Origin of the sequence: Teichococcus rhizosphaerae (assembly GCF_002631185.1) — a bacterium.
Classification (GTDB): Bacteria; Pseudomonadota; Alphaproteobacteria; order Acetobacterales; family Acetobacteraceae; genus Pseudoroseomonas; species Pseudoroseomonas rhizosphaerae.
In genome coordinates this window covers 1-55259 of the sequence record NZ_PDNU01000017.1, presented here as the reverse complement: position 1 = coordinate 55259, position 55259 = coordinate 1, and the positions used below count along the sequence as shown (strand labels likewise).

Genomic DNA, 55259 nt, shown 5'->3' with positions numbered 1-55259 from the left:
CGCGCGGCCGGACAGAACCATCCTCTGCGTCCATAGCGCCACCTACCCGGCCAGCACCACCTTCGACCTGGCGGTGGGCGGCGTTTCCTGGATGGACTACATGGCCGGGCGCGGCTTCGACGTCTGGTGCCTGGACCTGCGCAACTACGGCCGCTCGACCCGCGAGGCGGCGATGGGCCAGCCGCCCGAGGCCAACCCGCCCCTGACGCGCGGGGAGGTGGCGCAGAAGGACATCGCCGCCGCCGCCGCCCATATCCGGCAGCAGCGCGGCCTCCAGAAGCTCGTGCATCTGGGCTGGTCATGGGGCAGCAGCCTGCAGGCCCGCTTCGCCGCCGACAACCCGGCGCTGGTGGAGCGGCTGGTGCTCTACGCCCCGCAATGGCTGCGCGAGGGGCCTTCCCCCGCCGCCGCCGGCACGGCGGGCGAGACGCTCGGCGCCTATCGCAGCGTGACCCGCGCCCAGGCCCGCGCCCGCTGGATGAACGGCGTGCCGGAGGCGCAGCGCGCCCGGCTGTTTCCCGCCGGCTGGTACGAGCACTGGGCCGATTCCACCTTCGCCACCGACCCGGAGGGGATGCGGCAGGTGCCTTCCGCGCTGCGCGCGCCCAATGGCGTGCTGCAGGATTCGCGGGAGTTCTGGCAGGCGGGCCGCCCCTATTACGACCCGGCGGCGATCACCGCGCCGACCCTCGTGGTGCTGGCCGAATGGGACCGGGACACGCCGCCCTCCATGGCCATGGCATTGTTTCCGCTGCTGACGAACAGCCCCGGCAAGCGGCTGGTGCTGCTCGGCGGCGGCACCCACGGCATCATGCTGGAGCGCCAGCGCGGCGCGCTCTTCCAGGCCGTGCAGGTGTTCCTGGAGGAGGCGATCGGCGGCTGATCACGCGGTTGATTTCGGGTCAGGCCGTCATGCCGGTTGTGGAAGCGCTTCGGTGCGCCTAGATAGGGTTCGTCGACTGTTTGTTTTGGTTCGGCTTGCTGTTCCAGCTCGCCCATCCCGCGCTCGCGCGGGAACGTAGCGTGCCTGGTGCCCGTTCCCATACGAAGTTGATCCGCCGCGCATGTCGTGCGGCGGCAACGCATTCTGACGGAGCACCGCGATGCCCATCGGTACCGTGAAGTGGTTCAACCCGACCAAGGGTTTTGGTTTCATTCAGCCGGAAGACGGCTCCAAGGACGTGTTCGTGCACATCTCCGATGTGCAGCGCGCCGGCCTGCAGGGCCTGCAGGAAGGCGAGCGCGTGGAGTTCGAGCTGCAGCGCGGCCGTGAAGGCAAGGTCTCTGCCGGCAACCTGAAGCAGGCCTGAGGCAGGCTGGCCCTGCCGCCGCCGCGCGGCGGGGCTCCCCCAGGGATCGCGAGCCGGGCACGCCGATGGCGCCGCCCGGCTCGCCTCGTTCAGGGCCCCCCGCAAGGCCCTTTCCCTTATCCCAGTGAGTGAGGGCGCTCCTTTCATGGCACGCATCCCCAATTACGGACAGCAACGGGCCGAGCGGAACCGCGCCAAGCAGGCCAAGGCAGATGCCAAGGCGCAGCAGCGCGAGGAAGAGCGGGCCCGCCGCAAGGCCGCCATCGCGGCCGGCCAGGACCCCGATATCGGCGAGCCGGTGACGCTGCCGCCGGACGGCGAGACCGAGGACGAGAAGGCCGGCTGAACCCGGCGCGGCGGCGGCTTTTTCCGGCCGCCGCGCGGACCGCCGCATTGACAGTGCCGTCCCTGGCGGCGGACCCTGCCTTCCAATGGGAGAAGCGGGGAACGCCTCAGATGGACCAGACCAAGAAGAATTTCAGGCTGCGCAGCCAGCGCTGGTTCGACGACCCGGAAGACCCGGGCATGACGGCGCTCTACATCGAGCGCTTCCTGAATTTCGGCCTGACACGCGGCGAGCTGCAATCGGGCAAGCCGATCATCGGCATCGCCCAGACCGGCAGCGACATCGCCCCCTGCAACCGCCACCACCTGGCCCTGGCCGAGCGGGTGAAGGCGGGCATCCGCGATGCCGGCGGCATCCCCCTCGAATTCCCGATCCATCCCATCCAGGAGACCGGCAAGCGCCCGACCGCGGCGCTGGACCGCAACCTGGCCTATCTCTCATTGGTCGAGATCCTGCACGGCTATCCGCTGGATGGCGTGGTGCTGACCACCGGCTGCGACAAGACGACGCCCGCCTGCCTGATGGGCGCGGCCACCGTGAACATCCCGGCCATCGTGCTCTCGGGCGGCCCGATGCTGGACGGGCACTGGAAGGGCCGCCTGTCCGGCTCCGGCACCATCGTCTGGGAGGCGCGCAAGCTGCTCGCCGCCGGCGAGATCAACTATGACGGCTTCATGCAGATGGTGGCGAGCAGCGCGACCTCGGTCGGCCACTGCAACACCATGGGGACCGCGCTCTCCATGAACTCCCTGGCGGAAGCGCTCGGCATGTCGCTGCCGGGCTGCGCCAGCATTCCCGCCGCCTACCGCGAGCGCGGGCAGATGGCGCACGCCACGGGCCTGCGGATCGTGGACATGGTGCGCGAGAACCTCCGCCCCTCCGACATCATGACGCGCGAGGCCTTCGAGAACACCATCGTGCTGGCCAGCGCCATCGGCGCGTCGTCGAACTGCCCGCCGCACCTGGTGGCCATCGCCCGCCACATGGGCGTGGAACTGACCACCGAGGACTGGCAGACGGTCGGCGCCGACATCCCGCTGCTGGTGGACTGCCAGCCCGCCGGCCGCTTTCTCGGAGAAATGTTCTATCGCGGCGGCGGCGTGCAGTCGGTGATGAAGGAGCTGGCCGATGCCGGCAAGCTGCACACCGGGGTGAGAACCGTCACCGGCCAGACGCTGGAGGAGGACCTCAAGCGCGCGCCGCTGCCGGACCGCGAGGTGATCCGCCGCTACAGCGAGCCGCTGAAGGAGCAGGCCGGCTTCGTGGTGCTCTCGGGCAACCTGTTCGAGAGCGCGGTGATGAAGGTCAGCGTCATCGACGCCGAGTTCCGCCGCCGCTTCCTGTCCGACCCGGAGGACGTGTTCGAGGGCAAGGTCATCGTCTTCGAGGGCCCCGAGGACTACCACGAGCGCATCGAGGACCCCGATCTCGGCGTCGACGAGCACACCGTGCTGGTCATCCGCAACTGCGGCCCCGTGGGCTATCCGGGCAGCGCCGAGGTGGTGAACATGCAGCCGCCGGGCGCCATGATCAAGGCGGGGCTGCAAAGCCTGCCCACCATGGGTGACGGGCGGCAGAGCGGCACGTCCGCCAGCCCCTCCATCCTGAACGTCTCGCCGGAGGCTGCGGTGGGCGGCGGCCTCGCCCTGCTGAGGTCGGGCGACCCGATCCGCATCGACCTGCGCAGCCGCAAGGTGGACGTGCTGATCCCGCCCGAGGAGCTGGCCGCCCGCCGCGCCGCCTGGACACCGCCCAGGCTGCAGCACAAGACGCCCTGGGAGGAGATCTACCGCTCCATGGTGGGCCAGCTCGGCACGGGTGGCTGCCTGGAGCCGGCGACGCTCTACCTCAACATCCTCGAGACGCGCGGCGAGAGCCGCCACAACCACTGATGCCCGGCCGTCTCAATGGCAAGCACTGCCTCGTCACCGCGGCGGGGCAGGGCATCGGGCGCGCGGCCGCGCTCGCCTATGCGGCGGAAGGGGCCACGGTCTTGGCCACCGACCGCGACGCGGGCAAGCTCGCCGATCTCGCCGCCCATGGCATCGCCACCCAGGCGCTGGACGTGCTGGACGACGCGGCGGTGAAGTCCGCCATCGCCGCGCACGGGCCGTTCGACGTGGTGTTCAACTGCGCCGGCTTCGTCCACCAGAACGACGTGCTGAGCTGCACCGATGCCGACTGGGACTTCGCCTTCGCGCTCAATGTGCGCGCGCAGTGGAAGGTGATGCAGGCGGCGCTGCCGGGCATGCTGGGCAAGGGGGGCGGGGCCATCGTCAACATGGCCTCGGCCGCCGGCTCGGTGAAGGGGGTCGCCAACCGCTTCGTCTATGGCGCCACCAAGGCGGCGGTGGTGGGCATGACCAAGAGCGTCGCGGCCGACTATGTGGCGCGCGGCATACGCTGCAACTGCGTCTGCCCCGGCACGGTGGACACGCCCTCGCTCGGCGAGCGCATCGCGGCCAATGCGCGGGCGGCGGGCGGGCTGGAGGCGGCGCGCGCCGCCTTTGTCGGCCGCCAGGCCATGGGCCGGCTCGCCACGCCGGAGGAGATCGCGGCCCTGGTGGTCTATCTCTCCGCGCCGGAATCGGCTTTCGTCACGGCACAGGCCATCGTCATCGACGGCGGCTGGACGAACTGACGCGCCTGTGATGCGCTGGGTGACGCATGCGGGCGCCGCCCGCTGGCTGAAGTATGCGGCGCCGCCCGCTGGCTGAAGTGTGCGGCTCCGCCCGCTGGGCGGACCTCCGGCCAGGATCTATGCTCGGCCACGAACGAGTTCGCTGAAGGGAAACGCTGAACAATGAAGCTGCTGCGCTTTGGCCCGCCGGGCCAGGAGAAGCCGGGCCTGCTCGATGCCGAGGGACGGATCCGCGACCTGTCCGGCGTGGTGCCCGAGCTGGCGGGCGAGGTGCTCTCCCCGGCGGGGCTGGAGCGCCTCGCCGCGCTCGATCCGTCCTCGCTGCCGGTGGTGGAGGGCCATCCGCGCCTCGGCCCGCCGGTGGCCGGGATGAGGAACTTCGTGTGCATCGGCCTCAACTATGCCGACCACGCTGCCGAGACGGGGGCTGCCATCCCGAAGGAGCCGATCGTGTTCCTGAAGTCGCTCGGCGCGCTGCAGGGGCCGAACGACGACGTCGAGATCGCGCCCGACAGCGTCAAGACCGACTGGGAGGTGGAGCTGGCCGTCATCATCGGCACCCGCGCCAAGCGCGTCTCCGAGGCGGACGCGATGTCGCACGTCGCGGGCTATGCCGTGTGCAACGACGTCTCGGAGCGCGAATGGCAGGCCGAGCGCGGCGGCACCTGGGACAAGGGCAAGGGGCACGACACTTTCGGCCCTCTTGGCCCCTGGCTGGTGACCAAGGACGAGGTGCCCGACCCGCAGGACCTCGCCATGTTCTGCGAGGTGGATGGCCACCGCTTCCAGGACGGCTCGACGCGCACGATGATCTTCGGCGTGGAGAAGCTCGTTTCCTACGTCTCCCACTTCATCACGCTGCACCCGGGCGACGTGATCTCGACCGGCACGCCGCCCGGCGTGGGCCTCGGCCAGAAGCCGCCGGTCTATCTGAAGGCAGGCCAGACCATGCGCCTCGGCATCCAGGGGCTGGGCGAGCAGACGCAGAAGACCGTCGCCGGACACTGACAGAAAAAAGATGGGGGCCTGGGGGAATTCCTTCCCCCAGACTCTTTTCTAGATGCTTGTACTGGTGATGAACCGCACGCCCCTGGCCCTGAGCCGCGCCGTTCCCGCCGCCGTCGCTTCCGGCGTGATGCCACGGCAGGCATCCTCCACCAGCACCACTTCGTAGCCCAGCTCCGCCGCGTCCTCGGCCGAGAAATCGGTGCAGTAGCCGCGCGCCAGCCCGGCGATGAAGACGCGCGTGATGCCGCGCTCCCTCAGGTAGCCATGCAGCCCCGTGCCGGTGCGCCGGTCGTTCTCGCGGAAGGCCGAGTAGCTGTCGATGGCGCGGCGGAAGCCCTTGCGGATCACCATCTGGATGCGGTCGGCGTTCAGCGCCGGGTGCAGCGCGGCACCGGGCGTGCCCTGGACGCAATGGTCCGGCCACAGCACCTGCTCACCATAGGAAAGCATGGCGGTGTCGAACGGCGCCTTGCCGGGATGCTGGCTGGCGAAGGAGGCATGGTCCGCCGGGTGCCAGTCCTGCGTGGCGGCGATGTTGCCGAAGCGTGGCATCAGCGCGTTGATGACGGGCAGCACCGCATCCCCTTCCGGCACGGGCAGGGCGCCGCCCGGCATGAAGTCCGGCTGCAGATCCACCACCAGCAGGAGGTTGTTCTCCCCGGTCATGCGGCGGGCTTCGCGCGCTTCTCGATGCCGCCGGATTCCAGGATGAAGTCGGCGATCTCGGCCACGCCCTGCAGCGCCTTGAGGTTGGTGAAGATGAAGGGGCGCGCGCCGCGCATCTTCCGCGAATCGCGGTCCATCACGCCGAGATCGGCGCCGACCAGCGGGGCGAGGTCGATCTTGTTGATCACCAGCAGGTCGGAGCGGGTGATGCCAGGGCCGCCCTTGCGCGGGATCTTGTCGCCGGCCGAGACGTCGATGACGTAGATGGTGAGGTCGGCGAGCTCCGGGCTGAAGGTGGCGGCCAGGTTGTCGCCGCCGCTCTCGATCAGCAGGATCTCGAGGCCGGGGAAGCGCCCCTCCATCTCCGCCACGGCGGCGAGGTTGATCGAGGCGTCCTCGCGGATGGCGGTGTGCGGGCAGCCGCCGGTTTCCACGCCGATGATGCGCTCCGGCGCCAGCGCGTCGTTGCGCGTCAGGAACTCGGCATCCTCGCGCGTGTAGATGTCGTTGGTGATGACGGCGATGTTGTGCGTGTCGCGCAGGTGCCTGCACAGGCGCTCGGTCAGCGCCGTCTTGCCGGAGCCGACGGGGCCGCCGATGCCGACGCGGAAGGGGCCGTTGGCGGGGATCGTCATGAGCGGAAGAGCCTCGTGTACTGCGTCTCGTGACGCATGGAGAAAAGATCGAGCATGGGGGCGGCGCTGCCCAGGCGGTCGAGCTCGGCGGCGAGCGCCGCATCGGTCGCGGCTTCCAGCGCGGGCAGCAGGCCAGCCGTGGCGATCTGCCCGTCCGTCTGGCCGAGCGGCACCAGCCGCACGCCGGCCGAGACCAGGTTGGCCGCGAAGGCGGACAGGAAGCCGAAGGCCGCCATGCGCAACGGCAGCCCGTGCCATGCCGCCGCGGCGCCGAAGGCCACCGGATGCGCCACGCTGCCGCCCTGACGCGCGGTGAAGGCGGCAAGGCGGGCATCCGGCCAGGCGGCGTTGGTCACCTTCAGGAAGGCGGCGCCCTGCGCCATGGTTTCCAGCGCCGTCTCGGCGGTGCCGCGCCAGGCGGCGGCGAGGGCGGCCACCTCGTCCAGCGCCGCGTCGTCCCCGGCCGCGGCGGCGCGGTGGGCGGCGGCGAGCAGCGCGCCGTCGATGCGCCCGGCACCCGCTTCCAGCACCGCGCTGATATAGGCGGCGAGGCCGTGGCGGTCGCGCACCGCGCCCTCCTCCACCGCCATCTCCAGCCCGTGGCTGTAGGTGTAGGCGCCCACCGGATAGGCGGGCGAGAGCCAGGTGAGCAGGCGCTGCAGCGCGGCCACCTCAGTGATGGTGGTGATGGCCATCGCCGTGGTCGTGGCCGCAGGCGCCATGCTCGTGGTCATGCGCGTGCCCATGCTCGTGGTGGTGGTGGCCGGCATGGCGGTTGTGCTCGCCATAGGCGCCGCCCTCGGGGTTGAAGGGCGCCTCCACCCTGGCCAGCGTGGCGCCGAGGCCCTGAAGCATCCGCTCGATGACGTGGTCGGCGCGGATCAGGATGCGCTCGGCGCCGATCTCGGCCGGGAGGTGCCGGTTGCCGAGGTGCCAGGCCAGCCGCATCAGGTGCAGCCCGTTCCGCGCGCGGATCTCCACCAGCGGCTCCGGCGCGGCGCGCACCAGGATGACGCCGCCGCCTTCCAGCAGCAGTCCGTCGCCGTCGCGCAGCACGGTGGCCTCGGGCAGGTCGAGCAGGAAGGCGGTGCCCTTCTCGCCGGTGTAGCGCCTGCGGCGGCGGTGGCGGTCGTCGAAATCCACCGTTACGGCGTCGCGCGCCGTGCGCGCCTGCCACTGCCCGGCCGGAAGGACCTGGGTCGCACGGGGAAGGGTGGCGTCGCTCATTCGTCTCGTCTCCAAAGTCCCCCTGACTTTCTGCCAGAAAAAAGAAGGGGGCCTGGGGGAATTCATTCCCCCAGCCTTGCTCAAAACAGGAAGTATCTCTGCGCCATCGGCAGCACTTCCGCCGGCTCGCAGATCAGCAGCTCGCCATCGGCCCGCACCTCGTAGGTCTCGGGGTCGATCTGGATGCGCGGCAGGGCGTCGTTCAGCACCATGTCCCGCTTGCCGATGCGCCGCGTGTTGCTCACCGGCAGCAGGGTGCGGGACAGGCCGAGCCGCCCCGCGAGGTCGCCCGCCTCCAGCGAGGCGCCCGAGACGAAGGTGACGGCACTGGCGTTCATCGCGCGGCCATAGCCCGCGAACATGGGGCGGTAGTGCACCGGCTGCGGCGTCGGGATGGAGGCGTTGGGGTCGCCCATCGGCGCCATGGCGATGCTGCCGCATTTCAGCACCATCTCGGGCTTCACGCCGAAGAAGGCGGGGGACCACATCACCAGATCGGCCAGCTTGCCCACCTCGACGCTGCCGACATGCGCGGCGACGCCCTGCGCGATGGCCGGGTTGATGGTGTATTTGGCGATATAGCGGCGGATGCGCAGGTTGTCGTTCTCGCCCCGCTCGCCGGCCAGGCGCCCGCGCTGCAGCTTCATCTTGTGGGCGCATTGCCAGGTGCGGATGATCACCTCGCCCACGCGGCCCATCGCCTGGCTGTCCGAGCTCATCATCGAGATGGCGCCGAGGTCGTGCAGGATGTCCTCGGCGGCGATGGTCTCGCGGCGGATGCGGGATTCCGCGAAGGCCACGTCCTCGGCGATGCGCGGGTCGAGGTGGTGGCAGACCATCAGCATGTCGAGATGCTCGTCCACGGTGTTCACCGTGTAGGGCATGGTCGGGTTGGTGGAGGAGGGCAGGAAGTTGGGCTCGCCGATGACGCGGAGGATGTCCGGCGCGTGGCCGCCGCCCGCGCCCTCCGTGTGGAAGGCCTGGATGGCGCGGCCGCCGATGGCGCGGATGGTTTCCTCGACGAAGCCGCTCTCGTTCAGCGTGTCCGAGTGGATGGCCACCTGGATGTCGAAGGCGTCGGCCACCGAGAGGCAGGTGTCGATCGCCCTGGGTGTGGTGCCCCAGTCCTCGTGCAGCTTGAGGCCGCAGGCGCCGCCGCGGATCTGCTCCTCCAGCGCCGCCGGCAGGGCGGCGTTGCCCTTGCCGAGAAAGCCGAGATTCATCGGGAAGCTCTCGGCCGCCTGCAGCATCCGTGCCATGTGCCAGGGCCCGGGCGTCGCGGTGGTGGCCAGCGTGCCATGCGCCGGCCCCGTGCCGCCGCCGAACATGGTGGTGACGCCCGAGGCCAGCGCCTCCTCGATCTGCTGCGGGCAGATGAAGTGGATATGCGGGTCGATGCCGCCCGCCGTCAGGATGCGCCCCTCGCCGGCGATGATCTCGGTGCCCGGGCCGATGATGATGTCGACCCCAGGCTGGGTGTCCGGGTTGCCGGCCTTGCCGATGGCGGCGATCCGCCCGTCCTTCAGCCCGACATCGGCTTTCACGATGCCCCAGTGGTCGATGATCAGCGCGTTGGTGATGACGGTGTCCATGGCGCCGCCCGCGCGCGTCACCTGGGACTGGCCCATGCCGTCGCGGATCACCTTGCCGCCGCCGAACTTCACCTCCTCGCCATGGGTGGTGAGGTCGCGCTCCACCTCGGCGAAGAGCTCGGTGTCGGCGAGGCGCACGCGGTCGCCGGTGGTCGGGCCGTACATGCCGGCATAGGCCGCGCGGGAGATGCGGTTGGCCATGCTCAGAGCCTCCCCTCGACCTGCCCGCGGAAGCCGTGCACGGTGCGGCCGCCGCCGAAGGCGATCAGCCGCACCGCGCGGCTCTGCCCCGGCTCGAAGCGGATGGCGGTGCCGGCGGGGATGTCGAGGCGCATGCCGCGCGCGGCGGCGCGGTCGAATTCCAGCGCCGGGTTTGTTTCGAAGAAATGGTAGTGGCTGCCGACCTGCACGGGGCGGTCGCCGGTGTTGGCCACGACCAGCTCCACCGCCTCGCGCCCCGCATTCAGCAGGATCTCGCCGGCGGCCGGGATGATCTCTCCGGGAATCATGGCGCTCCTCCTCAGCGGATCGGGTTGTGGACGGTGACGAGCTTGGTGCCGTCGGGGAAGGTGGCCTCCACCTGGATGTCGTGGATCATCTCGGGGATGCCCTCCATCACCTGCTCGCGCGTGAGCACGGTGGCGCCGTCGCGCATCAGCTCCGCCACGCTGCGGCCGTCCCGCGCGCCCTCCACCACATGGTCGGTGATCAGCGCGACCGCCTCGGGGTGGTTCAGCCGCACGCCGCGCGCCAGGCGCCTGCGGGCCACCTCGGCCGCCATGGCGACCAGCAGCTTGTCCTTTTCGCGGGGGGTCAGGTGCATGGAGCCATCCTGGGGCGGTGGGGAAGGGCGGGGGCCGGCATTGTGGCGCGGGGACGCTCAGCTGGTCCACAGGCGGGGCAGCTGCGGCGGCAGCTTCAGCACGGATGCCCGCAACATGGGCAGGGTGGCCGAGAGCGCGGCACGCACCGCCATGGCCTCGCCCAGCCAGCGGGCCAGCAGCAGGCCGGGGCGGGGGAGGGTGGCGTCGTGCCCGGCCCCGCGCAGCAGGTCGCGCCCCGCCAGGGCCTCGGCGGGGGAGGCGGCCAGCAGCAGCAGCGCCGCCGCCCCGGCGCCGTTGAAGCCGAAGCGCTGGGAGAGCCGCGTGCCGGGGCCGCCCGAAAGGTCGGTGGCGTCCGCCCAGTCCAGCCGCCCGTCGCGCCAGAGGCGCCAGGAATCGAACAGCGCGCCGCTTTCGAGACGCTCGCCCCGGGCGGCCCGGCCGAAGACCAGCATCTCCGCCGCCAGCAGCCGCGCGCCGGGGGCCAGCCGCACCCGCATGTGCCGCGCGAAGCGGGCGCCGTCGAACAGGATGGTTTCCTGCGGCAGCCATTCCAGCGTGGCGTCCCGCCGCAGCTCCAGCGTGGTGGAGACGAGGCTGTCCTCGCCGAGGCTGCGATAGATCTTCTCGGCCGCCGGGGTGGTCACGCCGGCCGTGCCGCCTTCGGCGATCTCCACCGCGACATCCAGCGAGTCGCCGCCCGCCAGCCCGCCGCCGACATTGACCAGCGCCGCCATGGGCGGCTCGCCCGGCTCGGGGGTGGGGAACAGCACGCGGAGCGGCGCGGCGTGGTAGAGGTGGCGCAGCGCCGTGCCGCGCAGCCTGAGGCCGAAGCCCAGCTCCGCCCGGCCATGGGCGCGCTGGTGGCGCGGAAGGGGAAGGGTCATGCTTTCCCGCTCTGGCAGGGCATCGGTCATGCGCCAGAAAAGCAAAAGACGTGCCGCCTGGCCACCGCTGCCCCGGCTGGGGCGGCGGGGCGCCTCATGGCGCGCCGGCTCCAGCTTTCCTCCAGCTTCGCCAGGTCCTGGAACAGGGAGAAGGCCTTGGCGGCCAGGCCGAAGGCCAGGAAGAGCAGGGGCAGCCAGACGGGGGCCAGCACGACGATCAGGACCGCCGCCACCAGGCGCCAGCCTCTGGAGACGCCCGCCCTTTCCAGCAGCGAAGGCGTCCTTTCCCCGGGTCGATCCTGCGCAGCCATGACTGCCCCCGTGACGGGGCGGGCCGCCCCATGGGCGTCCCGCCGCCGGGAAGCAGGCATTTTCAGTTATGATTTAGCAACAAAATAACGATCTGACGCCGCACCGGGAGGGGTGGTGCCCCTCCCGCCGCGCCTCACATGGTGGCGCCGATCGGCCAGGGCGCGAACTCCGCGCCGCCGAAATCGTAGTTCTCGCTCTTGGTCCGCTCGCCCGACGCCACGCGCAGGATGAGCTGGAAGATCCGCTCCCCGCATTGCTCCACGGTTTCGCGCCCCGAGAGGATGGTGCCGCAGTTCACGTCCATGTCCTCCTCCATCCGCTCATACATCGCCGAGTTGGTGGCGAGCTTGATGGAGGGCGCCGGCTTGCAGCCGAAGACGCTGCCGCGCCCGGTGGTGAAGCACACCATGTTGGCGCCGCCCGCCACCTGCCCGGTGGCGGCCACCGGGTCGTAGCCCGGCGTGTCCATGAAGACGAAGCCCTTCTCGGTCACGGGCTCGGCGTAGTCGTAGACGGCGGTGAGGTTGCTGGTGCCCGCCTTGGCCATGGCGCCGAGCGACTTCTCCAGGATGGTGGTGAGCCCGCCCGCCTTGTTGCCGGGGGAGGGGTTGCTGTTCAGCTCCGCCTGGCCGCGCGCCGCGTATTCCTCCCACCAGCGCATCAGCCCGACCAGCTTCTCGCCGACCTCGCGGCTGACGGCGCGGCGGGTGAGGAGATGCTCGGCGCCATAGGTCTCGGGCGTCTCGGAGAGGATGACGGTGCCGCCATGCCGCACCAGCAGGTCCGAGGCATGGCCCAGCGCCGGGTTGGCGGTGATGCCGGAATAGCCGTCCGAGCCGCCGCACTGCAGGGCGATGGTCAGGTTGCCGGCGGGCACCTCCTGGCGGTGCACCTGGTTGGCCTCGGCCAGCACCTCGCGCACGAAGGCGATGCCGGCCTCCACCGTCTTGCGGGTGCCGCCCATGGACTGGATGTCCATGTTGCGCAGGCGGCCTGCGAGGTTCTGCTCTTCCAGCAGGCCGGAGATCTGGTTCACCTCGCAGCCGAGCCCGATGGCGATGACATGGCTGAAGTTCACGTGGCGGGCGTAGCCGGCGAGCGTCCGGCGCAGGATGCGCAGACCGTCATTGTCGCCCATGCCGCAGCCGGTCTTGTGGGTCAGCGCCACCACGCCGTCCACATTGGGGAATTCGGCCAGCGGGTCGCTGCCGGTGAAGGGGTTGCGCTTGAAGGCATCGGCGATCAGCGAGGCGACATGGGCCGAGCAGTTCACGCTGGTGACGATGCCGATGTAGTTGCGGGTCGCCACCCGCCCATCGGGGCGCAGGATGCCCATGAAGCTGGCGGGCTTCGGCACGTAGAGCGTCGGCCTGGCATCCACGCCCCAGGCATAGTCCTTGTCGAAATCGCCCATGCCGCAGTTCTGGGTGTGCACCCAGTCGCCCGGCGCGATGGACTGCGTGGCGAAGCCGATGATCTGCCCGTAGCGCTTCACCGCCTCGCCCGGCGCGTGGGCGCGCACCGCCACCTTGTGCCCGGGCGGGATGCGCGCGCGGGTGAGCACGTTGGGCGCGACCGGCGTGCCTTCCGGCGCGGCGCGGCGGGCGATCAGCACGCTGTCCTCGGGGTGCAGGCGGATGAAGGGTGTGTCGGCCGCGGCGTCCATGTGCGTTTTCCTCCAGGGGGTGGAGGCAGTCTAGCGCAGGGGAAGGGCTTGCGAAGCCTTTGTCCGGAAAGGGTTAGCGCCGCCGCGCGGCAAGCGCGGGCCTGGCCGGCGCCGGGGCGTGGGCCCGCCGGGCGGCCGCCCACCGGGGGGGAAAGGCGGCGCCCCTTTCCCCCTCCCCCCGCCGCCGGTCAGGCGCCGGGCGCGTATTTGATGGCGCAGCCATAGTTGCGCGTCACCGCGCGCTCCACCGGCCTGCCATCGGCCACGGCGAGCATGGCGTTGCGCGCCAGCGGCTCGGCCTTCGCCACGTCCTCCACCTTGTTGGAGGCGATGCTGTCGATGCCGCCCATGTAGCGCAGCACCCCCGCCTGATCGATGACGTACATGTGCGGCGTGGTGGTGGCGCCATAGGCGCGGGCCATGCGGCTCTCGGGGTCGAGCAGCACGGCGGCGGGAGCGGCGCCGCGCTCGGCGGTCAGGCCGCGGGCGCGGGCGCCATCCACATGCCCCTGCTCGCCGGGCGGCGAGGAGATGACGGAAAGCCAGACGATGCCGCGCTCGGCCGCCTGCTTCTGCAGGGTCTGCATGTTGCTGCTGTTGTAGTGCTTCCGCACGAAGGGGCAGTCATGGTTGGTCCATTCCAGCATCACCACCTTGCCGCGGTAGTCGGCGAGGCGGCGGGTGGTGCCATCCTGGTCCGGCGCGGCGAAATCGGGCGCCGGCGCGCCGATGACGGGTGTGGCCCATGCCAGCCGGGGCAGGGCGGGCATCAGCACCGCGCCGAGGGGAATGGCGAGAGTGGCACGGCGGGACAGCAGCTTGGCCATGGTCGGTCACTCCAGGGTTCGGGGAACAGGCGCCGGCCCGGGAAGCCCGGACCGGGAAGCTCGGTCGGGCAGGCTCAGCCGGGGGGCAGGGCCTCCAGCACCAGGGATTCGGTGAGGATCTGCGGCAGCACGGCCGGCTCTCCCCCACCGGGCGGGTAGACCAGGTAGAGCGGCACGCCCTCGCGCCCATGGGCGCGCAGCACGGCGGCGATGGCGGGACCGCCATCCGTCCAGTCGCCCTTGAGATAGGCGATGTTGCGCTCCGCGAAGGCATCGCGCACCGCATCCGATTGCAGGGCGACGCGCTCGTTCACCTTGCAGGTGATGCACCAGGCGGCGGTCATGTTGACGAAGACGGGGCGCCCTTCGGCGCGCAGCTCGGCCAGCCGCGCCTCCGACCAGGGCTCTGCGCCCGGTTCGGCGGCGCTGGCGCGGGTGCCGGCGCTGGCGGGGGGCGTCATGGCGAGCGGCGGCAGCAGGGCCAGCGCCGCCAGCAGGGCAAGCGCGGCGCCGCCGCGCCCGGCCATCCGCCCGCGCCCGCCCCGCGCCTGCTGCGCCCGGCCCAGCGCCCAGGCGGCGAAGCCCACGGCGAGGCCCCCGGCCAGCGCCGCCGCCAGCCCTTCCGGCCCCACCTGCTGCGCCAGCACCCAGAGCAGCCACAGCGCCGCCGCGTACATCGGGAAGGCCAGGATCTCCTTCAGCCGCTCCATCCAGGCGCCGGGGCGGGGCAGGCGGTTGGCCAGCCCGGGGGCGAGGGCCAGCAGCGCATAGGGCGCGGCCATGCCGAGACCCATGGCGGCGAAGACGGCCAGCGTGGCGGCGGGCGGCATCAGCATGGCGGCGCCGATGGCGGCGGCCATGAAGGGCGCGGTGCAGGGCGTCGCCACCAGCACCGCGAGCCCGCCCGTGGCGAAGCTGCCGAGATGCCCGCCGCGGGCCGCGATGCCCGAGCCCAGCGCCACCGGCCCGCCGACCTGGAACACGCCGGACAGGTTCAGCCCCACCGCCAGCATCAGCCAGCCCATGCCGGCCACGAAGGCCGGCGCGGTGAACTGGAAGCCCCAGCCCGCCACGCCGCCGGCGGCGCGCAGCGCCATCATCACGCCGGCCAGCGCCAGGAAGGACAGCACCACGCCCGCCGTGTAGCTCAGCGCGTGGCCGCGCACCGCGCCACGCGCCGCGCCCGACAGCCGGGCGACGGCCATCGCCTTCATCGCCAGGATGGGGAAGACGCAGGGCATCAGGTTCAGGATCAGCCCGCCCAGCGCCGCCCAGAGCATGGCCCGCCACAGCGGCGGGGCCGCGCCCACGGGACCAGCGCCCACGGGACCAGCGCCCAGGGAACCAGCGCCCAGGCTGCCCCCGCCGAGCATGCCCGCATCGGCGAGCTGCGCCGGCAGCGCGCCCGGCGTGGCGGCGATGTCATAGGCGCTGCGGGTGCCGCCCGCGTCGGTCAGCACGAGCACGCCCCGCAAGGGGCCTGGCGGCAGCGGCGCCGCGCCACGCGGCAGGCCGATGCGCAGGGCGCCCTCGGCCAGCCGCACGGGCTGCGGCGCGGCATGGTCCAGCACGCCCCATTCGGCGGGGAAGAAATGCGCCTCCCGCACCAGGGCGGGTGAAAGCGCCGGCCCTTCCAGCCGCAGCGCCCCCTGCTGGCCCTCGAAGCCGAGCGCGGCGTTCCAGGGGGAGGGGCGGGGCAGGGCGGCCTCGGCGGCGCGGAAATCGGCGGCCAGCGCGGCGTCGGGGCGCGGCGCGGCCTCCACCGGCAGGTCGAGGCGGAACACGCCCTCCTCCGGGATGCACACCTTCTCGCACACCAGCCAGCTCGCCTGCGCCTCCACCGTGAACACGTCGCCCGGGCGCAGCGTGGCGGGGGGCGTCACCGTCAGCGGCAGCAGCACGGCGTTCTCGTAGCCGTAGTTCACCAGCGGGCCGAAGGGGATGCGCTCCGGCGCCGGCCAGTCGAAGCCGGTGGCGCTCGCCCCCTCGGGCAGGGTGAGGCCGATCTCGGGCGGCGTGCCGGCATCGCCCGGATTGCTCCAGTAGGTGTGCCAGCCCGGCGCCAGGACCTGCTTCAGCCCGAGGCGGAAGGGCTGGCCGGGTGCCACCGCCTCCAGCTCCGCCGCCAGGGTCATGCTGGCCCGCTCGGAGCGCGCGGGCACGCTTTCCAGCGCCTGGGCGCCCGGAGCCGGGAGGGAGGCCAGCAGGAAGGCCAGGACAGGGGCAGCCAGGGCCAGCGGTGAAGGCGGGGCGCGCAACATGGAGGGGATGAAACCTTTTCGGTGCGGCGAAGGGAAGGGGAGCGGGGTAACGAAACGTGTCGCCCCCGCCGCCCCGCCTTCGCGCCCAGCATATGGGGCCGGCTCCGCGCCTGTCAGGGTTTCCGTCGCGCGGCCGGGGGCTGTTTCCGCCCTGGCTCCGCATCGTCCTCCGCGCCGCGCCCCTTCCCACGCGCCCGGCCCCCCGCCCCCGGTCCCAACTGGCCGCCCACCGCCGGTTTGCGCTACAGGCAGGGCCATGGATGCCCTGCCCCCGCTGCCCGTCACCGAAGCCCTGCCGCGCCTGCTCGATGCACTGCGCGTCATGCGGGACGACAGGGCGCCGAACGCCGTGCTGGTGGCCCCGCCGGGCGCCGGCAAGACGACCCTGGTGCCGCTCGCGCTCCGCCACGAGCCCTGGGCGCAGGGACAGAAAATCGTCGTGCTGGAGCCGCGCCGCGTCGCCGCCCGCGCCGCCGCGCGCCGCATGGCCGACCTGCTGGGCGAGAAGGTGGGGCAGACGGTGGGCCTGGCCACCCGGCTGGAGCGCGCCGTTTCCGCCGCCACCCGCATCGAGGTGGTGACGGAAGGGCTGCTGGTGCGCCGGCTGCAGACCGACCCCGGGCTGGAAGGCACGGCGGCGGTGCTGTTCGACGAGGCGCATGAGCGCAACCTCGACACAGACCTCGCCCTCGCCCTGTGCCTGGATCTCCAGCGCGGGCTGCGGCCGGAGCTGCGCCTGCTGGCCATGTCCGCCACCATCGAGACGGAAGGGTTCTCGCGGCTGATGGGCGGGGCGCCGGTCATCGAGAGCCTCGGCCGTGCCTGGCCGGTGGCCGTCCACCACCGCCCGCGCGACATCCAGGACCCGCGCGACCTGCCCGAGGCCATGGCCAGCGCTATTCGCGGCGCGCTGGTGGAGCACCCGGGCGACGTGCTGGCCTTTCTCCCCGGCTGGGGCGAGATCCGCCGCACCGCCGAGCGGCTGGGGGGCGTGAAGGCGGATGTGCTGCCGCTGCATGGCGAGCTGCCGCCGGCCGAGCAGGACCGCGCGCTCAACCCTTCCCCCAACCGCAAGGTGGTTCTGGCCACCTCCATTGCCGAAACCTCGCTGACCGTGCCGGGCGTGCGCATCGTGGTCGATGGCGGCTTCCGCCGCGCGCCGCGCCTCGACCCGGCGACGGGCCTCGCGCGGCTGGCCACGCTGCGCATCTCCCGCGCGAGCGCCGAGCAGCGGGCGGGGCGCGCCGGCCGCACCGAGCCGGGCGTCGCCATCCGCCTCTGGACCGAGGCGCTGCACCGCGGCCTGCCGCTCTCCGACCGGCCCGAGATCCTGGAAAGCGAGCTGTCCGGCCTGGCGCTCGATTGCGCCGCCTGGGGCGGCGAGCCGGAGGCGATGGCCTTTCTCGACCCGCCGCCCGCCGGCCAGCTCGCCGCCGCCCGCGCCCTGCTGCGCGACCTCGACGCGCTGGACGCGCAGGGGCGCATCACCGCTATGGGCCGGCGCATGGCGCGGCTCGGCACCCATCCGCGGCTGGCCCGCATGATGGCCGAGGCGGCGGATGCGGAGGAGGCCGCGCTGGCCGCCGAGCTCGCCGCGCTGCTGGAGGAGCGCGACCCGATCCGCGGCCGCGAGGCGCCCTCCGACATCCAGCTCCGCCTCGACCTGCTGCACGGCGCCGACGACCCGAACGCCGACCGCGCCGCGCTGGGCCGCATCCGCCGCGCCGTGTCGCTGCACCGGCGGCGGCTCGGCGTGCCGGGCGGCACGGAGGCGGCGGGGGATGCCGGGCTGCTGCTGGCCGCCGGCTTCCCCGACCGCATCGCCGCCCGGCGCGGCAGCATGGACGGCGCCTTCCGCCTCGCCGGGCTTTCGGGCTCCGGCTCCGCCGGGGGCCAGGGCGCCCGCCTGCCGGCCACCGACCGCCTCGGCAAGTCCCCCTTGCTGGCGGTGGCAGACCTGGAGCTGGCCGGCACCGAGGCCCGGATCCGCATGGCCGCGCCGCTGACGCGCGAGGCGCTGGAGCGGAAATTCCCGGAGCGGCTGGTGCGCGAGGAGGGCGCCTCCTTCGATGCGCGGGCCGGCGCGGTCGTGGCGAGGCGGCGCCTGCGCCTCGGCCCGCTGGTGCTGGAGGAAAGCACCCTGCCGCATGCCGACCCGGCGGCGCTCGCCACGGCGCTGGCCGAGGCCGCCGCCGGCCGCGCCTTCCGCGACCTGGACTGGACCGAGGCCGCCCGCCAGTTCCGCGCCCGCATCGCCCGCATGCACGCCCTGGAGCCGGAAGGCTGGCCCGACGTTTCCGACGCCGCCCTGGCCGCGACTGCGGCCGAGTGGCTGGCTCCCTGGCTTTCCGGCATGACGCGCCTCGCCCAGCTCCGGGGGCTCGACGTGGTGGCGCTGCTGCGCGGCCTGCTGCCCCACGCCGCGAAGAAGGCGCTGGACGCGGCCTTGCCGCCGCGCCTCGCTTTGCCGAATGGCCGCGCCGCCCCCATCGACTATGCCGGCGAGGTGCCGCGGCTGGAGGCGAGGGCGCAATGGCTGTTCGGTCTGTCCACATTGCCGCCGCTGGCCGGCGGGCGTATCCCGCTGCAGGTGGCGCTGCTTTCGCCCGCCGGGCGGCCGATCGCCGTGACGGCCGACCTGCCGGGCTTCTGGCGGGGCGCCTGGGCGGATGTGCGCAAGGACATGCGCGGCCGCTACCCCCGCCACGACTGGCCGGAAGACCCGGCCCGCGCCGGCTGAGGCGCGCGCCCTGCAACCCGCGCGCGCCCTGACGGCTTGCGCAACGGCAAGCCCCTCCCGCACAACATGCGGGCGGAGCGCGCCGGCCTTCCCCCCTGGCATGCCGCCGCTCCGCCCCGACGATGCCCCCGCGGCTCGCGCCGCAGCCCACGCCGCCGAAGGAATGCACGCCCCCATGCCTGCCGCCCCCCGCCGCTCCCTCCTCTTTGCCTTCGCCGGCCTGGCGGTGCTGCCGGCCTGCGGGCTGGTCCCCTCCGCCGCCCTGGCGCAGCGGGGCACGGTGCCGGACTTCGCCGACCTGGCCGAGCAGGTGCTGCCCGCCGTGGTCAACATCGCCGTGCTGTCCGAGCAGACCACGACGCAGATCCCGCCCGAGCTGCGCGGCACGCCCTTCGAGCGCTATTTCCGCGAGCGGCGCGGCCGCCAGCAGGTGCAGGGCGCGGGCTCGGGCTTCGTGATCGACCCGGCGGGCTATGTGGTCACCAACAACCATGTGGTGGGCAACGCGGCCCGCGTCGTCGTCTCGCTGCAGGACGGCACGGAGCTGCCCGCCCGCGTCGTCGGCACGGACGAGCTGACGGACCTCGCCCTGCTGCGCGTCGAGCCGCGCGGGGCGCTGGCGGCGGTGCCCTGGGGCAATTCCGGCTCGGTGCGGGTGGGGCAGTGGGTGCTGGCGGCGGGCAACCCGTTCGGCCTGGGCGGCACCGTCACCTCCGGCATCGTCTCGGCGCGCGGGCGCGAGATCGGCGCCGGGCCGTTCGACGACTTCATCCAGACCGACGCCGCCATCAACCCCGGCAACTCGGGCGGCCCGCTGTTCAACGCGGTGGGCGAGGTGATCGGCATCAACACCGCCATCTACTCGCCCTCCGGCGCCTCGGCCGGCATCGGCTTCGCCACGCCCTCGGACCTCGCGCGCGGGGTCATCGAGCAGCTGCGGCGCGACGGGCGGGTGGAGCGCGGCTGGCTCGGCGTCGCGGTGCAGGATGTGGGGGAGGAGGCGACGCCCGGCGGCCGCAACCGCGGCGTGCAGATCCAGAGCGTGGAGCGCGGCAGCCCCGCCGCCCGCGCCGGGCTGCGCCAGGGCGACATCGTCACGGCGCTGAACGGGGAGCGGGTGGAAACCTCCCGCGCGCTGATCCGCGGCGTGGCGGGCACCCCGCCAGGCCAGACCATCCGCGTGACGCTGCAGCGCGAGGGGCGGCAGCGGGAGATGGCGGTGCAGGTCGGCCGCCGCCCCGGCGGCGCCGGCTGAGAGGCGCGTGGGCGGGCGCCCTCCACGGCACCCGCCCTGTTCCCGGCCTGGCGAAGCCGCTTCCGGCCTCGGGAGGGGAAAGCGGCGCGCGGCCGCGCCGCGCCCATGGCCGGCCCGCGCGGCGGAGGCGCGAGAAGGGCTTGGTCTGGCAGATGCGAATGATTATGGATTGCCGGATTATCCGCCCCTGCTGGAAGGGTCCCTCCCGTTGAAGCTTCTTCGCCTGTCCCGCGCCAGGGTGCCGCTGCCGCCCGGCACCGCGCCGACCGTGCCGCGCGATGCCGCCGGCCGGGAAGGGGCGCCGTTCGGCCCGGCGCCGGGAGGCCGCCTCCGGCCCGCCGCCGCCGTGGCGGGGGACATGCGTTGAGCGGCGCCGCCGCGACCCTGGCGGGGGCCGCCGGCTACCGCGCGCTGGTGCTGCGGCGCGCGGCGCTGCTGGCGCTGCTGGCCGTGCTGCTCGGCGCCTCGCTGCTGCTCGACGTCGCCACCGGCTCGTCCCGCCTTGGCCTCGCCGACGTGGCCAGGGTGTTGCTGAACCCGGCCTCGGCCAGCGGCCCGGTTTCCGTCATCGTGTGGGACGTGCGGCTGCCCTATGCCGTGATGGCCGTGCTGGTGGGCGCGGCGCTCGCCCTGGCGGGGGCCGAGATGCAGACGGTGCTGAACAACCCGCTGGCCAGCCCCTTCACGCTGGGCGTCTCCTCCGCCGCCTCGCTGGGCGCGGCGCTGGCCATCGTGCTGGGCGTCGGCATCCCCTGGGTGCCGCAGGAATGGCTGCTCTCGGGCAATGCCTTCCTGTTCGCCCTCGCCTCGGTGCTGCTGCTGCGCAGCCTGTCGCGCCTGCGCGGGGCGGGGGTGGAGGCGCTGGTGCTGTTCGGCATCGCGCTGGTCTTCGCCTTCAACGCGGCGGTGGCGCTGCTGCAGTTCGTCGCCACCGAGCAGGCGCTGCAGCAGCTCGTCTTCTGGTCGATGGGCAGCCTGGCGCGCGCCACCTGGCCCAAGATCGGCATCCTGGCGCTGGCGCTGGCGCTCGCCATCCCCTTCACCGCCCGCGCCGCCTGGAAGCTCACCGCGCTGCGGCTGGGCGAGGAGCGGGCGCTGTCCTTCGGCATCGACGCCAACCGCCTGCGCGACGGCGCGCTGCTGCGCGTCAGCCTGCTTTCGGCCGTCTCGGTCGCCTTTGTGGGCACCATCGGCTTCATCGGGCTGGTCGGGCCGCACGCGGCGCGGCTGATGGTGGGGGAGGACCACCGCTTCTTCCTGCCCGCCGCGGCGCTGTGCGGCGCGCTGCTGCTCTCGCTCTCCTCGGTGGCCAGCAAGCTGCTGGTGCCGGGGCTGATGGTGCCGGTCGGCATCGTCACCGCCCTGGTCGGCGTGCCGGTCTTCGTGCTGCTGGTCTTCACCCGGGGGCGCCGCGCGTGACGCTGGAGATCGAGCGGCTCACCCTGGGCTATGGCCGCCGCCTCGTCCTGCGCGACGTGAGCCTGGAGCCGCTGCCGGGCGGCGCCATCACCGCGCTGATCGGGCCGAACGGCGCCGGCAAGTCCACCCTGCTGCGTGGGCTGGCGGGGCTGCTGCCGGCGCGCGGCTCGGTGCGGCTCGAGGGCGAGGAGATGATCGGCCAGTCTCTGGAGCGGCGGGCGCGGCGCATCGCCTACATGCCGCAGAGCCTGCCGCAGGGCGTGGCGCTGACGGTGATGGAGGCGCTGGTCGGCGCGCTGAAGGCGAGCCCCACGGAGGAGGGCGTGCTGTCCGCCCGCGCCGCCGCCGGCCGCGCCCTGGAGTTGCTGGAGCGCCTTGGCATCGCCGAGCTGGCGCTGGTCGGGCTGGACCGGCTCTCGGGCGGGCAGCGGCAGCTCGCCGGGCTCGCCCAGGCCCTGGTGCGCCGCCCCCGCGTGCTGCTGCTGGACGAGCCGACCAGCGCGCTCGACCTGCGCCACCAGCTCGGCGTGATGCGGCTGGTGCGGGAGCTGACGCGGCAGCACGGGCTGGTGACGGTGCTGGTGGTGCACGACCTGGCGCTGGCCGCGCGCTTCGCCGAGCGCGTGGCGGTGATCGGCGAGGGCCGGCTGCGCGCCCAGGGCACGCCGGAGGCGACGCTGACGCCGGCGATGCTGGCCGATGTCTATGGCGTCTCCGCGCGGGTGGAGCGCTGCTCGCTCGGCCATCTCCAGGTGCTGGCCGACGCGCCGCTCTGAAGCCGGGCGGGCGGCGCCGGCAGGACAGGGCAGGGCAGGGCAGGGCCGGCATCCCGCTCCCGCTCCCGCTCTCCTGCTCTGGCGCGCGGGCGCGGGCCGGGGCATGTTGGCCGGCCCGGCGCGCCATGGATGAGGCCCTCCGCTTCCGCGGGGCCGGCACGCCGCGACAAGGAGCGCAGCACCATGCGAATTCTGCTGGTGGAGGATGATGCCGAGGTGGGCCGCTTCGTGAAGAAGGGCCTGCAGGAGGCGGGGCACACGGTCGAGCACACCACCAACGGGCGGGACGGCCTGTTCATGGCGGCGGGCGAGAGCTTCGACCTGCTGGTGCTCGACCGGATGCTGCCTGGCGGCGTCGATGGCGTGCGGCTGGTGGAAACGCTGCGCGGCCAGGGCAACCACACGCCTGTGCTGTTCCTCTCGGCCATGTCGGGGGTGGATGAGCGGGTGAAGGGCCTCAAGGCGGGCGGCGACGACTACCTGGTGAAGCCCTTCGCCTTCGCCGAGCTGCTGGCGCGCGTCGAGGCGCTGGGCCGCCGGCCTGCGGTGGACGCGCCGGCCACGCGCCTCAAGGTGGCCGACCTGGAGCTCGACCTGCTGTCCCGCACCGTGACCCGCGCGGGCAAGAAGATCGACATCCAGCCGCGCGAGTTCCGGCTGCTGGAGCACCTGATGCGCCATGTCGGGCAGGTGGTGACGCGCACCATGCTGCTGGAGAAGGTGTGGGACTACCATTTCGACCCGCAGACCAACGTGATCGACGTGCACGTCTCCCGCCTGCGGCAGAAGCTGGACAAGGGGCAGGACAGGCCGCTGATCCACACGGTGCGCAACGCCGGCTACATGATCCGCGCCGAGCCGTGAGCCGCCGGACGTGAAGGGCGCCTGATGCCCCACACGCGGCGGCGGCAGCAGCACCCCGGCCCCCTCTGGCGCCTGCTTTCCTCGGCCGGATTCCGCTTCGCGCTGCTGTTCGCCGTGGTGTTCCTGGCGGCCGGGCTGGCCTTCGCCGGGGTGCTCTGGTGGGGCACCGCCGGCACGCTGGAGCGGCAGACGGATTCCGCCATCCGCGCCGACGCCATGGCGCTGGCCGAGCGCGGGCGCGATTCCGGCCTCGCCGTGCTGGCCGAGGCGGTGGAGGAGCGGCTGGCGCTGGATGCGGAAGGGCTGTCCATCTACCTGCTGCTGGACCCGTCGGGGCGGCGGCTGGCCGGCAACCTCGCCGCCCTGCCGCCGCCACGCTCGGGCGACAGCTCCTGGTACCGCCTCAACGTGGAGCACGAGGACACCGGCCCGGGCGAGGCGCGGCTGCTGGTGCTGGACCTGCCGGATGGCAGCAAGCTGGCGGTGGGGCGCGAGGTGAGCGAGAAGGGCCGCCTGCGCGCCCTGCTCACCGAGGGGCTGGCCTGGGCGGCGGGGGCGGCGCTGTTCTTCGCGCTGCTCGGTGCCTGGCTGATGCGCCGGGCGCTGGAGCGGCGGCTGACGCCGGCCGCGACCACCGCCGCGCTGATCGCCGGCGGCGACCTCTCGCAGCGCGTGCCGCTCTCGCTGCATGACGACGAGTTCGACCGGCTGGGCGCCAGCATGAACGCCATGCTGGACCGCATCGCCCACCTGATGGACGGCGTGCGCGGGGTGTCGGACGCCATCGCGCACGACCTGCGCACGCCCATCGCCCGCGCCCGCAACGGGCTGGAGGAGGCGCTGCTGAGCGAGGCGGACGACCCCGCGACGCTGCGCGGCGCGATCGAGCGCGGCATCGCCGACCTCGACAACGTCACCCGCGTGTTCCAGGCGGTGCTGCGCATCGCCGAGGTGGAGGCGGGCGCGCGCCGCGCCGCCTTCGCCCCGCTCGACCTGTCCCTGCTGCTGGCCGACGCCGCCGAGCTTTACGGCGCCTCGGCCGAGGCGCGCGGCCAGACGCTGAACACCCTCTGGCCGGAAAGCCTGCCCCTGGTGGGGGACCGCGACCTGCTGCTGCAGGTGGTGGCCAACCTGCTGGACAACGCGGTGAAGTTCACCGCCCCCCACGGCACCATCGTCCTGTCCGCCTGGCGCGAGGCGGACTGGGTGGTGGTGCGGGTGGCCGATGAGGGGCCGGGCCTCTCGGCCCAGGACCGGACGCGGGTGGGCGAGCGGTTCTTCCGCGCCGATTCCGCCCGCACCACGCCGGGCTCGGGGCTCGGCCTCTCGCTGGTGCGGGCGGTGGTGCAGCTGCATGGCGGGGCGCTGTGGTTCGAGGATGCGGGCGGGCCGCCCGGCCAGCCGGGCTTGGCGGTGCTGTTCCGCCTCCCCGTCGCCGCATGACCCATGCTTCATGCGCCGCCCACCGGAGGGCAGGGGGCGCGCCTCCAGGATGGGCGCCATGCTGCTCCGCCTTTCCTGGCTGCTGGCCCTGCTGCTTGCCGCCCTGCCGGCCCGGGGCGCCGAGTTGCGGCTGCTGCCGCCCGGCCTCGCCTATTGCGACGAGCTGGCCGCCCGCTTCTCGCGCCTTCCCGGCGCCCGGCAGGACGCCGCGCGCGGCCTGGCGGCGGAGGGCGGCAGGCTGTGCGAGGCGGGGCATGCCCGCGCCGGCGTGGCCAGGCTGCGCCGGGCGCTGCGCGCCGCCCAGGGCGCGCCGCGGCTGGCCAGGTCCGCCCACCCCTGAGCGCGCCGCGCCCGGCCGGCGGCAAGGCGGCGGCCGGTGATGCGCGTGGCCCTGGCGGGGGCGGGGGCGCTCTGCGCCGGCATCGGGCTGGCGCGCTTCGCCTATGTGCCGCTCTTTCCCGCCATGGTGGCGGCCGGGTGGGTGGAGGGGGGCGAGGCCGGGCTGCTCGGTGCCTGCAACCTCACCGGCTACCTGGCGGGCGCGCTGGGCGGGCGGGCGCTGGGGCGGCGCCTCGGCGTGCCGGCGGCGCTGGATGCGGGCATGGCGCTGGTGGTGCTCTCCTTCCTGGCCTGCGCGCTGCACGGCCCGGGCCTCGCCTGGCTGCTCTGGCTGGCGCTGTGGCGCGGCCTCGCGGGGCTGGCGGGAGGCATCCTGATGTCCCTGGCCGGCCCGGCGGTGCAGGCGGTGCTGCCGCCGGGGCAGCGCCCCGCCGCGGCGGGGGTGGTGGTGGCGGGGATCGGGGCGGGCGTGGTGGCGGGGGCGCTGGCGGTGCCGGCGCTGGTGCCGTCCGGCCTGCCGCTGGCCTGGGCGGGGCTCGGGCTGCTGTCGCTGCTGGTCTGGCTCGGGCTGCGGCGCGGCTGGCCGGCGCCGCCCGCCGCCGAGACCATGCGCCTGCCGGTGGGCCAGCCGGCGCCGCGCGCCGGGGCGCTGCTGCTGGCCTACCTGCTGTCCGCCATCGGCATGGTGCCGCCCATGGTCTACCTGGCCGATCTCGGCGTGCGCGGGCGCGGGCTGGAGGCGGCGGCCACGGCGCTGCTCTGGGTGCTGTTCGGGCTCGGCGCCGCGGCGGGCACGCTGCTGGGCGGGCGGCTTTCGGGGCGCATCGGGGGGCGGCGGACGCTGGCGCTGTGGATGGCGGTGCAGGTGGCGGCGCTCGGCCTGTGCCTGCTGCCCGGCGCGTCGGCGGTGCTGCTGGCGGCACCCCTCTGCGGCTTTGCCGGCGTCGGCGCCAGTGCCGTGGCCCTGGCGGCGGCGCGCGAGATCGGCGGCCTTTCGGCCGGCATCCTCTGGGCGCGCGCCACGGTGATCTACGCCCTGGCCCAGGCGGTGACGGGCTTCGCCCTGGCGGCGCTGTTCCATGCCACGGGGGAGAGCCATGCGGCGGTGTTCGGCGCCGGGCTGCTGGCCTCGCTGGCGGCGCTGGCGGTGGCCCATGCGGGGCGGCGCCCCGCCTGAACAAACAGCCGGGGCGGCGCCCCGCCTGAACAAACAGCCGGGGCGGCGCCCCGCCTGAACAAACAGCCGGGGCGGCGCCCCGCCTGAACCAACAACCGGGGCGGCGCCCCGCCTGAGCGGGCAACCCGGGCGGCGCCGTGCCTGAGCGGGCAACCGGCGTGGCGCCTCGCCCGATCGTGCGGGGCGGGGCGCTTCCCGGCGCGGCACCGGGCGTCCAGTGTCGCGGCATGACAGACCCGTTCGACCTCGCCCGCTTCGTCCAGGCCCAGGCGCCGGTCATCGGCCAGGTGCGGCGCGAGCTGGCGGAGGGGCGCAAGCGCAGCCACTGGATGTGGTTCGTCTTTCCGCAGCTGCGCGGCCTCGGCCACAGCGCGATGGCGCAGCGCTACGGCATCGCCTCGCTGGAGGAGGCGCGCGCCTATCTGGCCCATCCCGTACTCGGCGCCAGGCTCAGGGAATGCGCGGCGCTGATGAACGCCGCGCGGGGCCGCTCGGCGCACGAGATCCTGGGCAGCCCGGACGACATGAAGTTCCAGTCCAGCATGACGCTGTTCGCCCTGGCCGACCCGGCGGAGCCCGAGTTCGGCGCCGCCCTGGACAAGTACTACGGCGGCGCCCGCGACCGGCGCACCCTCGCCGCGCTCGCTCCCGGAAGCTGACGGGAAAACGAAAAAGGCTTTGGGGGAAAATCCATTCCCCCAAAGCCTTATCCCTCAGCCGAACATCGGCAGCACGTCCCCGAGCGGCTGCCAGTCGGGCTTGCCGTCCTTGTCCACCAGCACGGAGCGCACCCCTTCGGCGAAGTCCGGATGCCGGGTGACGCTGCGGGTCAGCACCAGCTCCTGTTCCAGGCAGCCCGCCAGGTCGAGCGTGGCGCCGCGCCGCAGCAGCTCCAGCGTCACCGCCACGCTGGTGGGGGAGACGCGGGCGAGGATGGCCTGCTGCTCGCGCGCCCAGTCCGTGCCCTCGGCCTCCAGCGCCGCCTCGATGCCGGCGCGGTCCTGCGGCCCGAAGCAGCGCTCGATGGCCGGGCGGAGCTCCGCGATGCGGCCTTGCGGCACGGCCTCGGCGAACCGCTCCACCACCGAGGCGTCGCCGCCTTCCAGCAGGGCGGCGCGCAAGGCGGGAAGCTTCGCGCGCGGCACGAAATGGGTGGCGAGGCCCGCCTCCACGCCCTCGGCGCCCTTCAGCCGGGCGCCGGTGAGGGCGATCCAGCGGCCCATCGCGCCGCTGGGCGAGCCGGCCAGGCGCGGCAGCACATAGCTGGTGCCGACATCGGGGAAAAGGGCGATGGCCGTTTCCGGCATGGCCAGCAGCGCGTGCTCGGACAGGATGCGGTGGCTGCCATGCACCGAGACGCCGAGGCCGCCGCCCATGCACACGCCGTCGATCAGGCTGACCCAGGGGCGCGGAAAGGTGGCGATGCCCTCGTTCACCGCGTATTCGCGGGTGAAGAAGGCCTCCACCGCGTCGAGGCGGCCATCCAGCACGTCCTGGCGCACCTGGCGCACGTCGCCGCCGGCGCAGAAGGCGCGGTCGCCGGCACCTTCCAGCAGCACCAGCCGCACCGAGGCGTCGTCCCGCCATTCGGCGAGGGCGGCGGCGAAGCCGTCGATCATGGCGAGGTCCAGCGCGTTGAGCGCGCGGGGGCGGTTCATGGTGAGACGGCCCACGGGACCTTCGCGCCGGATGATCAGGCTGGCTTCGGCTTCGGTCATCGACGATCCTCCAATCGGTTGCGCGGCGCAGGGTCGCGGCAGAGGCGGCGGTTGACAACCCGCCCGCCGCCGGGAATGCAGCGGATGACGGCACAGAAGCAGGGGATGAACAGGATGGCCGAGCCGCTGGTCCGCTTCGAGGGCGTGCGCAAGGCCTATGGCGCGGCGGCCTCCGGCTATGCCGTGCAGCGGCTGGACCTGGATGTGGAGAAGGGCGAGCTGCTGACCCTGCTCGGCCCGTCCGGCTCCGGCAAGACGACGACGCTGATGCTTCTGGCCGGCTTCGAGATGCCGAGCGAGGGGCGGATCCTGCTGGGGGGGCGGGACATCGCCCGCCTGCCGCCGCACAAGCGGGGCATCGGCGTGGTGTTCCAGTCCTATGCGCTGTTTCCGCATATGAGCGTGGCGGAGAACGTGGCCTTTTCGCTGGAGGTGCGCGGCGTGCCGAAGCCCGAGCGGGCGCGGCGGGTGGAGCGGGCGCTTTCGATGGTGCGGCTGGAGACGTTCGGGGAGCGGCGCCCGGCGCAGCTCTCGGGCGGGCAGCAGCAGCGCATCGCCCTGGCCCGCGCCATGGTGTTCGAGCCGCCCATCGTGCTGCTGGACGAGCCGCTGGGCGCGCTCGACAAGGCGCTGCGCGAGGAGATGCAGTACGAGATCCGCTCCCTGCACCAGCGCCTCGGCCTGACCATGATGTATGTCACCCACGACCAGCAGGAGGCGCTGACGCTGTCGGACCGCATCGCGGTGTTCGAGGGCGGGCGCATCCGCCAGCTCGCGCCCCCGCGCCGGCTCTACGAGCAGCCGGAGAACGCCTTTGTCGCCGGCTTCGTGGGCGAGAACAACCGGCTGCCGGGCACGGTGCGCAGCCACCCCGAGGGCGAGGGGCGGGACCGCGCCATCCGCGTGATGCTGGATGGCGGCACGGAGGTGCTGGCCCGCCCGGTGGATGCGGGCGCCCCGGGGAGCCGCTGCGTGGTGGCGGTGCGGCCCGAGCGGGTGGCGGTGGCCGCCATCCTGGCCTCCGAGATGGGGGAGGACGCGCTTTCCGCGCGGCTGGCGGAGGTGATCTTCCAGGGCGACCATGTGCGGCTGCGCCTGAGCCTCGGCGATGGCGCCGAGGTGGTGGCCAAGCGCCCGGTGGGGGGCGGCATGATGCCGGAGCCGGGCACGCTGGTCTCGGTCGCGTGGGACCCGGCGCATGCCCACGCCTTCGCCGCCGGGGGCTGAGCGGGAAGGCGGCGGGCGGGAAATCGCTTTGCCCTTCAACCCTCCCGTCTCCTGGCCTAGGCTGCGCGGCGGGAAAGCCGGCGGTCCCGGCCAGGGGAGCAAGACGATGCTGCGGAGAGGTTTCGGCGCCATGCTGGCGCTGGGTGTTGGCATCCTGGGTTGCGGCCTGCCGGGCGCCGGCGGCGCCCAGGCGCAGGGGCGCGACCTGACCATCGTCTCCTGGGGCGGCGCCTACCAGGACGCGCAGCGCGAGGTGTTCTTCCGCCCCTGGCAGCAGCAGAGCCAGGCGCGGCTGCTGGAGGAGACCTGGGATGGCGGCGTCGGCGTGCTGCGCGCCAAGATCCAGTCCGGCGCCAACAACTGGGACCTGGTGCAGGTGGAGAGCGAGGAGCTGCTGCTCGGCTGCGAGGAGGGATTGTTCGAGAAGATGGACTTCGCCGCCATCGGCGGGCGGGACCACTACATCCCCGAGGCGGTGAGCGAGTGCGGCGTCGGCAACATCCTCTATTCCTTCGTGCTGGCCTATGACCGCGCCCGCATGCCCGAGGGCCCGAAGAACTGGGCCGAGTTCTTCGACACGGCGAAGTTCCCCGGCAAGCGCGGCCTGCGCCGCGGCCCCAAGGTGACGCTGGAGATCGCGCTGCTGGCCGATGGCGTGGCGCCTTCCGAGGTCTACAGGCTGCTCGGCACCAATGCCGGCGTGGACCGCGCCTTCCGCAAGCTCGATCAGCTGAAGAAGGACATCATCTGGTGGGAGCGCGGCAGCCAGCCGCCGCAGCTCCTGGCCAGCGGCGAGGTCGCCATGACCAACGCCTATAACGGCCGCATCAGCGCCGCCAACCAGAATGACGGGCGCAACTTCGGCATCGCCTGGGCCGGCAACGTCTTCACCCTCGATTCCTGGGTGATCATGAAGGGCAGCCCGAACCGGCAGGCGGCGCTCGACTTCCTGAAATTCGTGGGCCAGCCCGACCGGCAGGCGGGGCTGCCGCCGCGTATCCCCTATGGCGTGACGGCCAAGGGCGCCAATGCCGGCCTGCCGCCGGCCGTGCTGGCCAACCTGCCCACCGCGCCGGAGAACATCGAGGGGGCGCTGCAGCTGAACGACCAGTTCTGGCTCGACAACCTCGACAAGCTGAACCAGCGCTTCAACAACTGGGTCTCGCGCTGAGTTGGCCGCAGGGGTCGCCACGCCGCTGAAGGCGCGGCTGGCGGCGGCGGCGCTGGTGGCGCCGCTGCTGCTGTTCCTGCTCGGCGTGTTCGTGCTGCCGATCGGCGCCTTCCTGTTCCGCGCGGTGCAGGAAAGCGACGTGGCGCCCGTGCTGCCGCGCACCGTCGCCGCGCTCTCGGCATGGGACGGCGCGGCGCCGCCCGGCGAGGCGGCCTTCGCCGCGCTGGTGGAGGATCTGCGGGAAGCCCGGGCGCGCGACCAGCAATCCGGCGGCGGCGAGGTCGCCCGCGCCTCGGCGCGGCTGAACGCCGACCTGCCCGGCTTCCGCAGCCTGCTGCCGATGACCGCCCGGCGCGTGGCCGCCCCCTTCGAGGGCGAGGCGCGCGCCGCAGTGCTGGCCATCAGCGAGGAGTGGGGGGCGATCGCCCCCTGGGCCGCCATCCGCCGCGCGGGCGGCCCGGTCTCGGACTTCAACCTGCTGGCGGTGCTGGACCTCAAGCGGGACGCCACGGGCGGCCTCGGCACCGCGCCGCCGGACGAGGCGATCTTCCGCGCCATCCTGTGGCGCACGCTGTGGATGGGGGTGCTGGCCACCGCCATCTGCCTCGCCATCGGCTACCCGCTGGCCTGGCTGATCGCGACCGCCCCGCCGCGCGCCGTGCCCTGGCTGATGGCCGGCGTGCTGCTGCCCTTCTGGACCAGCCTGATCGTCCGCACCGCCGCCTGGATGGTGCTGCTGCAGCGCGAGGGCGTGGTCAACGCCGCGCTCGGCGCGCTGCGGCTGGTGGAGGAGCCGCTGCCGCTGCTGTTCAACCGCGGCGCCGTGCTGCTGGCCATGGTGCACATCCTGCTGCCCTTCATGGTGCTGCCGATCTATGCCTCGCTGAAGTCGCTGGACTGGCGGCTGCCGCGCGCCGCCGTGTCGCTCGGCGCCTCGCCGGCGCGGGCCTTCCGGCGGGTCACGCTGCCGCTTTCCCTGCCAGGGGTGGGGGCGGGGTGCCTGCTGGTGTTCATCCAGGCGCTGGGCTTCTACGTGACGCCCGCCCTGCTCGGCGGCGCCAACGACCAGATGCTGCCCTATTTCGTCGCCTTCTACGCGTCCCGCACCGTCAACTGGGGGATGGCTGCGGCGCTGTCCTGCCTGATCCTGGCGGCGGTGGCGGTGATCCTGGCGGTGTATGGCCGGCTCGTCGGCTTCTCGCGGATGCGCCCCGCATGAGCCCGGACCCCGCCCTGCCGCGGATCCCGGCGCGCCTCGCGGGCGCGGAGCCGGGGGGCGCACCCCCTCCGGCACCCCCTCCGGCACCCCCCTCGGCGCCGCCGCCCGTGGCAGCGCGGGCGCGCCCCGCGCCAAGGCCCGGCCGCATCCTGCTCTGGACCTTCGGCCTGCTGGCCATCCTGTTCCTGCTGGCGCCGGTGCTGGCGGTGCTGCCGCTCTCCTTCTCGGCCGGCTCCTTCCTGCACTACCCGCTGCCCGGCCTGTCGCTGCGCTGGTACGCCGATTTCTGGAACTCCGATTTCTGGCTGCCGGCGCTGTGGAACTCCTTGCGCGTCGGCGCCGGTGCCGCGCTGCTGGCGGGCGCGCTCGGCACGCTGGCCGCCTTCGGCCTGTGGCGCGGGCGCTTCCGGGGGCAGGCGGTGGTGATGGCGGTGCTGCTGGCGCCCATGGTGGTGCCGGCCATCATCGTGGCGGTGGCGCTGCTGCTGTTCTTCGGGCCGCTGGGGCTGACCAACAGCTTCACCGGGCTGATCCTGGGCCATGCCGCGCTCGGCGCGCCCTTCGTGGTGGTGACGGTGCTGGCGGCGCTGCAGCAGTTCGACCCGGTGCAGCTGCGTGCGGCGGCGGCCTGCGGCGCCTCGCCGCTGCGCGCCTTCTGGCGCGTCTGCCTGCCGCAGATCATGCCCGGCGTGGCGGCGGGGGCGGTGTTCGCCTTCGCCACCAGCCTGGACGAGGTGGCGGTGGCGCTGTTCATCGCCGGCCCCGCCCAGCGCACCCTGCCGCGCCAGATGTTCTCCGGCCTGAACGATTCGATCAGCCTGACCATCATGGCGGCGGCCATGGTGCTGGTGCTGATCTCGGGCCTGCTGCTTCTGGCGGTGACGTTGCTGCGCCGCGCGCGTTGAAGGGGAAACGCAGCCAGGGAGACGGGCGATGCTGGAAGGCGGATGCTTCTGCGGCGCGGTGCGCTATGTGGCGGAGGGCGAGCCCTTCAACCCCACCCTCTGCCATTGCGCCGATTGCCGGCGCGCGGCGGGGGCGCCCTGCGTCGCCTGGTTCAGCGTGCCGGCGGCGGCGCTGCGCTTCACCCGCGGCGCGCCGCGCTTCTTCGCCTCCAGCCCCAAGGCGGAGCGCGGCTTCTGCGCCGGATGCGGCACCACCCTCACCTGGCGCGGCCATGCCACGCCGGGCGAGATCGACGTCACCATCGCCAGCCTGGACGACCCGGAGGCCGTGCCGCCGGCCGACCACACCCTGATGCGCGGCCGCCTTTCCTGGATGAGGCTGGATGACGGGCTGCCGCAACACCAGGGCTGGCGCACGGAGGAATAGGCGCCCCGGCTCAGTGGCCGGCGCTGCCCGAGAGCAGGTTGATCACCAGAACCCCGGCCAGGATCAGCCCGATGCCGATCAGCGCCGGCGCGTCGAGCCGCTGCCCGTAGAGCACCCAGCCCGCCGCCGAGATCAGCACGATGCCGATGCCGGACCACAGGGCGTAGGCGATGCCCACGGGCCACGCGCGCAGCGCGAGCGACAGGAAATAGAAGGCGCCGCCATAGCCCAGCACCACCACAGCGGACGGCAGCGGGCGCGTGAAGCCCTTCGCGGCCACCAGCGCGGAGGTGGCGATCACTTCGAGCAGGATGGCCAGGAAGAGGTGCAGGCTCGCCATGCGCCGCCCCTGCCGGCGTGAAACCCGCGTGTCAAGCGCGGCCCGGCCCTTTCCGCCTCGCATCCCGGCGCCACCTGTCGTGTTGAACCCGCAGGACGGGCAAGGGAGACCCAGACGCCATGACCACGACCACCCCCATGCTGGCGCGCCGCGGCATGCTGGCCGCCGGCGCCACGCTGTTCGCCGCCGGCCTTTTCGCCGCTCCGCGCCGGAGCCTCGGCCAGGCGGCGCCCTCCGGCCCCTACACCCTGCCGGCGCTGCCCTATGCCGCCAACGCGCTGGAGCCGCATATCGACGCCGCGACCATGGAGCTGCACCACGGCAGGCACCACGCGGCCTATGTGACCAACCTGAACAACGCGCTGAAGGACCATGGCCAGCTCGCCGCCATGCCGCTGGAGCAGCTCCTCGCCAAGCTGGGCGAGGCGCCGGAGGCGGTGCGCACGGCGCTGCGCAACAATGGCGGCGGCCATGCCAACCACGCCATGTTCTGGCAGATCATGGGCGGCAAGGGCGGCGCGCCCTCGGGCGAGCTGGCCCAGGCGATCGACCGCGACCTCGGCGGCCTCGACAAGATGAAGGCCGACTTCAACGCCGCCGGCGGCCGGGTGTTCGGCTCGGGCTGGGTGTTCGTCACGGTGGACCGCTCGGGCAAGCTGGCGCTGGCCAGCCGGCCGAACCAGGACACGCCCATCATGGACGGGCAGCGCGTGCTGATGGGCAACGACGTGTGGGAGCACGCCTACTACCTGAAATACAACAACCGCCGGCCGGAATACCTGGCGGCCTGGTGGAACGTGGTGGACTGGGCGAAGGTGGGCGAGCGCTACGCCGCGGCCAAGGCGGGGACGCTGGCCATCTGAAGGCAGCACCGGGGGAGAAAGAATTCTCCCCCGGATCTTTTTTCCGCGAGTTCAGCCGAAGACCAGGCGCCAAAGCAGGGGGAGCATCAGCGCGGTGGCGAGGGCGTTCAGGCCCATCGCCATGCCGCTGAAGGCACCCGCCGTGGCGTTCACCGCAATGGCGCGGGCGGTGCCGAGGCCATGCGCCGCCGTGCCCATGGCCAGGCCGCGGGCCCGCCAGTCCTTCACCCGCATGAGGTTCAGCGTCATCGGGCCGAGCGTGGCACCCGTCACGCCGGAGGCCAGCACCACCGCCGCCGTCAGCCCCGGCAGGCCGCCGATCTGCTCGGCGATGCCCATGGCGACGGGGGTGGTGACGGAGCGCGGCGCGAGGCTCGCGGTGATCTCGGGCGCGGCGCCGAGGGCGAGCGCGAAGGCCACGCCCACCGCCGCCGCCACGCCGCCCCCCGCGATCACCGCCAGCAGGGCCGCCAGCGCCGAGCTTCGCACATGCTGCCATTGCCGGTAGAGCGGCACCGCCAGCGCCACCGTGGCCGGCCCCAGCAGGAAGTGCACGAACTGCGCGCCCTGGAAATATTGCCGGTAGTCGATGCCCGCAAGCAGCAGCGCGGCCGCCAGCAGCGCCACCGCGAACAGCACCGGGTTGGCCGCCGGGTGCCAGCGGCACAGCGCCGCCAGCCGCAGCCCGGCCATCCAGGCCAGCAGCGTGGCGGTCAGCGCCGCCAGCGGGTCCCGCGCGAGATAGACCCAGATCTCGGAAAGATCGACCATCGCTTCCGCGCCCTCAGCCGAGGCGCCGGATCAGCGCCTGGGCCAGCCGGCCCGTGAAGGCGATGCCGGCCAGCGTGCCCGCCACCACCGCCAGCGAGAGCGGCGCCCAGTCCCGCGCCAGCTGCGGCAGGTAGACCACGACGCCCACCCCCGCCGGCACGAAAAGCAGGCCGAGATGCATCAGCAGCGTGTCTGCCGTCTGGCCGAGGCCGGGGGCGGCGGGGGCCTCGGCCGGCCTGTCGCTCAGCCTGTCACGCAGCAGCAGCCCGGCGAAGAGCAGCGCCATGCCGATCACCGGCCCGGGCACCGGCAGGTGCAGCGCGCGGCCCAGCACCTCGCCGCAGAGCTGGCAAAGGAGGAGAAGGGTCAGGCCGTTGATCATGCGCGCGCCTTCCGGAACGGCCGGAGGGTGGCGGAAGGAAACGGGAGGGGATGGGGCAGGGTGGGATGGGGCGGGACGGGCATGGGCAGGGCTCCTTCGGCAGACGGGGAGGCCGCGCATGATCGGGCCGCCGCCCGGCCCGATCCAGGCCTGCCGCGCCGCACAACAAGCGGAGGCGAAAAAACAGGGCGGACCTCCGGGGGAAGGTCCGCCCTCAGGGGGGAGGTGCCGCGCCGGGCAGGCTGGGTGGCGCGGGGGATGCCGGCGGGTTCGGGGGCCGGCATCCGATCGGGGAAAGCAGGGCCCGGGTTCATGGCCCGGGCGCATTCTGCTACGGCAATCATTGAGCTTCGGTTTCCAGGATCGGTGCGGCGCAAAAAAACCGCCGCCCCCTTGCCGGGGGCCGCCGTCTCGCCAAGGCTGCGCCTTGCCAACAGGGGAGAGAGACACGCGCATGAGCACGGCCCAGCCCACTTCGCCCCAGCCCACTTCGCCCCAGCCCACTTCGCCGCAATCCGGCCTTCCCCTGGCCGGGCTGCGGGTGCTGGAGCTTGGCCACTACATCGCCGGCCCCTTCGCCACCCGCCTGCTGGCCGACATGGGGGCCGAGGTGGTGAAGGTGGAGCCGCCGGAAGGCGACCCGATCCGCGGCTGGGGCAGCAAGGCCCAGGGGCACCCGGTGTGGTTCAGCATCCATGGCCGCAACAAGCTCTCGGTCACGCTCGACCTGAAGAACCCGCGCGACAAGGCGCGCCTGCTGAAGCTCGCCGCCGGCGCCGACGCGCTGGTGGAGAATTTCCGCCCCGGCTACCTGGAGCGGATCGGGCTGGGGCCGGAGGTGCTGCAGGCGGAGAACCCGCGCCTCGTCATCGCCCGCGTCTCGGGCTACGGGCAGGACGGGCCGTACCGGGACAAGCCGGCCTTCGGCGCCATCGGCGAGGCGATGGGGGGCCTGCGCCACCTCACCGCGAATCCCGGCCAGACCGAGCTGCCGCCGCCGCGCTGCGGCATCTCCATCAGCGACGACCTGGCGGGGATGTACGCGGCTATGGCCGTGGTCTCGGCCTGCTGGGGGCGGGACCGCGCCGGCGAGGGCGGGCGCGGCCGCATCATCGACATCAACCTGGTGGACAGCGTGCTCAGCCTGATGGAGGGGATGCTCCCCGAATACGGCCTGACGGGAAAGATCCGCCAGCCGGCGGGCGCCGCCATCCCCACCGCCGCGCCCACCAACACCTACCCCTGCGCGGACGGCAAGTGGCTCTGCGTCGCCGGCAACTCGGACCTCATCTTCCGCCGGCTGATGGGCGCCATCGGCCGGCCCGAGCTGGCCGAGGACCCGCGCATGGCCGACAATGGCGGCCGCTGCGCCCACGCCGCGGAGCTCGACGCCGCCATCGGCGCCTGGACGCGCACCCTGCCGGCCAAGGAGGCGCAGGACATCCTGGAGGCGGTGGACGTGCCCTGCTCACGCCTCTACGACATCCGCGACATCGCGGAGGACCCGCATTTCCGCGCCCGGGACTCAGTGATGGAGCTGCGCGACCCGCTGATCGGCCCGGTGCTGCACCCGGCCGCGCCCTTCCGCTTCGACGGCGTGGCGCCGCGCGACATGGTGCGCTGGACGGGGCCGGCCCTCGGGGAGCACAACGCGCGGGTGTTCGGCCAGTGGCTGGGGGAGGAGGTCTGACCATGGGCGAGAGCGTCACCATCAGCGAGGTCGCCCCGCGCGACGGGCTGCAATCCATCGGCCCCTTCGTGGCCACCGAGACCAAGGTGGCCATGGTGCGGGCGCTGCACGAGGCGGGCCTGCGGCGGATGGAGGTGGGCAGCTTCGTCAGCCCCCGCCACGTGCCGCAGATGGCCGACACGGCCGAGGTGCTGAAGGCCGCCCGCGCGCTGCCGGGGCTGGAAAGCACCGTGCTGGTGCCCAACCGCAAGGGCTTCGACCTCGCCATGGCGGCGGGGGCGGACCGGCTGGGCTTCTTCATGTCCGTCACCGAGGCGCACAACCGCGCCAACCTCAACCGCAGCCGCGCCGACAGCCTGGCCGAGCTGTCCGAGCTGGTGCGCGAGGGCGCGCGGCTGGGCGTGAAGATGCGCTTCAACCTGTCCTGCGCCTTCCACTGCCCGTTCGAGGGGGTGGTGCCGGTGGCGGATGCCATCGACATGGTCGAGAAGGTCTACTCGCTCGACCCCGAGATGGAGATCGGCATCGCCGACACCACCGGCAACGCCGCGCCGGACCAGGTGGCCGAGGTGTTCCGCCACGCCCTGGCCTCCTGGAACAACCCCTTCGCTTTCCATGGCCACGACACCTACGGCATGGGCGTGGCCAATGCGCTGGCGGCCTTCGAGGCGGGGGTGCGGGTGTTCGACGGCGCCGCGGGCGGCCTCGGCGGCTGCCCCTTCGCCCCCGGCGCCACCGGCAACACCGCCACCGAGGACCTGGCCTGGATGTTCCGGCGCATGGGCGTCTCCACCGGGCTGGACTGGGCGAAGCTGCTGAAGGCCGCCGACCTGTGCGCCGCCGTCCCCGGCGGCACGCCGGGCGGGCGCATGCGCGGCGTTCCCGCCGCCCGCGCGGCCTGAGGGTGGGGGCTCCGGGCAGGGGCGCCGCCCTTCCCGGGGCGCTGGCGCTGCTGGCGGCGCTGTTCCTGTCCGCCTGCGGCGGCGGGGGTGGCGGGCCCGTCACCGGCGCCGCCGCCCTGCGCGAGCCGGTGGCCTGCGTGCCCTATGCCCGCGCCCGCTCGGGCGTGGAACTGCACGGCGATGCCGGCACCTGGTGGGAGGCCGCCTCCGGCCGCTACGCGCGCGGCCATTCGCCGCGCCCCGGCAGCGTGCTGGTGCTGCGCCCGGCGGGGCGGATGCGGGATGGCCATGTGGCCGTGGTCAGCCGGGTGCTGTCGGCGCGCGAGATCCGGGTGGACCACGCCAACTGGGCCAGCGGCTCCTCCAAGGGCCGCATCGCGCTGGACCAGCCGGTGATGGACGTCTCGCCGCGCAACGACTGGTCGCTGGTGCGGGTCTGGTACCCGCCGGCGCGGAGCTACGGGGTGACGGCCTACCCGGCCGCCGGCTTCGTGCATGGCGGGCAGGCGGTGGCGGCGCGCTAGCCCCGCTGGACGCCGCGCGCCGCCCGTGCTGCAAGCGTGGAAAAGCCCTGCCGGAGGTTGGCCCGTGACACCGCATCGCCGCACCCTGCTCGCCAGCACCCTTGCCCTGGGCGCCGCCGCCCTGGCCGCGCCGCGGCCGCTGCGGGCGCAGCCGGCCTGGCCCGACAGGCCGGTGCGCTTCGTCGTGCCCTTTCCGGCCGGCTCCACGCCGGACATCCTGGCCCGCGCCCTGACGCCGCATTACGGCAGCGTGTTCGGCCAGCCCTTCGTGGTGGAGAACCGCGCGGGCGCGGGCGGCAACATCGGCACCGACGCGGTGGCCAAGGCGACGGACGGCCACACCATCGGCCTCACCATCAATGGCCCGCTGGCCACCGCCCCCGCCCTCTACGCCCACCTGCCCTACGACCCGGTGAAGGATCTCGCCCCCATCTCGCTGCTGGCGCGGTCCGGGCAGGTGCTGGTGGTCCGCCCCGGCATTCCGGCGCAGGACGTGGCCGGCTTCATCGCTTATGCCCGGGAGCGGCCGGGCAGGCTCACCTACGGCTCCGTGGGCGCCGGCTCGGGCGGGCATCTCGCGATGGAGGACCTCAAGGCGCGGGCCGGCATCGCGCTGGAGCACGCGCCCTATCGCGGCTTCCCGCAGGCGGTGCTGGACCTGGTGGCGGGCCGGATCGACGCGATGATCCTGACGGTTGCGGGCATCCTGCCGCAGGTGCGGGAAGGTCAGGTGCGGGCGCTGGCCGTGACGGCCGAGGCGCGGCTGCCGCAGCTGCCGGAGGTGCCGACGCTGCAGGAGGCCGGGCTGCCCGGCGCCGTCTCCTATGCCTGGAACGCGCTGGTGGCGCCCGCCTCCATGCCGCCCGGGGTGATCGCCCGGCTGGCGCGCGAGACGCGGGCGGCGCTGGAAACCCCCGAGGCGCGCCAGGCCACCGGCACGGCGGGCTTCGAGATCGTCGCCAGCGGGCCGGAGGAGCTGGCCGCCTTCGTGGCGGCGGAAACCGCGCGCTGGGGCGGCATGATCGAGCGGCTCGGCATCAGGGCCGACTGAGCCGCCGGAAAGCCTTCCCCGCCGGCAGGGCGGGGAAGCGGGCGGCGGGGGAGGGAGCCTCCGCTCCCCCGGCGCTTCCCGTCAGAGGATCGGCTCCTCCTTCTCGCCGCGGGTCTTCCACAGCGAGAGGGCGATGGAGCCGGCGATGATCGCGGCCGTCACCATCAGGGCGTACTCCACCGGCACGGCCTTGCCGCCGGCGAACCAGTTGGCCAGCATCTTGACGCCCACGATCATCAGCACGATCGCCAGCCCGTGCTTCAGGTACTTGAAGCGGTGGATGATGCCGGCGAGCGCGAAGTACATGGCGCGCAGCCCGAGGATGGCGAAGACGTTCGCCGTGTAGACGATGAACGGGTCGGTCGAGACGGCGAAGATGGCCGGGATGCTGTCCAGCGCGAACAGCAGGTCGGTCAGCTCCACCAGCACCAGCACGAGCGCCAGCGGCGTCAGCATGCGCTTGCCGTTCTCGACGACGCTGAAGTTCTTGCCGCGGAAGGTGTCCGTCACCGGCAGGTGGCGGCGCATCCAGCCCAGCACCGGATTGTTGGTCGGGTCCGGCTCCTCGTCGGCGGCGCGCAGCATGGCCCAGCCGCTATAGACCAGGAACAGGCCGAAGATGATCATCACCCAGTCGAACTCGCGGATCAGCGCGGTGCCCACCAGGATCATGATGCCGCGCATCACCAGCGCGCCCAGGATGCCCCAGAACAGCACGCGGTGCTGGTAGGCCGCGGGCACGCCGAACTTGGCGAAGAGCAGCACGAAGACGAAGATGTTGTCGACCGAGAGCGACCACTCGATGACGTAGCCGGTGAGGAACTCGAGGCTCTTGGCGCTGCGTTCCTCCGGCGTCAGGCCGTAGCTCATGCGCAGCCAGCCGAAGAAGAGCAAGGCCAGGCCCACATAGGCGGCCGACTTGATCAGCGCGGTCTTGACCGGCACCGGCGCCGGGTCGCCATTGGCGTCCTTTCGGGCAAAGACGCCCAGATCGAGCAGCAGCAGGCCCAGCACGACCGCGTTGAAGATAACCCAGAACCAGATGGAAGCTTCCACGGAGGGACGGCTCCTCAGAATAGGGGCCCGGCCACATTTCGGCCGTGGAGGGATCGCTACAGGGGATGCAGACCGGGCCCGGATTGCACGAGAAGTCGATCCGACATCACGAAGGCGGCAGTCCGCGGCGAGGCGCAGAGGCCGCCGGGTCGCCAGAGGGGCCCGGATCCGCGGATTTAATGGACGAAATGTCATCCGGTTGCAAGGGTGGTTGTTTCCGGGCGCGATTCACGCCATGTCCTGGTTTGCGCGACGGTGCGCGGGACAGTAGTCTGCGGCATCAAGGCGAGGAGACGCGGTCAGGCTGGCTGGGGCATTCCCGTCACGCCGGTGGCCGCCCAAATTGGATCGAGGCGTGGCTATGGGTTCCTTCAGCATCTGGCACTGGCTTGTCGTGCTGCTCGTGATCCTGCTGCTGTTCGGCGGCGGGAAGATCAGCGGCCTGATGGGCGACCTCGCGAAGGGCATCAAGTCCTTCAAGCAGAACATGAAGGAGGACGACGAGAAGGATGCCTCCATGGCGGCCGACGCGCCGCCCGCGCCGCCCGCCGGCAACATCTCCGGCCCGGCGAGCCCCGCCCAGGCGCGCAACGCGAGCACGCAGCCGAACACCTCCACCTCGTCCCACCCGGCGGCCTGAGCCGCCTGGCCGGGCCGCGAGGCCCGGCCGCCGGCTCTGGCCCGCCCTGTCCGGGGCGGAAATCGGGTGCCGGGAGCGAGCCTCCCGCTCCCTTGTCGCGGCGCCCTGCGGCGCGCCGGGGTGGCCCAGGGCCATGCCCGGGCGCCGTCGCCGCGCGTCGATGACCTCCCGCCTCCCGCCTTGGCCGCCGTGGCACCCCGCAGGGGCAGGCTCTTTGCCGGCGCCGCCAACGCGGCGTTGAAACCTGTCCGCCCCGCCCGGTAGCCTGCGGGCGTGGCGCGCCGCCGGCGCGCCGCCCAGGAAGCACGCGGCACCCCGCTGAAGGGGCCAGCCGGCGGCAGGCAAGGGGGAGCGGTTATTGACGCATTCGGGCGCCATGCAGGCGGCTGGCGGGACCACGCCGGTCGACGATCTGGAATTCGCCAATTCGCGGCGCGCGCTGGCGGGCTGGCAGGGGAGGCTTTGGCAGGCGGTGGGCGCCGCCTTCATCGCCTGGCATCTCTGGGTGCTGCTGGTGGTGCCGGCCGACCCCACCGTGTCGCGCGCCGCGCATGTGTTCATCGGCGCCGCGCTGGGCTTCGCGCTGTTCGCGCCTGGGCGGCAGGGGGGCTCGCGCATCCCCTGGCATGACTGGGCGCTGATGCTGCCCTGCCTGCTCATCGTCGCCCACTACGCGCTGGATGCCGACGGCATCGAGATGCGCTCCTTCATGGGCCCCAACTGGCGGGACCTGGCGGCGGCGGGGCTGGGCATCCTGCTGGTGCTGGAGTTCACCCGCCGCACCGCCGGGCTGATCATGCCGGCGATCGCCACGGCGTTCCTGGTATACTGCTTCATCGGCCCCTGGATGCCGGGGCCGCTCTACCACCGGGGCGTGGAGCTGGCGCCGGCGCTGGTCGAGGTGTTCGGCAACAACGGCCTGCTGGGCACGGTGGTGCAGGTCTCGGCCACCTTCATCGCCATGTTCGTCACCTTCGCGGCCTTTCTGCAGGTGTCCAACGCCGGCACCTACTTCAACGACCTGGCGCTGGCGGCGGTGGGCTGGGCACGCGGCGGACCGGCCAAGGTGACGGTGCTGTCCGGCCTGCTGTTCGGCACCATCTCGGGCTCGGCGGTGGCCAACGTGGTGGCCTCGGGCATGTTCACCATCCCGATGATGCGGCGCGTGGGCTATGACCGCGCCACGGCGGGCGCGGTGGAGGCCACCAGCTCCACCGGCGGGCAGATCACGCCGCCGGTAATGGGGGCGGGCGCCTTCATCATGGCCGAGGTGCTGGGCGTGCCCTACACCGAGATCGCCCTGGCGGGGCTGATCCCGGCGCTGCTGTTCTATGTCGCCAACTACATCCATTGCGACCTCAACGCCCGCAAGGCCGGCATCCATGGCCTGCCGCGCGAGGAGCTGCCGCGCTGGGTGGCGCTGGCCCGCCGCGCCTACATGGCGGCGCCGCTGGTGCTGCTGATCTGGATGCTGGTGATCGGCTTCTCGCCCTTCCGCGCCGCCGCCTGGGGCATCGGCGCCACCATCGTCATCATGCTCGGCACCGCGCTGGCGCACCGGCTGGCGCTGGGCGGGCAGGGCGCCGCCGCCGCCATCGCCGGCGCGGCGCGCGAAACGGCCGGGGCGATCTATGGCGCGCTTTCCGGCAGCGCGCGGGAGATGATGCAGCTCATCGCCGTCTGCGCCACGGCGGGCATCGTGGCCGGCGTCATCGGCCTCACCGGGGTGGGCGGGCGCTTCGCCAGCCTGCTGCTGGAGATCGCCGGTGCCTCCACCTTCCTGGCCATGCTGTTCTCCATGGGGGTCGCCATCATCCTCGGCATGGGGGTGCCCACCACCGCGGCCTACGCCATCGCCGCCGCCGTGGTGGCGCCGGGCCTCACCCGCATCGGGGTGGAGCCGCTGGTGGCGCACATGTTCATCTTCTACTACGCCACCCTCTCGGCCATCACGCCGCCGGTGGCGCTCGCCAGCTTCGCCGCCGCCGGCATGGCGGGGGCCGACCTTTGGCGCACCAGCCTCATCGCGGTGAAGCTGGGACTGGCCACCTTCATCGTGCCGTTCCTGTTCTGGATCTCGCCGGCATTGCTGGCGCAGGGGCCGTTGCCCGGCATCCTGCTGGCGGTGGCGACCGCGGTGGCGGGGGTGTGGATGCTGGCCTGCGCCACGGAGGGCTGGATGCTGAACGGCCCGCTGCCCCCGGTTCTGCGGCTGGCGGCGGGGCTGCTCGGCCTCTCGCTGATGGTGCCCGAAGGCTACACGGACATGCTGGGCGTGGCTGGCACGGTGGCGCTGGTGCTGTATCAGCGCCGCATCCACCCCGCCGGCAGACCGGAGCCCGCCGCATGAGCCCATCCTCCTCCCTGGCCATCCCCGACGCCGCCATCCAGGCCATCATCGGCGCCGGGCGCCGCATGGACCGCTTCCACTGGGTGCCGGCCACGGCCGGGAACTTCTCCGTGCGGCTGCCGGGCGGCCGCGTCGCCATCACCCGCTCCGGCCGGCACAAGGGCTTCCTCGACGCCGATTCGGTGATGGGGGTGGACCTGGAGGGACGGCCGGAGGAGGCGGGGGCGCGTCCTTCGGCCGAGACGCTGCTGCATTGCGGCATCTACCGCCGCTTCCCCGAGGCGGGCGCGGTGCTGCACGGCCATTCCGTGGCCAACACCGTGCTGTCCCGCCAGGCGGGCGAGGGGATCGAGCTTGCCGGCTACGAGCTGCTGAAGGCCTTTCCCGGCCTGCCCACCCACGAGGCGGCGGTGACGCTGCCGGTGTTCGACAACGACCAGGACATCGCCCGGCTGCAGCGGGCGGTGGATGCGCGCTGGGATGGCATGGCTGCCATTTCCCCCGCCACCGGTTCTGTCATTCCCCCGGGCTATTTGATCCGGGGCCATGGCGTCTATGTATGGGCGCGGGACATGGATGCGGCGCTGGCCCGGCTGGAGGCGCTCGAATTCATGCTGGAATGCGAATTACAGGAGCGGAGGAGCCGATGAGCCTTCTGACCGTCAAGGACGCCGCCACCGGCGCCGAGTTGCTGCGCACCAGCGACGCGGAGGAGATCGCCCGGGCGCTGGCGCCGATCAATGTGCGCTTCGAGCGCTGGCAGGTGGCCGACCTGCCGGAGGGCGCCCCGGCCGAGGCCGTGCTGGAGGCCTACCGCCCGCAGCTCGACGCCTTCATGGCCGGCAGCAACGCCGGCACGGCGGACGTGATCAAGCTGGACAGCAGCCACCCCCAGAAGGACGCGCTGCGCGCCAAGTTCCTGTCCGAGCACACCCACACGGAGGATGAGATCCGCTTCTTCCACGAGGGCAGCGGCAACTTCATCATGCATGTGGGCGGCAAGGTGTATGACGCGCACTGCACCCGGGGCGACCTGATCAGCGTGCCGGCCAACACCCAGCACTGGTTCGACGCCGGCACCGAGCCGCGCGTCACGGCGCTGCGCGTCTTCACCGACACCACGGGCTGGACGCCGCACTACACCGGCACCGACATCTCCGAGCGCTTCCCCGCGGTGACCGGGTGAGCGGCAACGTGGCGGGCGGCATGGCTCCGGGTGGCGCGGGAGCGGCGCCGCTCAGCGTGGTGCTGACCGACATCGAGGGCACCACCAGCGCCATCGCCTTCGTGAAGGAGACGCTGTTCCCCTTCGCGGAGCGGGCGCTGGACGCCTTCCTCGACGCCCATGCGGAGGAGGCGGCGGTGGCCGCCTGCCTGCGCGAGGTGCGGCTCATGGCCAAGCCGGGCGAGGACGAGCGCGCCGCGCTGCGACGCTGGATGGCCGAGGACGCCAAGATCGGCCCGCTCAAGACGCTGCAGGGGCTGATCTGGCGCCAGGGCTTCGTCAGCGGCGAGATCGAGGGGCATCTCTGGCCGGACGTGGCGCCCTGCCTGCGCGCCTGGGCGCGCTCGGGCCTGTTCCTGGCGGTGTATTCCTCCGGCTCGGTGGCGGCGCAGAAGCTGCTCTTCGGCCATTCCCTGGCCGGCGACCTGACGCCGCTCTTCGGCGGCTTCTTCGACACGGCGGTGGGCGGCAAGCGGGAAGCGGCCAGCTACGCCGCCATCGCGCAGGGGCTGCACCGGCCGCCGGCCGAGATCCTGTTCCTGTCCGACGTGGCGGAGGAGCTGGACGCGGCGGCGCATGCCGGCCTGCGCGTCTGCCAGCTGGTGCGGGCGCAGGACGGCACGGCGGCCAGCGGGCGGCACCCCTGGGCCGAGGATTTCCCTGGCGTCGCGGCGGCATTCGGCCTACCCGTGCCGCGCCTTTCCGCCGCCTGAGCGGCACCCTCGCTCCTTCTCGACCTCCTTTCCCTCGACAACGCATCGCCGGGAGTGCGCACGGCATGATGACCACCTACACCGTGCGCGAGGGCCGGACCCTGCGCCACGAGGGCATCCCGGCGCCCGAGGCGCTGCGCGACGCGGTCTGGATCGACCTGCTCAACCCCAGCCCGGAGGAGGAGAAGGCGGTCCAGGCGGCGCTGTGCCTGGAGATCCCGACGCGGGAGGAGATGCAGGAGATCGAGAGCTCCTCGCGCCTCTACAAGGAGGACGAGGCGCTCTTCCTGACCGCCAGCTTCCTCTACGGGGTGGATGAGGGGGAGTTCGGCTCCACCGCCATCACCTTCGTGCTGGCCGAGCGCAGCCTCGTCACCGTCCGCTACGCGACGCCCAAGGCCTTCGCCCTTTTCGCCAACCGCGTGCTGCGCACGCCCGCGCTTCTGGCCAGCCCGGACGGCGTGATGCTGGCGCAGTTCGAGGCGGTGGTGGACCGGCTGGCGGACGTGCTGGAGCGCATCGGCGCCGACATGGACCGCGCCAGCAAATCCGCCTTCCGCAACGCCCGCAGCACCAAGAAGGTGAAGGTGAAGGCGCGCGACGCCGACCTGAAGGACGTGCTGATCGCGCTCGGCCAGGTGGGCGAGGTGACCAGCCGCGCCAACGAGACGCTGCTCGGCCTTTCGCGCATCCTCTCCTTCGTGGGCGCCGAGAAGTCGATCGCCGTGCGCAAGGAGAACAAGGGCGGCATCAAGACCCTGATGCGCGACGTGCGCTCGCTGGTGGAGCACGCGGCCTTCCTCAACAACAAGGCCAACTTCCTGCTCGACGCGGTGCTGGGCATCATCAACATCGACCAGAACGGCATCATCAAGACCTTCACCGTCGCCAGCGTGGCGCTGATGCCGCCCACGCTGGTGGCCAGCATCTACGGCATGAACTTCGCCGCCATGCCCGAGCTGCAATGGCAGTTCGGCTATCCGGCCGCGCTGCTGGTGATGGTGGTCAGCGCCGTGCTGCCGATCCTCTACTTCAAGCGCAAGGGCTGGCTGTAGGGGCGGGCGCCCGACTGGCCTCCAGCTCCGGCGCCAGGCGGGAAGCGGGGGCGGGGCATTTCAATCCGCCGGTTTTCGCCATCTTTCGCCCCGGCCGTGTTTCCGCCGCCTGAATTCTTGTTAATTATCGGATTCTGCTCGCGTTTTCTTGCCCAAGCCCACGCTTGCGGCCGCCATGCCGAGGCTGCTTCAAGAGAGGCGGACGCGGCGGCCCGCGCGGGGGCTGCCGGCAAGGGGACAGGCTTCATCTTGAGCACGGCAATCAGCCCGCTGAACGGCGGCAGGATCATCTCCGGCGGCCCCGGGGACGACACCCACCTGGTCTCCGACCTGTCGGACCAGGTGATCGAGGCGCCGGGCGGCGGCACCGACACGGTCGAGACCTGGCTTTCCGGCTACACCCTGCCGGACAATGTGGAGAGCCTGCGGCTGACCGGCACCTCCTGGTCCTCCGGCACCGGCAATGCGCTGAACAACGCCATCACCGGCAACGCGCAGCCCAACATCCTCGATGGCGGCGCGGGCGACGATGTCTTGATGGGCGGCGGCAGCCCGCATGAGGCTGGCCACGTGATCCCGCGCGGCGACACCTTCATCATCCGCGCGGGCGAGGGCAGCGACACCATCCTCGGCTTCCATCCCGGCGACGATGGCGGCGACCTGATCAGCCTGCCCGGCTTCGACTACCGCAGCCTCGCGGGCCTGCTGGCGACGGCCACCGAGGTGGACGGCGCGGTGGTGTTCCGCCTTTCGGAAACGCAGGCGCTCACCGTGCGCGGCGAGATTGCCCTGCGCGCCGCCGACTTCACCGCGCGCGACTTCGACCTCACCGCCAGCCTGACCGGGACACCGCGCCTGGAAACGGACGCGCAGGGCCGCACCGTCGCGGTGCTGACCGGCCGCGCCGAGATCTACGCCCCGACGCCCGACGACCAGTACACCCTCGTCTACATCAAGGACGCGGCGGGCACGAAGCTGGGCGAGGCGACGACCGACGCCAACGGCATCTGGCACTTCACCACCGCGCCGCTGGCGGAGGGCACCCATGCCTTCACCGCCACCTCGGTGGAGGCGAAGCGGAGCCCCGATGACGGGCTGATGCACTTCTTCGAGGTGTCCACCTCCAGCCCCCTCGCCGTGACGGTGCCGGCCGGACCTGCGGAAGAGGAGGTGCCGCCCCCGGCGCCGACGCTGCTGCTGGACGCCGCGAGCGACACGGGCGTGGCAGGCAACAACATCACCGCCGACACCACCCCCATCCTGCACGGCACGGCCGCCACGGGCAGCACCGTCACCCTCTACGGCACCGATGGCGTGACCGTGCTGGGCACCGCCACGGCCCAGAACGGCGCCTGGAGCATCACCGCGGCCGAGCTGGCGGGCGGCGCGCACAACCTGGTGGCGGTGGCCAGCCTGGGCGACCTGCGCTCCGACCCTTCCGCCTCCCTGGCGCTGGTGATCAACCTGCCGCGCGCGGCGGAGGACTTCCCCACCCCCGGCTTCGACCGCGACTTCTACCTGGTGCGGAACGCGGACGTGGCGGCCGCCGGCATGGATGCGCTGGAGCACTATCAGCAATTCGGCTGGCGGGAGGGCCGCGACCCGAACGCCCTGTTCGACGTCACCTACTACCTGGACCAGAACCCCGACGTGGCGGCCTCCGGCCTCGACCCGCTGCAGCACTACATGGAGTTCGGCTGGCAGGAAGGGCGCGACCCGTCGCTCTCCTTCTCCACCGGCCTCTATCTGGCGGAGAACCCGGAGGCGGCCGGCGGCAACCCCTTGCTGCACTACCTGACCATCGGCCAGGCGCAGGACAGCCCGACCGCCGGGGCCACCCCGCACGCCACCGCGCCGCAGGGCCCGCTGATGGATGCCGCCTTCTACTTCGCGCGCAACCCGGACGTGGCGGCGGCGGGCATGGACCCGCAGGCGCATTTCGACCAGTTCGGCTGGCGGGAAGGGCGCGACCCGAATGCCTGGTTCGACCTGGACTATTACCTCGCCAACAACGCGGACGTGGCGGCGGCCGGGGTCAACCCGGTGCAGCACTACCTGGAGTTCGGCTGGACCGAGCACCGCGACCCGAGCGCCGCCTTCTCGGGCGATGCCTATCTCGCGGCCAACGCGGATGTGGCGGCGGCGGGGGTGAACCCGCTGGCGCACTACCTCCAGTTCGGCATCGGCGAGAACCGCGACCTCGGCCTGGGCTGAGCGCGGGCGCGGCGCTCGCGCCACCGTGGCGCGGCCTGTCATGGCCCTGCGCTTGACAGGCCGCGCCATCGGGTTCTGCCATGCCGCTCCATGGCCAGCCGCATCTTCGAGCGAATCATCGACCCCGTGGCGGCGCCCGGGCAGCGGGCCAGCCGCCTCCTCGGCAGCCCGGTGCCGGAGGCGCCGCCGCCGGCGGGGCTGTGGGGCTTCTACTGGCACTTCATCCGGCAGTCGCGGGCGCTGTTCGGGCTGCTCTTCCTCGCCGGCCTCTGCGTGGCGCTGCTCGACGCGCTGATCCCGGTGTTCATCGGCCGCGTCGTCGCCATGCTGTCGGAGCACCCGCCGGGCGCGCTGCTGGCCGAGCGCTGGCCGGCGCTGCTCGGCATGGCGCTCGTGCTGCTGCTGGCGCGGCCCGTTGCCATCCTGGCGCAGAACCTGGTGGGCCAGCAGGCGATCAACGCCGGCGTCACCAGCATGATCCGCTGGCAGAGCCACTGGCACGTGGTGCGCCAGGGCTGGTCCTTCTTCCAGGAGGACTTCGCCGGGCGCATCGCCAACCGCGTCATGCAGGCGGGGCCGGCGCTGCGCGAGAGCGTGGTGCAGTCGGTCAACGCCGTCTGGTACATCCTGGTCTATGGCACGGGGGCGGTGCTCTACCTCGCCTCGGCCAACCTCTGGCTGGCGCTGCCCATCCTGGTGTGGTTCGCGGCCTATTGCCTGCTGCTGCGCTTCATCGTGCCGCGCATGCGCGCCCGTGCCCGCGCCGCCTCCGAGCAGCGCAGCCTGCTGACGGGCCGCATCGTCGACAGCTACACCAACATCCTCACGCTCAAGCTCTTCGCCCGCGCCGAGGACGAGGACGCCTTCGTGCGCGAGGGCATCCTCGGCCTCACCGCCGCCTTCCAGCGGCAGATGCGGCTCGTCACGCTCAACGCGCTGCTGCTCTCCACCCTCAACGCCACCATGCTGGTCTCCATGGCCAGCATCGCGCTCGGGCTGTGGGATGCGGGGCGGATCGAGCTCGGCATCGTCGCGGCCGCGCTGCCGATGGCGTGGCAGATCGCCAACATCTCCGGCTGGGTGGCCTTCAACGTCGCCGGCATCTTCGAGAATCTCGGCGTGGTGCAGGAGGCGAGCGGCAGCATCGCCGTGCCGCCCACGGCGCCGGACCCGGAGGGCGCGCGCCCGCTCGCGGTGCGCGAGGGCCGCATCACCTTCGAGCATGTGCGCTTCGCCTATGCCGGCACGCAGGAGATGGGCGCGCAGGAGCCGAAGGCCGGGCGCGGGGTGCTGGAGGACTTCCACCTCGACATCGCGCCGGGCGAGCGGGTCGGGCTGGTCGGCCATTCCGGCGCGGGCAAGACGACGGCGATGAGCCTGCTGCTGCGCTTCTTCGCTCCCCAGGGGGGCCGCATCCTCATCGACGGCCAGGACATCGCCGGCGTGACGCAGGAGAGCCTGCGCGGCGCCATCGGCGTGGTGACGCAGGACACGGCGCTGCTGCACCGCTCGATCCGCGACAACATCCGCTATGGCCGCCCCGATGCGTCCCAGGCCGAGGTGGAGGCGGCCGCGCGCCAGGCGGCGCACGACTTCATCGCCGGCCTGCGCGACTGGCGCGGCCGCGCGGGCTACGACTCGCATGTCGGCGAGCGCGGCGTGAAGCTTTCCGGCGGCCAGCGCCAGCGCGTGGCGATCGCCCGCGTGCTGCTGAAGAACGCCCCCATCCTGGTGCTGGACGAGGCCACCAGCGCGCTCGACTCCGAGGTGGAGGCGGCGATCCAGGAACAGCTCACCGGCCTGATGGCGGGCAAGACCGTGATCGCCATCGCCCACCGGCTCTCGACCCTGGCCAGCATGGACCGGCTGGTGGTGCTGGAGCAGGGGCGCATCGCCGAGCAGGGCAGCCACGCGGAGCTGCTGGCGCGCGGCGGCGCCTATGCGCGGCTGTGGCGCCGCCAGTCGGGCGGCTTCCTGAAGGAATAGGCGGCGGGAGTTGACCGGCCGCCGCATCGCCGGGAATGTGGCGGGGCCAGGAGGGAACCCGTCATGCCTGCCACCCATCATCTGCGCGCTTCGCCCGAGACGGTGCGCTTCGGGGCGTTCGACGCCGCGTTTCCGCCCGTGCTCACGGTCGAATCCGGCGACCTGGTGGTGATGGAATGCGTCTCCGGCCCCGCCGAGGTGATGCCGCCCGAAAGCAGCGGCCTGGCCAAGCCGGCGGCCCTGGCCGGGATCCACGAGGCCATCGCGGCCGGCGCCATGCCGCGGCTCGGGCCGCATTTCGTCACCGGCCCCGTGGCGGTGGCGGGCGCCGAGCCGGGCGACTGCCTGCGCATCGACATCGAGGGCATCGAGCTGGGGGCGGACTGGGGCTACAACCACTTCCGCGCCCTGGTCGGCACGCTGCCGGAGGACTTTCCCTATCGCCGCCTCATCCACATCCCCGTGGACCGCGCGGCCAGCACCTGCCGCCTGCCCTTCGGGCCGGACAACCATGGCATGACCCTGCCGCTCGCGCCCTTCTTCGGCGTGATGGGCGTGGCGCCGCCGGTGGAGTGGGGGCAGATCTCCACCAAGGAGCCGCGCGCCCATGGCGGCAACCTGGACAACAAGGAGCTGGTGGCGGGCAGCACCCTCTTCCTGCCGGTGCACCGCCCGGGCGGCCTGTTCAGCGCCGGCGACGGCCATGGCGTGCAGGGTGACGGCGAGGTCTGCGTCACCGCGCTGGAGATGTGCCTGACCGGCCATTTCCGCCTGAGCCTGGAGAAGGGCGACGGCACCCGCCGCCCGGCCCTGCGCTACCCGCGCGCCGAGACGCCGACCCACTACATCAGCATGGGCATGCACGAGGATCTCGACATCGCCATGAAGCAGGCGCTGCGGGAGATGATCGCCTTCATCACCGCGCGCAGCAGCCTCTCGGCGGCCGACGCCTACCAGTTCTGCTCGCTGGCGGTGGACTTCCACGTCACCCAGACGGTGAACGGCGAGAAGGGCGTGCACGGCCTTTTGCGCAAGGGCCTGCTGTTCTGATCCAGCGCTCTCCCGTTCCCGTGAAACGCCGCCTTGCATCGGGCGCCGTTTCGCGGGAACAGAGGCGGCCGGCGCGGCCCCGCCACGCCCGCCTCGCCTCATCCGGAGGAGGGGAAATTCTTTTCCACAACTTTTGCGAGTCGCTGCTTGCGCCGCATCTTGTGTCGCCACCCCGGCGTTAACTACCGTATCTGGGGGTGGAGGCAGGAGCCTGGGTATGGATTGGACAGCGGAAGCAATCGAGGCTCTGCGGACCCTCTGGGCCGAAGGCCATTCAACGGCCGAGATTGGCCGCCGCATGGGCATCTCCAAGAACGCCGTGGTCGGCAAGGCGCACCGCCTGAACCTGCCGGCGCGCCCCAGCCCGATCCGCCGTGAAAGCGAGGCCCGCGCCACCGTGGCGCCCGCCGCCGCGACCGCTGCGGAACCGGTGGCCGCGGCCGAGCCGGTGGCCGAGCCGCAGCCCCTGCCGGTGGCACCCGCCGCCGCGCCGGCGCCCGAGCCGGAACCGGTGCGCCCCGCCCTCACCACCCTGCCGCCGGCCACCCAGCCCATCGCGCCCGCCGCCGCCCTGGCCGCGCCGCGCCCGCCCGCGCCGGCCCGCCGCCCCGCGCCGCCGCCGGCCGTGGTCCGGCCCTTCCAGCGCCGGGGAGGCCGCTCCTGCTGCTGGCCGATCGGCGAGCCGGGCACGCCAGAATTCCGCTTCTGCACGGCCGAGGCCATCCCGGCGAAGCCCTACTGCCCCGAGCACGCGGCGGTGGCCTATGTGAAGGCCCGCGACCGGCGCGACGACGCCGCCTGACGCGGTCGGCCCTGAACCGCGCATGAAAAAGCCCGGAAGGTTCTCCTTCCGGGCCTTTTCATGCGCGGCGGCGTGAGGTCAGGCGATGGCGGCCTCGCGGCGGCCGATCAGGCGGCGGCGCAGCGCGCCGGACAGCGTGTCGATCGCGGCCACGGTCAGCACCATCAGGATGATGATGAAGGCCACCTCGTCCCAGTGCCGCACCTTGATGCGCTCGGCGATCTGCAGGCCGATGCCGCCCGCGCCCACCACGCCGAGAATGGCGGCCGAGCGCGTGTTGCTCTCGAAGAAGTAGAGCGCCTGGGCCAGCATCACCGGCAGCACCTGCGGCAGCACGCCGAAGCGCAGCGCGTGCAGCCGCCCCCCGCCCGAGGCGGTGACGCCCTCGCCCTGGCGCTTCTCGACGTTCTCGATCGCCTCCGCGTAGAGCTTGGCCAGCACGGCGAGGTCACTGGTGAAGATGGCCAGCACGCCGGCCAGCGGCCCGAGCCCCACCGCCCGCACATAGGCCAGCGCCCAGATGAGCTGGTCGACGCCGCGGATGCCGTCGAACAGGCGCCGCACGGAAAAGCGCAGCAGCGTGACCGTGACGATGTTGCGCGCGCCGAGGAAGCCCAGCGGCACCGCCACCAGCGCCGCCAGGAAGGTGCCCAGGAAGGCCATGGCCACGCTTTCCGCCATGCCCTTCAGGATCTCCAGCCACAGCGCGCCGGGATTGGGCGGCACCATCAGCCGCAGGATGGTGGCCAGGCCCTCCAGCCCGTTCCACAGCCGCAGGGGCGTGATGTCGAACAGCCAGAAGCTCCAGCCGAGCCAGAGCAGGAAGGCGGCGCCGCCCGCCCAGCGCAGCGCGCGGGTGGTGCCGGCGGGGCCGAAGGCGGCGGGCATGCGGGCCTGCCACAGCGCAACGGTTCGTGCATCCGGCCGCATCTCAGCGCCCTCCCGCCACATGGATCAGACGGTGCCGCAGCCGCTCGGAGACGAGGTCGATCAGCATGACGGCGAGGATGACCAGCAGGACGATGGCGCTGATCTCCTCGTAGTAGTTGAAGGCGATCACCTGGTAGAGCTCCTGCCCGATGCCGCCCGCGCCCACGAAGCCGATGACGCTGGCGCCGCGCACGTTGATCTCGAAGCGCAGCAGCGCGTAGCTCAGCAGGTTGGGCGCCACCTGCGGCAGGATGGCGTAGCGGCAGGCCTGCGCCCAGTTGGCGCCCGAGGCGCGCATGCCGTCCCAGGCCTGCATCTCGGCGTTCTCGATCACCTCGGCGAAGAGCTTGCCCAGCGCGCCGGCGGTGTGGATGGCGATGGCCAGGATGCCGGCCAGCGGCCCGACGCCGAAGGCCCAGACGAAGATCAGCGCATAGACGATCTCGGGCACGGTGCGGGTGGCCTCGAGCGCGCGGCGCGTCAGCGGCGAGAGCCAGCGCCCGGCGCCCAGGTTGCGCGCGGCGGGAAAGGCCAGCAGCAGCGCCACGGCGGCGCCGGAAAGCGTGGCGAGCGCCGCCATCTGCGCCGTCTGCGCCAGCAGCAGCAGCCAGGAATCGAGGCGGTAGAACCAGAAGGCGATGCTGCCCTCGGTGTCCGGCCCGGCGAGCAGGGCGGACCATTGCAGCGACGGCAGGATGCGCTGGAAATACTCGCCGATACGCGGCAGGCCGGCGGCCAGGGTGGCGGGGTGGAACTCGCTGATGCGGGCGGCCAGCAGCAACAGGGCGGCCAGCAGGCCGAGGCCCAGCAGCGTGGCGTTGCGGCGCTGGCGGCGAAGCGCCTGGAAGGCGGCCTCCCCGCGCTGCACCACCGGAAGATGCGCGGCGATGGCGTCCATGAACTCTCTCATGCGGGGGCGGGAAGGGGCCGGGGGAGGGTGGATCTCTCCCCCGGCCCGCCGGCTCGGCGACGCCGGCCCATGGTCAACGACGCCTGCGGCGCCAGGCCATGGTCAGCAGCGCCGACGGCGCGGGCTGTTGTTCGGCGGCGCCGGCGCCGCGGGCTGTCGCTCAGCAGCGCCGACGGCGCGGGCCGTCGCTCAGCAGTGCCGGCGGCGCGGGGCGATGTTCAGGAGCGCCGGCGGCGCTCGGCGGCCTCCTCGCGGCGCAGTTGCATGATCGGCTCGAACATGGCGTGGGTCACGCGCTCATAGCCCTTGCCGCCGCCGCGCTCGATGTCCGAGTAGATCTTCGGGTGGCTGGTGGGCAGCGCCAGGTGGAAGTTGGTGAAGTCCTCCTTGAACGCCGCCGGAAGGGCGGAGCGCACCACCAGCGGGCCGTTTGGGATGGGACGGGACTTCCAGATCAGGTTGAGGTCGGACATCTTCAGCATGCCCTTGGAGACCATCGCCTGCAGGTTGCCGCGGCTGAAGCCCTGGCTCTGGTCGCCGATGCCGGAAGCCCAGGTGCAGCAGGCGTCGTACTGCTTCTGCAGCACCGCCACCACCGCCTGCTCATGCCCGCCGGCGAAGCCGGTGCGGGAGAAGAAGCCGTTGATGTCGACGCCCGAATTGCGCAGCTCGGAGCGCGGGATCAGGTAGCCGGAGGTGGAGTTCGGGTCGGCCCAGGCGAGGGACTTGCCCTTCATCTGCTCCAGCGAGGTGATGCCGGAATCCTTCCGCGTCACCATCACCGAGATGTAGGAAGAGGAGCCGTCGCTCTCCAGCGGCACCACCAGCGGCTCCACCGCCCCGTTGGTGTCGAGCCAGGCACCGGCATAGCCCGAGGCGCCCATCGAGGAGGCCTCGATCTGCCCGGCCGAGAAGGCCTGCATCAC

56 protein-coding genes (1 of these 56 running past the window's edge) are annotated in these 55259 nt (G+C 72.8%); 36 read left to right on the top strand and 20 right to left on the bottom strand.

Features of this window, described 5'->3' with window-relative positions; genetic code table 11:
- The 6 genes from CR162_RS10810 to CR162_RS10785 form a co-directional block, all read left to right on the top strand.
- Positions 1-883, top strand: partial view of an alpha/beta hydrolase gene (locus CR162_RS10810; RefSeq protein WP_099095567.1) — the 3' portion only. Its footprint begins 176 nt before the window's first position; 883 of the gene's 1059 nt are visible here — the last part of the coding sequence; its start codon lies beyond the left edge, outside the window; its stop codon occupies positions 881-883.
- 220 nt (positions 884-1103) lie between these two features.
- Entirely contained in the window at positions 1104-1310 is a 207-nt protein-coding gene (locus CR162_RS10805; protein WP_099095566.1) for a cold-shock protein, read from the top strand.
- A gap of 145 nt (positions 1311-1455) precedes the next feature.
- Positions 1456-1656: a hypothetical protein gene (locus CR162_RS10800; RefSeq protein ID WP_099095565.1), complete on the top strand. Its 201-nt coding sequence runs from the start codon at positions 1456-1458 to the stop codon at positions 1654-1656.
- Between the two features lie 110 nt (positions 1657-1766).
- Positions 1767-3548, top strand: coding sequence for an IlvD/Edd family dehydratase (locus tag CR162_RS10795; RefSeq protein WP_099095564.1), 1782 nt, complete (start codon positions 1767-1769; stop codon positions 3546-3548).
- Entirely contained in the window at positions 3548-4297 is a 750-nt protein-coding gene (locus CR162_RS10790; RefSeq protein ID WP_099095563.1) for an SDR family oxidoreductase, read from the top strand. The genes CR162_RS10795 and CR162_RS10790 overlap by 1 nt, the downstream gene beginning before the upstream one ends.
- 162 nt (positions 4298-4459) lie before the next feature.
- Positions 4460-5305 carry a fumarylacetoacetate hydrolase family protein gene (locus tag CR162_RS10785; protein ID WP_099095562.1) on the top strand — a complete coding sequence of 282 codons (846 nt, stop codon included), beginning with the start codon at positions 4460-4462 and terminating at the stop codon, positions 5303-5305.
- Positions 5306-5353: 48 nt separating this feature from the next.
- Here CR162_RS10785 and pncA read toward each other — a convergent pair whose 3' ends face one another.
- The 12 genes from pncA to CR162_RS10725 all read right to left on the bottom strand — a co-directional run bounded on the left by pncA (position 5354) and on the right by CR162_RS10725 (position 16199).
- Entirely contained in the window at positions 5354-5971 is a 618-nt protein-coding gene (gene pncA / locus CR162_RS10780; RefSeq protein ID WP_099095561.1) for a bifunctional nicotinamidase/pyrazinamidase, read from the bottom strand.
- A complete protein-coding gene (ureG, locus tag CR162_RS10775) occupies positions 5968-6606 on the bottom strand; it encodes an urease accessory protein UreG (protein ID WP_099095560.1) in 639 nt (212 codons plus the stop codon). Before ureG ends, pncA begins: the two co-directional genes overlap by 4 nt.
- Positions 6603-7340, bottom strand: coding sequence for an urease accessory protein UreF (locus tag CR162_RS10770; RefSeq protein WP_099095559.1), 738 nt, complete (start codon positions 7338-7340; stop codon positions 6603-6605). The genes ureG and CR162_RS10770 overlap by 4 nt, the downstream gene beginning before the upstream one ends.
- Positions 7279-7833 carry an urease accessory protein UreE gene (locus CR162_RS10765; RefSeq protein WP_099095558.1) on the bottom strand — a complete coding sequence of 185 codons (555 nt, stop codon included), beginning with the start codon at positions 7831-7833 and terminating at the stop codon, positions 7279-7281. Before CR162_RS10765 ends, CR162_RS10770 begins: the two co-directional genes overlap by 62 nt.
- Positions 7834-7913: 80 nt before the next feature.
- Positions 7914-9626 (bottom strand): urease subunit alpha, encoded by a 1713-nt coding sequence (gene ureC / locus CR162_RS10760; RefSeq protein WP_099095557.1) that lies wholly within the window; start codon positions 9624-9626, stop codon positions 7914-7916.
- Positions 9627-9628: 2 nt separating this feature from the next.
- Positions 9629-9934 (bottom strand): urease subunit beta, encoded by a 306-nt coding sequence (locus CR162_RS10755; protein ID WP_099095556.1) that lies wholly within the window; start codon positions 9932-9934, stop codon positions 9629-9631.
- A gap of 11 nt (positions 9935-9945) precedes the next feature.
- Entirely contained in the window at positions 9946-10248 is a 303-nt protein-coding gene (locus CR162_RS10750) for an urease subunit gamma (protein WP_099095555.1), read from the bottom strand.
- A gap of 57 nt (positions 10249-10305) precedes the next feature.
- On the bottom strand, positions 10306-11133 hold the full coding sequence (locus CR162_RS10745; protein WP_176559811.1) for an urease accessory protein UreD: 828 nt from the start codon (positions 11131-11133) through the stop codon (positions 10306-10308).
- A 26-nt stretch (positions 11134-11159) separates the two neighbouring features.
- Entirely contained in the window at positions 11160-11366 is a 207-nt protein-coding gene (locus CR162_RS10740) for a hypothetical protein (protein WP_099095553.1), read from the bottom strand.
- Positions 11367-11578: 212 nt separating this feature from the next.
- Positions 11579-13111: a UxaA family hydrolase gene (locus CR162_RS10735; RefSeq protein WP_099095552.1), complete on the bottom strand. Its 1533-nt coding sequence runs from the start codon at positions 13109-13111 to the stop codon at positions 11579-11581.
- A gap of 188 nt (positions 13112-13299) precedes the next feature.
- A complete protein-coding gene (locus CR162_RS10730) occupies positions 13300-13938 on the bottom strand; it encodes a redoxin domain-containing protein (RefSeq protein WP_099095551.1) in 639 nt (212 codons plus the stop codon).
- Positions 13939-14012: 74 nt separating this feature from the next.
- Positions 14013-16199: a protein-disulfide reductase DsbD family protein gene (locus CR162_RS10725; RefSeq protein WP_245870263.1), complete on the bottom strand. Its 2187-nt coding sequence runs from the start codon at positions 16197-16199 to the stop codon at positions 14013-14015.
- Positions 16200-16455: 256 nt separating this feature from the next.
- On the opposite strand from CR162_RS10725, the gene hrpB reads away from it, so the two are divergent.
- The 10 genes from hrpB (at position 16456) to CR162_RS10680 (ending at position 26871) form a co-directional block, all read left to right on the top strand.
- On the top strand, positions 16456-18939 hold the full coding sequence (hrpB, locus tag CR162_RS10720; protein WP_099095550.1) for an ATP-dependent helicase HrpB: 2484 nt from the start codon (positions 16456-16458) through the stop codon (positions 18937-18939).
- 175 nt (positions 18940-19114) lie between these two features.
- Positions 19115-20194, top strand: coding sequence for a S1C family serine protease (locus CR162_RS10715; RefSeq protein WP_099095549.1), 1080 nt, complete (start codon positions 19115-19117; stop codon positions 20192-20194).
- Positions 20195-20402: 208 nt separating this feature from the next.
- A complete protein-coding gene (locus tag CR162_RS22385; RefSeq protein WP_176559810.1) occupies positions 20403-20561 on the top strand; it encodes a hypothetical protein in 159 nt (52 codons plus the stop codon).
- Positions 20558-21613 carry a FecCD family ABC transporter permease gene (locus CR162_RS10710; protein ID WP_099095548.1) on the top strand — a complete coding sequence of 352 codons (1056 nt, stop codon included), beginning with the start codon at positions 20558-20560 and terminating at the stop codon, positions 21611-21613. Before CR162_RS22385 ends, CR162_RS10710 begins: the two co-directional genes overlap by 4 nt.
- Positions 21610-22389: an ABC transporter ATP-binding protein gene (locus CR162_RS10705; RefSeq protein ID WP_099095547.1), complete on the top strand. Its 780-nt coding sequence runs from the start codon at positions 21610-21612 to the stop codon at positions 22387-22389. Before CR162_RS10710 ends, CR162_RS10705 begins: the two co-directional genes overlap by 4 nt.
- A gap of 183 nt (positions 22390-22572) precedes the next feature.
- Positions 22573-23253: a response regulator transcription factor gene (locus CR162_RS10700; RefSeq protein WP_099095546.1), complete on the top strand. Its 681-nt coding sequence runs from the start codon at positions 22573-22575 to the stop codon at positions 23251-23253.
- Positions 23254-23277: 24 nt separating this feature from the next.
- On the top strand, positions 23278-24696 hold the full coding sequence (locus CR162_RS10695; RefSeq protein WP_099095545.1) for a sensor histidine kinase: 1419 nt from the start codon (positions 23278-23280) through the stop codon (positions 24694-24696).
- Positions 24697-24754: 58 nt separating this feature from the next.
- Positions 24755-25036, top strand: coding sequence for a hypothetical protein (locus CR162_RS10690; protein WP_099095544.1), 282 nt, complete (start codon positions 24755-24757; stop codon positions 25034-25036).
- Between the two features lie 39 nt (positions 25037-25075).
- Entirely contained in the window at positions 25076-26212 is a 1137-nt protein-coding gene (locus CR162_RS10685) for a YbfB/YjiJ family MFS transporter (RefSeq protein ID WP_099095543.1), read from the top strand.
- Positions 26213-26439: 227 nt separating this feature from the next.
- Positions 26440-26871 (top strand): DUF1810 domain-containing protein, encoded by a 432-nt coding sequence (locus CR162_RS10680; protein ID WP_099095542.1) that lies wholly within the window; start codon positions 26440-26442, stop codon positions 26869-26871.
- A 54-nt stretch (positions 26872-26925) separates the two neighbouring features.
- Here CR162_RS10680 and CR162_RS10675 read toward each other — a convergent pair whose 3' ends face one another.
- Positions 26926-27930, bottom strand: coding sequence for an enoyl-CoA hydratase/isomerase family protein (locus tag CR162_RS10675; RefSeq protein WP_099095541.1), 1005 nt, complete (start codon positions 27928-27930; stop codon positions 26926-26928).
- Positions 27931-28014: 84 nt separating this feature from the next.
- Between CR162_RS10675 and CR162_RS10670 the strand changes: the two genes are divergently transcribed.
- The 5 genes from CR162_RS10670 (at position 28015) to CR162_RS10650 (ending at position 32879) form a co-directional block, all read left to right on the top strand.
- The gene (locus tag CR162_RS10670) at positions 28015-29157 is read left to right on the top strand and encodes an ABC transporter ATP-binding protein (RefSeq protein WP_245870262.1); all 1143 of its coding nucleotides are present in this window, start codon (positions 28015-28017) and stop codon (positions 29155-29157) included.
- Between the two features lie 106 nt (positions 29158-29263).
- Positions 29264-30328: an ABC transporter substrate-binding protein gene (locus CR162_RS10665; RefSeq protein ID WP_099095539.1), complete on the top strand. Its 1065-nt coding sequence runs from the start codon at positions 29264-29266 to the stop codon at positions 30326-30328.
- 1 nt (position 30329) lies between these two features.
- Complete coding sequence (locus CR162_RS10660) at positions 30330-31547, top strand: ABC transporter permease (protein WP_245870260.1); 1218 nt, start codon at positions 30330-30332, stop codon at positions 31545-31547.
- Positions 31544-32452: an ABC transporter permease gene (locus CR162_RS10655; RefSeq protein ID WP_245870258.1), complete on the top strand. Its 909-nt coding sequence runs from the start codon at positions 31544-31546 to the stop codon at positions 32450-32452. The genes CR162_RS10660 and CR162_RS10655 overlap by 4 nt, the downstream gene beginning before the upstream one ends.
- Positions 32453-32480: 28 nt before the next feature.
- A complete protein-coding gene (locus tag CR162_RS10650) occupies positions 32481-32879 on the top strand; it encodes a GFA family protein (RefSeq protein WP_099095537.1) in 399 nt (132 codons plus the stop codon).
- A 10-nt stretch (positions 32880-32889) separates the two neighbouring features.
- Here CR162_RS10650 and CR162_RS10645 read toward each other — a convergent pair whose 3' ends face one another.
- The gene (locus CR162_RS10645; protein ID WP_099095536.1) at positions 32890-33219 is read right to left on the bottom strand and encodes a DMT family transporter; all 330 of its coding nucleotides are present in this window, start codon (positions 33217-33219) and stop codon (positions 32890-32892) included.
- A gap of 119 nt (positions 33220-33338) precedes the next feature.
- Here CR162_RS10645 and CR162_RS10640 point away from each other — a divergent pair, with 119 nt between their 5' ends.
- Positions 33339-34082, top strand: coding sequence for a superoxide dismutase (locus CR162_RS10640; RefSeq protein WP_099095535.1), 744 nt, complete (start codon positions 33339-33341; stop codon positions 34080-34082).
- Positions 34083-34133: 51 nt separating this feature from the next.
- Here the strand turns inward: CR162_RS10640 and CR162_RS10635 are convergent, their stop codons facing one another.
- Both CR162_RS10635 and CR162_RS10630 read right to left on the bottom strand, forming a co-directional pair.
- The gene (locus CR162_RS10635; protein WP_099095534.1) at positions 34134-34853 is read right to left on the bottom strand and encodes an LrgB family protein; all 720 of its coding nucleotides are present in this window, start codon (positions 34851-34853) and stop codon (positions 34134-34136) included.
- Between the two features lie 13 nt (positions 34854-34866).
- Positions 34867-35235 carry a CidA/LrgA family protein gene (locus CR162_RS10630; RefSeq protein ID WP_099095533.1) on the bottom strand — a complete coding sequence of 123 codons (369 nt, stop codon included), beginning with the start codon at positions 35233-35235 and terminating at the stop codon, positions 34867-34869.
- Between the two features lie 454 nt (positions 35236-35689).
- Between CR162_RS10630 and CR162_RS10625 the strand changes: the two genes are divergently transcribed.
- The 4 genes from CR162_RS10625 (at position 35690) to CR162_RS10610 (ending at position 39402) form a co-directional block, all read left to right on the top strand.
- Entirely contained in the window at positions 35690-36925 is a 1236-nt protein-coding gene (locus CR162_RS10625) for a CaiB/BaiF CoA transferase family protein (protein ID WP_099095532.1), read from the top strand.
- Positions 36926-36927: 2 nt separating this feature from the next.
- A complete protein-coding gene (locus CR162_RS10620) occupies positions 36928-37827 on the top strand; it encodes a hydroxymethylglutaryl-CoA lyase (protein ID WP_099095531.1) in 900 nt (299 codons plus the stop codon).
- A gap of 2 nt (positions 37828-37829) precedes the next feature.
- The gene (locus tag CR162_RS10615; protein WP_141563132.1) at positions 37830-38351 is read left to right on the top strand and encodes a CHAP domain-containing protein; all 522 of its coding nucleotides are present in this window, start codon (positions 37830-37832) and stop codon (positions 38349-38351) included.
- A 64-nt stretch (positions 38352-38415) separates the two neighbouring features.
- On the top strand, positions 38416-39402 hold the full coding sequence (locus CR162_RS10610; RefSeq protein WP_245870256.1) for a Bug family tripartite tricarboxylate transporter substrate binding protein: 987 nt from the start codon (positions 38416-38418) through the stop codon (positions 39400-39402).
- Between the two features lie 81 nt (positions 39403-39483).
- On the opposite strand, the gene CR162_RS10605 is transcribed toward CR162_RS10610, so the two are convergent.
- A complete protein-coding gene (locus tag CR162_RS10605; protein WP_099095529.1) occupies positions 39484-40458 on the bottom strand; it encodes a TerC/Alx family metal homeostasis membrane protein in 975 nt (324 codons plus the stop codon).
- Between the two features lie 361 nt (positions 40459-40819).
- Here CR162_RS10605 and CR162_RS10600 point away from each other — a divergent pair, with 361 nt between their 5' ends.
- The 10 genes from CR162_RS10600 (at position 40820) to CR162_RS10555 (ending at position 52493) form a co-directional block, all read left to right on the top strand.
- Positions 40820-41098 (top strand): twin-arginine translocase TatA/TatE family subunit, encoded by a 279-nt coding sequence (locus CR162_RS10600; protein ID WP_099095528.1) that lies wholly within the window; start codon positions 40820-40822, stop codon positions 41096-41098.
- Between the two features lie 358 nt (positions 41099-41456).
- Complete coding sequence (locus CR162_RS10595; RefSeq protein WP_099095527.1) at positions 41457-43448, top strand: TRAP transporter permease; 1992 nt, start codon at positions 41457-41459, stop codon at positions 43446-43448.
- Entirely contained in the window at positions 43445-44098 is a 654-nt protein-coding gene (locus tag CR162_RS10590) for a methylthioribulose 1-phosphate dehydratase (protein ID WP_099095526.1), read from the top strand. Before CR162_RS10595 ends, CR162_RS10590 begins: the two co-directional genes overlap by 4 nt.
- Positions 44095-44634, top strand: a complete 540-nt coding sequence (locus CR162_RS10585; RefSeq protein WP_099095525.1) for a 1,2-dihydroxy-3-keto-5-methylthiopentene dioxygenase — start codon at positions 44095-44097, stop codon at positions 44632-44634. Before CR162_RS10590 ends, CR162_RS10585 begins: the two co-directional genes overlap by 4 nt.
- Before the next feature lie 20 nt (positions 44635-44654).
- Positions 44655-45386 carry an acireductone synthase gene (gene mtnC / locus CR162_RS10580; protein WP_099095628.1) on the top strand — a complete coding sequence of 244 codons (732 nt, stop codon included), beginning with the start codon at positions 44655-44657 and terminating at the stop codon, positions 45384-45386.
- 65 nt (positions 45387-45451) lie between these two features.
- Positions 45452-46441: a magnesium/cobalt transporter CorA gene (gene corA, locus CR162_RS10575; protein ID WP_099095524.1), complete on the top strand. Its 990-nt coding sequence runs from the start codon at positions 45452-45454 to the stop codon at positions 46439-46441.
- Between the two features lie 249 nt (positions 46442-46690).
- Positions 46691-48655 (top strand): Ig-like domain-containing protein, encoded by a 1965-nt coding sequence (locus tag CR162_RS10570; RefSeq protein ID WP_099095523.1) that lies wholly within the window; start codon positions 46691-46693, stop codon positions 48653-48655.
- 90 nt (positions 48656-48745) lie between these two features.
- The gene (locus tag CR162_RS10565; protein ID WP_099095522.1) at positions 48746-50641 is read left to right on the top strand and encodes an ABC transporter ATP-binding protein; all 1896 of its coding nucleotides are present in this window, start codon (positions 48746-48748) and stop codon (positions 50639-50641) included.
- A 63-nt stretch (positions 50642-50704) separates the two neighbouring features.
- Positions 50705-51691 (top strand): acetamidase/formamidase family protein, encoded by a 987-nt coding sequence (locus CR162_RS10560; RefSeq protein ID WP_099095521.1) that lies wholly within the window; start codon positions 50705-50707, stop codon positions 51689-51691.
- A gap of 217 nt (positions 51692-51908) precedes the next feature.
- Positions 51909-52493, top strand: coding sequence for a GcrA family cell cycle regulator (locus CR162_RS10555; RefSeq protein ID WP_099095520.1), 585 nt, complete (start codon positions 51909-51911; stop codon positions 52491-52493).
- Positions 52494-52571: 78 nt separating this feature from the next.
- Here the strand turns inward: CR162_RS10555 and phnE (CR162_RS10550) are convergent, their stop codons facing one another.
- The 3 genes from phnE (CR162_RS10550) to phnD form a co-directional block, all read right to left on the bottom strand.
- Positions 52572-53381, bottom strand: coding sequence for a phosphonate ABC transporter, permease protein PhnE (gene phnE, locus CR162_RS10550; RefSeq protein WP_245870255.1), 810 nt, complete (start codon positions 53379-53381; stop codon positions 52572-52574).
- A 43-nt stretch (positions 53382-53424) separates the two neighbouring features.
- Positions 53425-54321: a phosphonate ABC transporter, permease protein PhnE gene (gene phnE, locus CR162_RS10545; RefSeq protein WP_099095518.1), complete on the bottom strand. Its 897-nt coding sequence runs from the start codon at positions 54319-54321 to the stop codon at positions 53425-53427.
- Positions 54322-54551: 230 nt separating this feature from the next.
- Positions 54552-55259, bottom strand: a 708-nt coding sequence (gene phnD, locus CR162_RS10540; protein WP_099095517.1) for a phosphate/phosphite/phosphonate ABC transporter substrate-binding protein, incomplete at its 5' end; no start/stop codon positions are given.

What these genes read in the sequence shown, in the direction of transcription:
- CR162_RS10805 (WP_099095566.1), top strand. Translation starts at nt 1,104, where the DNA reads ATGCCCATCGGTACCGTGAAGTGGTTCAACCCGACCAAGGGTTTTGGT.
- CR162_RS10800 (WP_099095565.1), top strand. Translation starts at nt 1,456, where the DNA reads ATGGCACGCATCCCCAATTACGGACAGCAACGGGCCGAGCGGAACCGC.
- CR162_RS10795 (WP_099095564.1), top strand. Translation starts at nt 1,767, where the DNA reads ATGGACCAGACCAAGAAGAATTTCAGGCTGCGCAGCCAGCGCTGGTTC.
- CR162_RS10790 (WP_099095563.1), top strand. Translation starts at nt 3,548, where the DNA reads ATGCCCGGCCGTCTCAATGGCAAGCACTGCCTCGTCACCGCGGCGGGG.
- CR162_RS10785 (WP_099095562.1), top strand. Translation starts at nt 4,460, where the DNA reads ATGAAGCTGCTGCGCTTTGGCCCGCCGGGCCAGGAGAAGCCGGGCCTG.
- pncA (WP_099095561.1), bottom strand. Translation starts at nt 5,971, where the DNA reads ATGACCGGGGAGAACAACCTCCTGCTGGTGGTGGATCTGCAGCCGGAC.
- ureG (WP_099095560.1), bottom strand. Translation starts at nt 6,606, where the DNA reads ATGACGATCCCCGCCAACGGCCCCTTCCGCGTCGGCATCGGCGGCCCC.
- CR162_RS10770 (WP_099095559.1), bottom strand. Translation starts at nt 7,340, where the DNA reads ATGACCACGAGCATGGCGCCTGCGGCCACGACCACGGCGATGGCCATC.
- CR162_RS10765 (WP_099095558.1), bottom strand. Translation starts at nt 7,833, where the DNA reads ATGAGCGACGCCACCCTTCCCCGTGCGACCCAGGTCCTTCCGGCCGGG.
- ureC (WP_099095557.1), bottom strand. Translation starts at nt 9,626, where the DNA reads ATGGCCAACCGCATCTCCCGCGCGGCCTATGCCGGCATGTACGGCCCG.
- CR162_RS10755 (WP_099095556.1), bottom strand. Translation starts at nt 9,934, where the DNA reads ATGATTCCCGGAGAGATCATCCCGGCCGCCGGCGAGATCCTGCTGAAT.
- CR162_RS10750 (WP_099095555.1), bottom strand. Translation starts at nt 10,248, where the DNA reads ATGCACCTGACCCCCCGCGAAAAGGACAAGCTGCTGGTCGCCATGGCG.
- CR162_RS10745 (WP_176559811.1), bottom strand. Translation starts at nt 11,133, where the DNA reads ATGACCCTTCCCCTTCCGCGCCACCAGCGCGCCCATGGCCGGGCGGAG.
- CR162_RS10735 (WP_099095552.1), bottom strand. Translation starts at nt 13,111, where the DNA reads ATGGACGCCGCGGCCGACACACCCTTCATCCGCCTGCACCCCGAGGAC.
- CR162_RS10730 (WP_099095551.1), bottom strand. Translation starts at nt 13,938, where the DNA reads ATGGCCAAGCTGCTGTCCCGCCGTGCCACTCTCGCCATTCCCCTCGGC.
- CR162_RS10725 (WP_245870263.1), bottom strand. Translation starts at nt 16,199, where the DNA reads ATGTTGCGCGCCCCGCCTTCACCGCTGGCCCTGGCTGCCCCTGTCCTG.
- hrpB (WP_099095550.1), top strand. Translation starts at nt 16,456, where the DNA reads ATGGATGCCCTGCCCCCGCTGCCCGTCACCGAAGCCCTGCCGCGCCTG.
- CR162_RS10715 (WP_099095549.1), top strand. Translation starts at nt 19,115, where the DNA reads ATGCCTGCCGCCCCCCGCCGCTCCCTCCTCTTTGCCTTCGCCGGCCTG.
- CR162_RS10700 (WP_099095546.1), top strand. Translation starts at nt 22,573, where the DNA reads ATGCGAATTCTGCTGGTGGAGGATGATGCCGAGGTGGGCCGCTTCGTG.
- CR162_RS10695 (WP_099095545.1), top strand. Translation starts at nt 23,278, where the DNA reads ATGCCCCACACGCGGCGGCGGCAGCAGCACCCCGGCCCCCTCTGGCGC.
- CR162_RS10690 (WP_099095544.1), top strand. Translation starts at nt 24,755, where the DNA reads ATGCTGCTCCGCCTTTCCTGGCTGCTGGCCCTGCTGCTTGCCGCCCTG.
- CR162_RS10685 (WP_099095543.1), top strand. Translation starts at nt 25,076, where the DNA reads ATGCGCGTGGCCCTGGCGGGGGCGGGGGCGCTCTGCGCCGGCATCGGG.
- CR162_RS10680 (WP_099095542.1), top strand. Translation starts at nt 26,440, where the DNA reads ATGACAGACCCGTTCGACCTCGCCCGCTTCGTCCAGGCCCAGGCGCCG.
- CR162_RS10675 (WP_099095541.1), bottom strand. Translation starts at nt 27,930, where the DNA reads ATGACCGAAGCCGAAGCCAGCCTGATCATCCGGCGCGAAGGTCCCGTG.
- CR162_RS10670 (WP_245870262.1), top strand. Translation starts at nt 28,015, where the DNA reads ATGACGGCACAGAAGCAGGGGATGAACAGGATGGCCGAGCCGCTGGTC.
- CR162_RS10665 (WP_099095539.1), top strand. Translation starts at nt 29,264, where the DNA reads ATGCTGCGGAGAGGTTTCGGCGCCATGCTGGCGCTGGGTGTTGGCATC.
- CR162_RS10655 (WP_245870258.1), top strand. Translation starts at nt 31,544, where the DNA reads ATGAGCCCGGACCCCGCCCTGCCGCGGATCCCGGCGCGCCTCGCGGGC.
- CR162_RS10650 (WP_099095537.1), top strand. Translation starts at nt 32,481, where the DNA reads ATGCTGGAAGGCGGATGCTTCTGCGGCGCGGTGCGCTATGTGGCGGAG.
- CR162_RS10645 (WP_099095536.1), bottom strand. Translation starts at nt 33,219, where the DNA reads ATGGCGAGCCTGCACCTCTTCCTGGCCATCCTGCTCGAAGTGATCGCC.
- CR162_RS10640 (WP_099095535.1), top strand. Translation starts at nt 33,339, where the DNA reads ATGACCACGACCACCCCCATGCTGGCGCGCCGCGGCATGCTGGCCGCC.
- CR162_RS10635 (WP_099095534.1), bottom strand. Translation starts at nt 34,853, where the DNA reads ATGGTCGATCTTTCCGAGATCTGGGTCTATCTCGCGCGGGACCCGCTG.
- CR162_RS10630 (WP_099095533.1), bottom strand. Translation starts at nt 35,235, where the DNA reads ATGATCAACGGCCTGACCCTTCTCCTCCTTTGCCAGCTCTGCGGCGAG.
- CR162_RS10625 (WP_099095532.1), top strand. Translation starts at nt 35,690, where the DNA reads ATGAGCACGGCCCAGCCCACTTCGCCCCAGCCCACTTCGCCCCAGCCC.
- CR162_RS10620 (WP_099095531.1), top strand. Translation starts at nt 36,928, where the DNA reads ATGGGCGAGAGCGTCACCATCAGCGAGGTCGCCCCGCGCGACGGGCTG.
- CR162_RS10600 (WP_099095528.1), top strand. Translation starts at nt 40,820, where the DNA reads ATGGGTTCCTTCAGCATCTGGCACTGGCTTGTCGTGCTGCTCGTGATC.
- CR162_RS10590 (WP_099095526.1), top strand. Translation starts at nt 43,445, where the DNA reads ATGAGCCCATCCTCCTCCCTGGCCATCCCCGACGCCGCCATCCAGGCC.
- CR162_RS10585 (WP_099095525.1), top strand. Translation starts at nt 44,095, where the DNA reads ATGAGCCTTCTGACCGTCAAGGACGCCGCCACCGGCGCCGAGTTGCTG.
- mtnC (WP_099095628.1), top strand. Translation starts at nt 44,655, where the DNA reads ATGGCTCCGGGTGGCGCGGGAGCGGCGCCGCTCAGCGTGGTGCTGACC.
- corA (WP_099095524.1), top strand. Translation starts at nt 45,452, where the DNA reads ATGATGACCACCTACACCGTGCGCGAGGGCCGGACCCTGCGCCACGAG.
- CR162_RS10565 (WP_099095522.1), top strand. Translation starts at nt 48,746, where the DNA reads ATGGCCAGCCGCATCTTCGAGCGAATCATCGACCCCGTGGCGGCGCCC.
- CR162_RS10560 (WP_099095521.1), top strand. Translation starts at nt 50,705, where the DNA reads ATGCCTGCCACCCATCATCTGCGCGCTTCGCCCGAGACGGTGCGCTTC.
- CR162_RS10555 (WP_099095520.1), top strand. Translation starts at nt 51,909, where the DNA reads ATGGATTGGACAGCGGAAGCAATCGAGGCTCTGCGGACCCTCTGGGCC.
- phnE (WP_245870255.1), bottom strand. Translation starts at nt 53,381, where the DNA reads ATGCCCGCCGCCTTCGGCCCCGCCGGCACCACCCGCGCGCTGCGCTGG.
- phnE (WP_099095518.1), bottom strand. Translation starts at nt 54,321, where the DNA reads ATGGACGCCATCGCCGCGCATCTTCCGGTGGTGCAGCGCGGGGAGGCC.